Annotated in this window: 50 protein-coding genes (1 of these 50 only partly in view); 32 read left to right on the top strand and 18 right to left on the bottom strand. The window is 67.7% G+C overall.

Annotated features, from left to right (window positions below):
- Positions 1–61: 61 nt before the first annotated feature.
- Positions 62–712, top strand: coding sequence for a hypothetical protein (locus ACOI2T_RS36290; RefSeq protein ID WP_409503051.1), 651 nt, complete (start codon positions 62–64; stop codon positions 710–712).
- On the opposite strand, the gene ACOI2T_RS36285 is transcribed toward ACOI2T_RS36290, so the two are convergent.
- The 3 genes from ACOI2T_RS36285 to ACOI2T_RS36275 form a co-directional block, all read right to left on the bottom strand.
- The gene (locus ACOI2T_RS36285; protein WP_409503050.1) at positions 703–2,337 is read right to left on the bottom strand and encodes a glycosyltransferase family 87 protein; all 1,635 of its coding nucleotides are present in this window, start codon (positions 2,335–2,337) and stop codon (positions 703–705) included. The genes ACOI2T_RS36290 and ACOI2T_RS36285 overlap by 10 nt on opposite strands.
- A complete protein-coding gene (locus ACOI2T_RS36280; RefSeq protein ID WP_421875504.1) occupies positions 2,334–4,664 on the bottom strand; it encodes a transglycosylase domain-containing protein in 2,331 nt (776 codons plus the stop codon). The genes ACOI2T_RS36285 and ACOI2T_RS36280 overlap by 4 nt, the downstream gene beginning before the upstream one ends.
- A 129-nt stretch (positions 4,665–4,793) precedes the next feature.
- Positions 4,794–5,216, bottom strand: coding sequence for a DUF5318 family protein (locus ACOI2T_RS36275; protein WP_067850108.1), 423 nt, complete (start codon positions 5,214–5,216; stop codon positions 4,794–4,796).
- A gap of 69 nt (positions 5,217–5,285) precedes the next feature.
- Here ACOI2T_RS36275 and ACOI2T_RS36270 point away from each other — a divergent pair, with 69 nt between their 5' ends.
- The 11 genes from ACOI2T_RS36270 (at position 5,286) to ACOI2T_RS36220 (ending at position 18,655) form a co-directional block, all read left to right on the top strand.
- Positions 5,286–6,140, top strand: a complete 855-nt coding sequence (locus ACOI2T_RS36270; RefSeq protein ID WP_409503048.1) for a DUF1707 domain-containing protein — start codon at positions 5,286–5,288, stop codon at positions 6,138–6,140.
- Between the two features lie 169 nt (positions 6,141–6,309).
- Positions 6,310–6,855: a PadR family transcriptional regulator gene (locus tag ACOI2T_RS36265; protein WP_067849995.1), complete on the top strand. Its 546-nt coding sequence runs from the start codon at positions 6,310–6,312 to the stop codon at positions 6,853–6,855.
- 66 nt (positions 6,856–6,921) lie between these two features.
- The gene (locus ACOI2T_RS36260; RefSeq protein ID WP_067849993.1) at positions 6,922–8,001 is read left to right on the top strand and encodes an inositol-3-phosphate synthase; all 1,080 of its coding nucleotides are present in this window, start codon (positions 6,922–6,924) and stop codon (positions 7,999–8,001) included.
- Between the two features lie 78 nt (positions 8,002–8,079).
- Positions 8,080–10,836 carry an ATP-binding protein gene (locus ACOI2T_RS36255; RefSeq protein WP_409503047.1) on the top strand — a complete coding sequence of 919 codons (2,757 nt, stop codon included), beginning with the start codon at positions 8,080–8,082 and terminating at the stop codon, positions 10,834–10,836.
- A gap of 20 nt (positions 10,837–10,856) precedes the next feature.
- Positions 10,857–11,762 carry an Rv0045c family esterase gene (locus tag ACOI2T_RS36250; protein ID WP_409503046.1) on the top strand — a complete coding sequence of 302 codons (906 nt, stop codon included), beginning with the start codon at positions 10,857–10,859 and terminating at the stop codon, positions 11,760–11,762.
- Between the two features lie 104 nt (positions 11,763–11,866).
- Positions 11,867–13,939, top strand: coding sequence for a PhoX family protein (locus ACOI2T_RS36245; protein ID WP_409503045.1), 2,073 nt, complete (start codon positions 11,867–11,869; stop codon positions 13,937–13,939).
- Between the two features lie 42 nt (positions 13,940–13,981).
- Positions 13,982–14,779, top strand: a complete 798-nt coding sequence (locus tag ACOI2T_RS36240; RefSeq protein WP_409503044.1) for an LLM class F420-dependent oxidoreductase — start codon at positions 13,982–13,984, stop codon at positions 14,777–14,779.
- Between the two features lie 98 nt (positions 14,780–14,877).
- Complete coding sequence (locus ACOI2T_RS36235) at positions 14,878–15,543, top strand: GntR family transcriptional regulator (RefSeq protein WP_067849986.1); 666 nt, start codon at positions 14,878–14,880, stop codon at positions 15,541–15,543.
- A 45-nt stretch (positions 15,544–15,588) separates the two neighbouring features.
- A complete protein-coding gene (locus tag ACOI2T_RS36230; RefSeq protein WP_409503043.1) occupies positions 15,589–17,358 on the top strand; it encodes an ABC transporter substrate-binding protein/permease in 1,770 nt (589 codons plus the stop codon).
- Positions 17,358–18,107, top strand: a complete 750-nt coding sequence (locus ACOI2T_RS36225) for an amino acid ABC transporter ATP-binding protein (protein WP_409503042.1) — start codon at positions 17,358–17,360, stop codon at positions 18,105–18,107. The genes ACOI2T_RS36230 and ACOI2T_RS36225 overlap by 1 nt, the downstream gene beginning before the upstream one ends.
- A gap of 62 nt (positions 18,108–18,169) precedes the next feature.
- Positions 18,170–18,655 (top strand): MarR family winged helix-turn-helix transcriptional regulator, encoded by a 486-nt coding sequence (locus ACOI2T_RS36220; RefSeq protein ID WP_409503041.1) that lies wholly within the window; start codon positions 18,170–18,172, stop codon positions 18,653–18,655.
- 6 nt (positions 18,656–18,661) lie between these two features.
- Here ACOI2T_RS36220 and ggh read toward each other — a convergent pair whose 3' ends face one another.
- Complete coding sequence (gene ggh / locus ACOI2T_RS36215) at positions 18,662–20,002, bottom strand: glucosylglycerate hydrolase (protein WP_067850102.1); 1,341 nt, start codon at positions 20,000–20,002, stop codon at positions 18,662–18,664.
- A 65-nt stretch (positions 20,003–20,067) separates the two neighbouring features.
- Between ggh and ACOI2T_RS36210 the strand changes: the two genes are divergently transcribed.
- Entirely contained in the window at positions 20,068–20,733 is a 666-nt protein-coding gene (locus ACOI2T_RS36210) for an SDR family oxidoreductase (RefSeq protein WP_409503040.1), read from the top strand.
- On the opposite strand, the gene leuS is transcribed toward ACOI2T_RS36210, so the two are convergent.
- Positions 20,734–23,595 carry a leucine--tRNA ligase gene (gene leuS, locus ACOI2T_RS36205; RefSeq protein WP_409503039.1) on the bottom strand — a complete coding sequence of 954 codons (2,862 nt, stop codon included), beginning with the start codon at positions 23,593–23,595 and terminating at the stop codon, positions 20,734–20,736. It abuts the gene before it with no gap.
- Positions 23,596–23,813: 218 nt separating this feature from the next.
- Here leuS and ACOI2T_RS36200 point away from each other — a divergent pair, with 218 nt between their 5' ends.
- Together ACOI2T_RS36200 and ACOI2T_RS36195 are read left to right on the top strand one after the other, a co-directional pair.
- Positions 23,814–24,701 (top strand): LpqN/LpqT family lipoprotein, encoded by an 888-nt coding sequence (locus ACOI2T_RS36200; protein ID WP_067849974.1) that lies wholly within the window; start codon positions 23,814–23,816, stop codon positions 24,699–24,701.
- A gap of 70 nt (positions 24,702–24,771) precedes the next feature.
- A complete protein-coding gene (locus ACOI2T_RS36195) occupies positions 24,772–25,122 on the top strand; it encodes a hypothetical protein (protein ID WP_409503038.1) in 351 nt (116 codons plus the stop codon).
- Positions 25,123–25,136: 14 nt separating this feature from the next.
- On the opposite strand, the gene ACOI2T_RS36190 is transcribed toward ACOI2T_RS36195, so the two are convergent.
- Positions 25,137–25,742, bottom strand: coding sequence for a YqgE/AlgH family protein (locus ACOI2T_RS36190; RefSeq protein WP_085143583.1), 606 nt, complete (start codon positions 25,740–25,742; stop codon positions 25,137–25,139).
- A 173-nt stretch (positions 25,743–25,915) separates the two neighbouring features.
- Between ACOI2T_RS36190 and ACOI2T_RS36185 the strand changes: the two genes are divergently transcribed.
- A complete protein-coding gene (locus ACOI2T_RS36185; protein WP_067850100.1) occupies positions 25,916–27,214 on the top strand; it encodes an MFS transporter in 1,299 nt (432 codons plus the stop codon).
- Between the two features lie 10 nt (positions 27,215–27,224).
- On the top strand, positions 27,225–28,001 hold the full coding sequence (locus ACOI2T_RS36180) for a TIGR03084 family metal-binding protein (RefSeq protein ID WP_409503037.1): 777 nt from the start codon (positions 27,225–27,227) through the stop codon (positions 27,999–28,001).
- 94 nt (positions 28,002–28,095) lie between these two features.
- On the opposite strand, the gene ACOI2T_RS36175 is transcribed toward ACOI2T_RS36180, so the two are convergent.
- Both ACOI2T_RS36175 and ACOI2T_RS36170 read right to left on the bottom strand, forming a co-directional pair.
- Entirely contained in the window at positions 28,096–28,587 is a 492-nt protein-coding gene (locus ACOI2T_RS36175; RefSeq protein ID WP_409503036.1) for a pullulanase, read from the bottom strand.
- An 18-nt stretch (positions 28,588–28,605) separates the two neighbouring features.
- The gene (locus ACOI2T_RS36170) at positions 28,606–30,051 is read right to left on the bottom strand and encodes a CCA tRNA nucleotidyltransferase (RefSeq protein WP_409503035.1); all 1,446 of its coding nucleotides are present in this window, start codon (positions 30,049–30,051) and stop codon (positions 28,606–28,608) included.
- Positions 30,052–30,135: 84 nt separating this feature from the next.
- On the opposite strand from ACOI2T_RS36170, the gene ACOI2T_RS36165 reads away from it, so the two are divergent.
- The 8 genes from ACOI2T_RS36165 to ACOI2T_RS36130 all read left to right on the top strand — a co-directional run bounded on the left by ACOI2T_RS36165 (position 30,136) and on the right by ACOI2T_RS36130 (position 41,181).
- A complete protein-coding gene (locus ACOI2T_RS36165) occupies positions 30,136–30,939 on the top strand; it encodes an NUDIX hydrolase (protein ID WP_409503034.1) in 804 nt (267 codons plus the stop codon).
- On the top strand, positions 30,921–33,350 hold the full coding sequence (locus tag ACOI2T_RS36160) for a DUF6049 family protein (RefSeq protein ID WP_409503033.1): 2,430 nt from the start codon (positions 30,921–30,923) through the stop codon (positions 33,348–33,350). Before ACOI2T_RS36165 ends, ACOI2T_RS36160 begins: the two co-directional genes overlap by 19 nt.
- A 38-nt stretch (positions 33,351–33,388) precedes the next feature.
- Positions 33,389–37,030 carry a murein biosynthesis integral membrane protein MurJ gene (murJ, locus tag ACOI2T_RS36155; RefSeq protein ID WP_409503085.1) on the top strand — a complete coding sequence of 1,214 codons (3,642 nt, stop codon included), beginning with the start codon at positions 33,389–33,391 and terminating at the stop codon, positions 37,028–37,030.
- 99 nt (positions 37,031–37,129) lie between these two features.
- Positions 37,130–37,765 (top strand): RNA polymerase sigma factor SigM, encoded by a 636-nt coding sequence (gene sigM, locus ACOI2T_RS36150; protein WP_409503032.1) that lies wholly within the window; start codon positions 37,130–37,132, stop codon positions 37,763–37,765.
- Positions 37,719–38,441: an RsmA family anti-sigma factor gene (locus ACOI2T_RS36145; RefSeq protein ID WP_409503031.1), complete on the top strand. Its 723-nt coding sequence runs from the start codon at positions 37,719–37,721 to the stop codon at positions 38,439–38,441. The genes sigM and ACOI2T_RS36145 overlap by 47 nt, the downstream gene beginning before the upstream one ends.
- A gap of 117 nt (positions 38,442–38,558) precedes the next feature.
- On the top strand, positions 38,559–39,494 hold the full coding sequence (gene trxB / locus ACOI2T_RS36140) for a thioredoxin-disulfide reductase (RefSeq protein ID WP_409503030.1): 936 nt from the start codon (positions 38,559–38,561) through the stop codon (positions 39,492–39,494).
- A gap of 33 nt (positions 39,495–39,527) precedes the next feature.
- On the top strand, positions 39,528–39,860 hold the full coding sequence (trxA, locus tag ACOI2T_RS36135) for a thioredoxin (RefSeq protein ID WP_085143590.1): 333 nt from the start codon (positions 39,528–39,530) through the stop codon (positions 39,858–39,860).
- A 130-nt stretch (positions 39,861–39,990) separates the two neighbouring features.
- Complete coding sequence (locus ACOI2T_RS36130) at positions 39,991–41,181, top strand: N-acetylmuramoyl-L-alanine amidase (protein WP_067849955.1); 1,191 nt, start codon at positions 39,991–39,993, stop codon at positions 41,179–41,181.
- 378 nt (positions 41,182–41,559) lie between these two features.
- Here the strand turns inward: ACOI2T_RS36130 and ACOI2T_RS36125 are convergent, their stop codons facing one another.
- From ACOI2T_RS36125 to rpmH, 9 genes are all read right to left on the bottom strand, one after another.
- Positions 41,560–42,306, bottom strand: coding sequence for an acetyltransferase (locus tag ACOI2T_RS36125; RefSeq protein ID WP_409503029.1), 747 nt, complete (start codon positions 42,304–42,306; stop codon positions 41,560–41,562).
- A 239-nt stretch (positions 42,307–42,545) separates the two neighbouring features.
- A complete protein-coding gene (locus ACOI2T_RS36120) occupies positions 42,546–43,556 on the bottom strand; it encodes a ParB/RepB/Spo0J family partition protein (protein WP_067849952.1) in 1,011 nt (336 codons plus the stop codon).
- Positions 43,557–43,607: 51 nt separating this feature from the next.
- On the bottom strand, positions 43,608–44,579 hold the full coding sequence (locus ACOI2T_RS36115; protein WP_110774953.1) for a ParA family protein: 972 nt from the start codon (positions 44,577–44,579) through the stop codon (positions 43,608–43,610).
- 2 nt (positions 44,580–44,581) lie between these two features.
- Positions 44,582–45,289, bottom strand: a complete 708-nt coding sequence (gene rsmG, locus ACOI2T_RS36110; protein ID WP_409503028.1) for a 16S rRNA (guanine(527)-N(7))-methyltransferase RsmG — start codon at positions 45,287–45,289, stop codon at positions 44,582–44,584.
- 60 nt (positions 45,290–45,349) lie between these two features.
- Positions 45,350–45,892, bottom strand: a complete 543-nt coding sequence (locus ACOI2T_RS36105; protein WP_067849948.1) for a Jag family protein — start codon at positions 45,890–45,892, stop codon at positions 45,350–45,352.
- Between the two features lie 36 nt (positions 45,893–45,928).
- Positions 45,929–47,014, bottom strand: a complete 1,086-nt coding sequence (yidC, locus tag ACOI2T_RS36100) for a membrane protein insertase YidC (protein WP_409503027.1) — start codon at positions 47,012–47,014, stop codon at positions 45,929–45,931.
- Entirely contained in the window at positions 47,007–47,321 is a 315-nt protein-coding gene (gene yidD, locus ACOI2T_RS36095; protein ID WP_409503026.1) for a membrane protein insertion efficiency factor YidD, read from the bottom strand. Before yidD ends, yidC begins: the two co-directional genes overlap by 8 nt.
- A complete protein-coding gene (rnpA, locus tag ACOI2T_RS36090) occupies positions 47,318–47,686 on the bottom strand; it encodes a ribonuclease P protein component (RefSeq protein ID WP_067849942.1) in 369 nt (122 codons plus the stop codon). The genes yidD and rnpA overlap by 4 nt, the downstream gene beginning before the upstream one ends.
- A gap of 18 nt (positions 47,687–47,704) precedes the next feature.
- The gene (gene rpmH, locus ACOI2T_RS36085; protein WP_084356629.1) at positions 47,705–47,848 is read right to left on the bottom strand and encodes a 50S ribosomal protein L34; all 144 of its coding nucleotides are present in this window, start codon (positions 47,846–47,848) and stop codon (positions 47,705–47,707) included.
- Between the two features lie 503 nt (positions 47,849–48,351).
- On the opposite strand from rpmH, the gene dnaA reads away from it, so the two are divergent.
- From dnaA to ACOI2T_RS36050, 7 genes are all read left to right on the top strand, one after another.
- Complete coding sequence (dnaA, locus tag ACOI2T_RS36080; protein WP_409503025.1) at positions 48,352–49,851, top strand: chromosomal replication initiator protein DnaA; 1,500 nt, start codon at positions 48,352–48,354, stop codon at positions 49,849–49,851.
- A gap of 549 nt (positions 49,852–50,400) precedes the next feature.
- Positions 50,401–51,594: a DNA polymerase III subunit beta gene (dnaN, locus tag ACOI2T_RS36075; RefSeq protein ID WP_067849938.1), complete on the top strand. Its 1,194-nt coding sequence runs from the start codon at positions 50,401–50,403 to the stop codon at positions 51,592–51,594.
- A gap of 26 nt (positions 51,595–51,620) precedes the next feature.
- The gene (gene gnd, locus ACOI2T_RS36070; RefSeq protein WP_409503024.1) at positions 51,621–52,514 is read left to right on the top strand and encodes a phosphogluconate dehydrogenase (NAD(+)-dependent, decarboxylating); all 894 of its coding nucleotides are present in this window, start codon (positions 51,621–51,623) and stop codon (positions 52,512–52,514) included.
- 3 nt (positions 52,515–52,517) lie between these two features.
- The gene (gene recF, locus ACOI2T_RS36065; RefSeq protein ID WP_409503023.1) at positions 52,518–53,672 is read left to right on the top strand and encodes a DNA replication/repair protein RecF; all 1,155 of its coding nucleotides are present in this window, start codon (positions 52,518–52,520) and stop codon (positions 53,670–53,672) included.
- 62 nt (positions 53,673–53,734) lie between these two features.
- Positions 53,735–54,235 carry a DUF721 family protein gene (locus ACOI2T_RS36060; protein ID WP_234790859.1) on the top strand — a complete coding sequence of 167 codons (501 nt, stop codon included), beginning with the start codon at positions 53,735–53,737 and terminating at the stop codon, positions 54,233–54,235.
- 218 nt (positions 54,236–54,453) lie between these two features.
- On the top strand, positions 54,454–56,481 hold the full coding sequence (gyrB, locus tag ACOI2T_RS36055; RefSeq protein WP_067849930.1) for a DNA topoisomerase (ATP-hydrolyzing) subunit B: 2,028 nt from the start codon (positions 54,454–54,456) through the stop codon (positions 56,479–56,481).
- Positions 56,482–56,572: 91 nt separating this feature from the next.
- Positions 56,573–57,316: a DUF5336 domain-containing protein gene (locus ACOI2T_RS36050; protein ID WP_421875478.1), complete on the top strand. Its 744-nt coding sequence runs from the start codon at positions 56,573–56,575 to the stop codon at positions 57,314–57,316.
- A gap of 6 nt (positions 57,317–57,322) precedes the next feature.
- On the opposite strand, the gene eccE is transcribed toward ACOI2T_RS36050, so the two are convergent.
- On the bottom strand, positions 57,323–57,671 hold the 3' end of the coding sequence (eccE, locus tag ACOI2T_RS36045; RefSeq protein ID WP_409503020.1) for a type VII secretion protein EccE. Its footprint extends 1,343 nt past the window's final position; the window shows 349 of its 1,692 coding nt (coding positions 1,344–1,692); its start codon lies beyond the right edge, outside the window; it ends in the stop codon at positions 57,323–57,325.

Here is a 57,671-nt window from a genome sequence, read left to right as displayed (position 1 = left end):
TGCCGCCTGGCGTTAGGCTGAATTCCTTGTCCATGCAGGTCCATCTAGCCGAGGCGGTTGCGTGAACTATCCGAACGGGCCCTACGGCCAGGGATACCCAGGGCAGCCTGGCTATCCCCAACAGCCCGGCTACCCGCAGCAGCAGCCGCCCAGCTATCCGCAGCAGGGCTATCCCCAGCAGCCCGGCTATCCGGGCGCCTACCCGTACCAACCGATGCAACCTGCCTCACCGGGCGGCGGCACCGCGATCACCGCGATCGTGCTGGCCGGGCTCGGTGGCGTGGCGAATTTCTTCGGCGGGCTCCTCATGGCCTTCGGTCTTGCCGCGATCATGGGGGATGCGACCTTTCAAAACAGCTCCGCGGTCACCGACAGTGCGTGGACGGCGCTGATCGCCATCGTGATGCTGAACATCGTGTGCGGGCTGCTGCTCCTGATCGGGACAGTGATGCTGATGCTCCGCAAGATGGTTGGTCGGTGGCTTGTCGTCGCAGGATGCACCGTATCCGGTCTGAGCGTCCTGATCAGCCTGACGTTGGTGGCGTCGACAATCGGAGACTACGAGTACAGCCGCGGAGCAGGGTCTGACCTTGTGGGTCTGCTGTTCGCGATCGCGACGCTCGTGCTGGTGTTACTGCCGTCGACGACCGCGTGGATCCAGGCAAAGCGCAATCCCGTTGCGCCGCAGTACTATCCGCCGTATCAGGGCTGAGCACCCGCCGAGGCGGGCTCGGGTTCGGGATCGGGCCTGGGTTCGACCCGCACGCGGCCCGCGGATGGCCGAAGCCAATCAGGCAGCCAGCGCGGCGGGTTGTCCGGTGCCCCATCGAACACGCCGCCGGTCGGGTCATCGATGCGCCCGCCCCACCGGACCAGGTCCAGGTCCGGTCGGTAGATCTGCCGGATCACCAACGCGCACAGCACGATCACGGCGATGTCGCGCAGTAGCACCGTGGTGGTGAACCACTGCTCGGGCAGGCCCTTGTTGGCCTCGCCGTAGAGGTAGAGCATGCGCGGAATCCACACGAGCGCATCGATAGTCATCCACGCCAACAGGATTCGGCGATGCGGTAGCGCCAGCACGGCCAACGGCACGAGCCACAGCGAGAACTGCGGGCTCCACACCTTGTTGGTCAACAGGAATGCCGCGACCACGAGGAACGCGAGTTGCGCGACGCGCGGCCGTTTCGGCGCGGTCAAGGCGATGTAGCCGATCGCGATACAGCACGCCGCGAACAGCATCGCCGTGACGGTGTTGAGCACCGTCGGCGGCTCCCAGAAGCCGAGCTCCGGATCGAACCCGCCCCAGTTGGTGAACGACTTCACCACGTTGTAGAGCGAGTCCATGTCGTCACCGCGGCGGGTGTTGAGCCGGAAGAACTCCGACCAGCCCCGCGGGAACAACACCATGATCGGAAGGTTCACCACCAACCAGGTCAGCACCGCCGTCAGCGTGGTCTTGCCGACCTCACGGAGCCGGCCCGCCCGTACCGCGAGCATCACGAGCGGCGCCAGGAGCAGCAGCGGATAGAGCTTGGCCGCGACTCCGAGCCCGATCAGCGCACCGGCCAGCACGGGTTTTCGCCGGGCCCAGGCGAGCATGGCCCCGGCCGCGGCGGCGGTGGCCAGCGCGTCGAAGTTGGTGAAGATCTGGAAGATCACGATCGGGGACCCGGCCACCAGTGCGGCGTCCCACACGCGTCGGCCCGCCATTCGCGACGTCGCCCAGATCGTCGCCATCCACGCGAGCGCCAAACCGAACGCGGCGATGTTGAAGAACATCACGACCTCGGCGACGATCGGGATCGCCACGAGTTTGGTGAGTGCGGTGTACGTCTTCGCCAACGTCATCGAGACGTATTGGTAGACACCGGTGATCACCGGATATTCCATGTAGCGGATCGCCGGACTGCCGTCGTACTGCACCCGTGGCTTGCCGGAGCCGTCCTTCTCGATCCAACTCGACTTGTAGGGAAACTTCCCCTGGTTCAACAACTCTGCGGTGTAGAGCGGGACGGTGTCGGAGTAGCAGAGCTCGTAGTAGGCGCGGTTGTTCTCCCAGTTGGCCACCCGCTGCCCGGCGGTGCCGGACCCGGTGCTCTGCAGGCAGGCCGCCTTGGTCGTGTAACCGAGCGCCAGGAACACCACCGCGATCACGAGCATCGCGCGCAGCGGCGTCATGAACCGCGACCGGCCGATCAGCGCATGCCGACCGACCGGACCGCCGATCACCTGTGACAGCGCCGAACTCAGACCGTCGGTGCGGCTGGGCAGGTCGCGGTCGTCGTCGCTCCGCAGGTCCCCCGCGAGCGGCTCCGGCGATACGCGGTCCGTCACGGAGGCGGCGGCTGTGCCGGACCGCCCGGCACGACCGGGACACCCGGCGCACCCGGCGCCACAGGCACACCCGGAGCGCCTGGCGGCGGTCCGATCGGCACGGTCGTCGGAGGCCCGATCGGGATCGTGATACCCGGAGCCACCTCGATGGTCGGCTGGATGACGGTCTGCGACGGGCCTGTGGGGATGGTCGGCGGACCGGATGTCGGCGGTCCGGCCGGCGCGGCCGGCGCCTGCGGCACACCCGCATAGCCGCCGATCTCGGTCGGCTTCGGGAAGGACTCGTTCTCGGTGTCCTCCAGCGCGCCGTCCATCGTGGCCTTCCAGATGTCGGACGGCAGCCCGGATCCGTAGACCGGTGAACCCCATTGGTTCTCAAGCGGTTTGTCGCCACCGGTGGTACCCACCCACACCGCGGTCGACAGTGACGGCGTGTAACCCACCATCCAGGCGTCGCGGTTGGCGCCCGTGTCACCGAGCTGGTTGGTTCCGGTCTTCGCCGCCGACGGACGCCCGCCCGCGAGGTTGTGCCCGCGCGAGTACCCGGCGATCGGCTGCATCGCCGCGGTGACGTTGTCGGCCACGGCCTTGTCGATGCGCTGTTCGCCGTTGTCCTGCTCGGACGCGTCGAAGAGCACCTGCCCCGAGGAGTTCACGACCTTCTGCACGAAGTGCGGCTTGTGGTAGACGCCCGACGCCGCGAGCGTCGCGTAGGCGGAGGCCATGTCGATGACGCGGGACTGGTACTGGCCGAGCACCACACCGTTGTTCGGCGGGCCGCCCTTGCCGTCCTCGGACAGCGTGTGCTCGACGCCGGGGAAGCTCTCGGCGACACCGGCCTCGTGCGCGGCCTTGGCGACGTCCTCGGGTCCGTTCTGCAGCTTGAGCATCAGCCGGTAATAGCTCGTGTTGAGCGAGCGTTTGAGCGCCTCGGCGATCGAGCAGGTGCCGCAGCCCTCACCTTCGACGTTGCCGATCTTGATGCCGTTGACCGTGAGCGGCGAGCTGTCGATCTGGTACCCCAGCCCGATGCCCTGCTGCAGCGCGGCCACGAGCGCGAACACCTTGAACGACGAGCCCGTCGGCAGACCGGCCTGGGCGAAGTCGAACCCGTTGGCGTCCGATCCGCCGTAATAGGCCTTGACCGCGCCGTCACGTGGATCGATCGACACCACCGCCGTACGCATGTCGGGATCCTGGCCGTCCATGTATTCCGCGACGGCCTCCTCGGCAGCCTTCTGCGCCTTGGGGTCGATCGTCGTGGTGATCTGCAAACCCTCGGTGTTCAACGCCTGTTCGCTGATGTCGAACAGATCGAGGAGTTCCTTGGTGACCTGGCGTTCGATGAGCCCGTTGGGGCCGGTGGTCTGGTTCTGCTGGGTGGCCTGATCGGGCGGGATCGTCGGCGGGAAAACCTGTGCCTTGCGGTCGCTTTCCGACAACGCGCCGATGTCGACCATGCCGTCGAGCACCCAGTTCCACCGGTCGGCGGCACCTTCGGGGTCCACGGCGGGGTCGAGCGTCGATGGCCGCTGGATCAGCGCGGCCAGCAGTGCGCCGTCGGCGACCGTGAGCTGTTCGACGGGTTTTCCGAAGTACGCCTGCGAGGCCGCCGCGATCCCGTACGAGCCGCGGCCGAAGTAGATGATGTTCAGATACGCCTGCAGCACAGAGTCTTTGGACCACTCACCGGCCATCTTGGTCGAGATGACCAGCTCCTTGGCCTTACGGACCAAGCCGCCGACACCGGAACGCTCGTCGCCGACGAGTGCGTTCTTGACGTACTGCTGGGTGATCGTCGACCCGCCCTGCAGACCGCCGGCGCCGAACAGGTTGTTCTTGATGGCCCGCAGGAAGCCCGTGAACGAGAAGCCCGGGTTGGAGTAGAAGTCCCGGTCTTCTGCGGCCATCACCGCGTCGCGCACGTGCACCGGAATCTGGTCGATCTTGACGTCGACCCGGTTGCCTTCTGGCGGCACGATCTTGGCGATCTCACTGCCGTCGCTGGCCAGGATGGTCGAGACCTGGGCGGTGCGGATGTCGCCGGGCTGCGGGACGTCGACGATCATGTAGGCCATACCGAAGGTCACCAACGGCAACAACACCATGACCGCCACCGCGGCGATGGACCCGCGGCGCACCCACTTCCAGTTGATCCGGAACTGCTTGCCCGGCTTGGGTGGCTTCGGCCCCGACGGGCCACCGGGTCCCGACGGTCCGCCGCCGCCCGGCGGGGGCGGCGGTGGTTTCGGGGGCGGCGTGCCTTCCAGCGCGGCTTTGACGACGTCGATCTGCGCCGGGCCGCCGTCACGGACGGGCGGCAGCACAGTCGTCAACCGGTCGTCGGGCGGAACCCCGGGCCCGGAACGAGCGGCCGGGCCGGTGGCTTCTGGCGTGCACCAAGGCGGTCAGCCGCGTTACGGACGTCGTTGGCTGACCGGCTGTGGCGCCCTTCGCTATTCACTGGCCGTGCGCGCGGACTTGCGCGCAGATCGGGTGCCGCGCGCCTTCGGGGGCCGAGGGGCGCCGAGCACGTACGACTTCACCAAGTGATTCCAACTGCAGGTCCGACATACCTCCACCACGTGTACCGCGAACTCGTCATAGCGGCTGGCCAGCATCACCAGCTCCTCTGCCGTGCGTGCCGATCCCGACACTGGACCCAGGTGTTCCCCGAACACCCAGGAAACCAACGTGAGCTGTTCTTTGCGACAGATCGGGCACATCACCGAGCTCTGCTTGCCGTGGAATTTCGCGGCACGCAGCAAATACGGATTGGCATCGCAGACCTCCGACACACCCGTGCGGCCCGAGTAGACCTCGGCCAGCAGGGACCGGCGCCGAAGCGCGTAGTCCACCACCTGTCTCTGCAATCGCACGATGACCAGAGTACGTCGGCACCCCAGAGACCGAGGCGCGACCGCGTCACAGCTCATACGATCATCCGCGTGGCAACCCGGCAGACCTCGGCTACACGCGCCAAAGACAGCGATCGCAACGACACCTGCAAAGTGCTCGACAGCGCGCTGAGCGAGGGCCAGTTGTCGATGGAAGAGCACCGCCAGCGCGTGAGCGCCGCCACCAACGCCACGACACTCGGAGAGCTGGCCGCCCTCGTCGCCGATCTGCAGAACTCCAATGCGCCGGTCCAGCTGCCGACACTCAAGCAACCGCGGCGGCCCGGTTCGGGTGGCTGGGGATTCAAGCTCGCGACGGCCGTGGTGCTGGTGCTGCTCGGTATGGGCATCGGCTGGGGCCTGTACGGCAACACGTCTTCACCGCTGAGCTTCCAGACCGACCCGGGCGCCAAGGCCGACGGCATCGCCGCGGAGGTGCTCACGCCGCCCCGGCAATTGCAGAGCCTCAACGGCGTCAACGGGCTGTTCCAGCAGATGCGGAACAAGTTCGGCAACACGATGGGCTACGAGCTGCACATCGACCCCGATTCGGCGATGTTGTACCGGCCCGACCCTCAGGACAGCCGCAAAGAGGTCTACTACCGCTATGTGGGCGGGTGGGGTGATCCGCAATCCCCCGACGCGGTCGACGAAGAGGACCGGCTGGTCGACCTCGCGAAGTTCGACGTCGAGAAGGCGCTGGCCATCCTGCGGGGCGCACCCGAAACCCTCAACACCAAGCCCGAGGACGTGAGCAGTTCGTGGCTGCGCATCACCCCGTCGGAAGACCCGTCGACGCCCGAACTCGTCAACGTCGAAGTGATCGTCAGCAGTGATTTCGGTGGCGGAACCATCGACCTCTATCCGGACGGCACGGTCAAAGAGATCTACCGCAGCAGCCGCTGACAGGCCGCGTCACGCTGGCGTGACGCCCGGCGTCGCGCGCCACTCCAACGTGACAAAGCAATTACTTTGTCACCCTCGCTTGGCACTCAATATATCGGCGCGATACAGTTGGCCGAGGTGTTGATTCGTCGTAGCGACAATCCATAGTTCGGTTGAGGGGGTGATTTACGTGCTGGAGCTCGCGATTCTGGGTCTTCTGCTCGAATCGCCCATGCACGGCTACGAGCTGCGCAAGCGACTGACGGGTTTGTTGGGGGCTTTTCGGGCGTTCTCGTACGGCTCGCTCTATCCGGCACTGCGCCGCATGCAGGCCGACGGGCTGATCGTCGAGGACGCCGCACCGCAGGGGGCGACGAAAGTGCGCCGCGCGCGCCGGGTCTACCAATTGACCGACGCCGGCAAGCAGCGGTTCACCGAGCTCGTCGCCGACACCGGACCGCAGAACTATTCCGACGACGGATTCGGTGTCCACCTCGCCTTCTTCAACCGCACCCCGGCCGAGGCCAGGATGCGAATTCTGGAGGGGCGCCGCCGCCAGGTGGAGGAACGCCGGGAAGGTCTGCGTGAAGCAGTCGCGCGGGCCAGCAGTTCGTTCGACCGGTACACCCGCCAGCTCCACCAGCTGGGGCTGGAGTCCAGCGAACGAGAAGTCAAATGGCTCAACGAGTTGATCGCGGCGGAACGCACAGCGCAGGGACGCCCAGAAAACACCTGAGCACCGCCATGACACCACAACATAGGCCGCTGGCCGAGCAGTACGGAACGAGTAAGGAGACCGTCCATGTCTGAGCACGCAGGAGAAATCCGGGTCGCCATTGTCGGCGTCGGCAACTGCGCATCCTCCCTTGTGCAGGGCGTGCAGTACTACCAGAACGCCGACGAGAACACGACCGTGCCCGGCCTGATGCACGTCAAGTTCGGCCCCTACCACGTCCGGGACGTGAAGTTCGTGGCCGCGTTCGACGTGGACGCCAAGAAGGTCGGCTTCGATCTGTCCGAGGCCATCTTCGCCTCGGAGAACAACACCATCAAGATCGCCGACGTGCCGCCGACCAACGTGACGGTGCAGCGCGGCCCGACCCTCGACGGCATCGGCAAGTACTACGCCGACACGATCGAGGTGTCCGACACCGATCCGGTCGACGTCGTCAAGGCGCTCAAGGACGCCAAGGTCGACGTCCTCGTCTCCTACCTGCCCGTGGGTTCCGAAGAGGCCGACAAGTTCTACGCCCAGTGCGCGATCGACGCCAACGTCGCGTTCGTCAACGCGCTGCCGGTGTTCATCGCCTCGGATCCGGTGTGGGCCAAGAAGTTCGAAGACGCAGGCGTGCCGATCGTCGGTGACGACATCAAGAGCCAGGTCGGCGCGACCATCACCCACCGCGTGATGGCCAAGCTGTTCGAGGACCGCGGCGTGCAGCTCGACCGCACGATGCAGCTCAACGTCGGCGGCAACATGGACTTCCTCAACATGCTCGAGCGTGAGCGCCTCGAGTCCAAGAAGATCTCCAAGACGCAGGCCGTCACCAGCAACCTGCAGCGCGAGTTCAAGACCAAGGACGTCCACATCGGCCCGTCCGATCACGTCGGCTGGCTCGATGACCGCAAGTGGGCCTACGTGCGGCTTGAGGGCCGTGCCTTCGGCGACGTGCCGCTGAACCTGGAGTACAAGCTCGAGGTGTGGGACTCCCCCAACTCGGCGGGCGTCATCATCGACGCGGTCCGCGCCGCCAAGATCGCCAAGGACCGCGGTATCGGCGGCCCCGTCGAGGCGGCCTCGGCCTATCTCATGAAGAGCCCGCCGAAGCAGCTGCCCGACGATGTCGCTCGCGCGCAGCTCGAAACCTTCATCGAGAGCTAGTCATCCCGCGGCTTGTGGAGTCTTGTCCGTGCGCGGCACGGTTAGGGCTTCACAAGCCGCGTTTTATAAGGTCAGGCAATGAGTCTGCGTGGTCGCGAGAGCGAATGCGAGGCGCTGCGTAGTCTGATATCGACCGTGCGATCGGGCAGCTGCCAGGTGCTGGCACTGCGCGGCGAGGCGGGTGTCGGGAAGACCGCGCTCCTCGAATACCTTTCGGAGCAGGCGTCAGGGTTTCGGCGCGTCCAGGTCGCAGGCGTGGAATCCGACATGGAACTCGCGTTCGCGGGCCTGCAGCAGCTGTGCGCCCCGCTGCTGACCTACCTCGACGAATTGCCGGAGCCTCAGCGCGAGGCGCTGAACGTCGCGTTCGGCCGCACGGGCGGGACGGCGCCGGATAGATTCCTGGTCGGGCTGGCCGTGCTGAGCCTGATCGCCGCGGCGGCCGGTGACAAACCTCTGCTCTGCATCGTCGACGATGCGCAATGGCTCGATCAGGTGTCCCTACAGACGCTGGCCTTCGTGGCCCGGCGCCTGCTGGCCGAACCGGTCGCGTTGGTCTTCGCGACGCGCGGCTCCGGGGCCCGGGACCTTGCCGGCCTCCCGGAGATGGTGGTCGAGGGGCTCTCCGACGCCGATGCGCGCGACCTCTTGGACTCCGTGCTGTTGACGGGCATCGACCCACGCGTGCGGGACCGCATCGTGGCGGAGACCCGTGGCATACCGCTGGCGATACTCGAGGTGCCGCGGAGTGTGTCCGCGACCGCCCTTGCCGGCGGCTTCTGGATCTCCGGCAAGCGCTCGTCGACCGCGGCGATCGAAGAGGAGTTCCTGCGCCGCATCAAGTCGCTGCCCGAGCCGACGCAGCGGCTGCTGCTCCTGGCGGCGGCCGAACCGGTCGGTGACGCGGCGTTGTTCGTCCGCGCCGCGACCGAGCTCGCGATTCCGGTCGACGCACTTGCACCGGCCGAAGCAGCGGGGCTGATCGAGTTCGGTGCGCGCGTTCACTTCGCGCACCCGTTGATGCGTTCGGCCGCCTACCGGGCCGCCGATCTCACCGACCGCCGCGAGATCCACCGCGCACTGGCCGACGCGACCGACCCCGAGCTCGATCCCGACCGCCGCGCGTGGCACGCCGCGAACGCCGCATCCGGCCCCGACGAATCGGTGGCGGAAATGCTGGAGACCTCGGCGGGCCGGGCACAGAGCAGAGGCGGGATCGCGGCTTCGGCCGCCTTCTTGGAGCGCGCCACCACCCTCACCGCGGATCCGGGCCTTCGCGGGGCCAGAGCGATCGCCGCCGCCCAGGCGAAACGTGACGCGGCAGCACCCGAGGCCGCCTATGACCTTCTCGCGATGGCCGAACTCGCTCCGCTCACCAAGTTGCAGCATGCCCATGTCGTGCGGATGCGGGCACAGATGGAGTTCGCGCGCAGCCGCAGCGGTGCCGCAGGCGCGCTCAAGACCGGCGAGACCGCCAAGCAATTGCTCAGTGCCGCAAGGGGTCTCGAAGGACTCGACGACGACTTGGCACGCGAGACCCACCTCGAGGCGCTCGCGGCCGCCATGTATGCGGGAAGGCTCGGCGGGGCCGGCACCCTGGAAGAGGTGGCACGGGCCGCGCGAGCAGCCGTCGACCAACTCGCCGAGCTGCACCGGCCGGTGGACTTCCTGTTGAGCGGCATCGCAAGTCGCATCCTCGACGGTCCCGGTGCAGGCGCTGACCACCTCCGTACCGCGCTGCAGTCGTGGAGCACCGCCGAATTGCCACGCGCCGGGCGGCACTGGCCGTTTCCGATCGCGCAGGAATCGGCCGCCCACGAACTGTGGGACGACAAGGTGCTGGCCGACATCGCCACCGACACGGTTCGGCATGCACGCGACACCGGCGCACTCGCGGCGCTGTCACCGGCGCTCGTCTACCGTGCCGGAATCCACGTGTACATGGGCGAATTCAACTCGGCGACACGGCTTCTGGAAGAGGCTACGGCCATCGCCGCCGCGACGGGCGGTGCACCGAGGAAATACCACACGCTCAACCTCGCGGCCTGGCGTGGTGTTCACAACGAAGCGGCCGACCTGATCGCGAGCGCGGCCGCCGACGGCGCCGCACAGGGAGAAGGCCGGCTGCTGGGCCTCACCGCGTTCCTGTCGGCCGTCTTGTTCAACGGGCTCGGCCGCTACGCCGAGGCGCTCGCCGCTGCGCGTAGGTGTTGCGAATACGAGGATCTCGGGTTCTACAGTTGGTGCCTGTTCGAAATGATCGAGGCCGCAGCACATCTGGGCGACCGGGAGACCGGGGAATCGGCCCTGCTGCTGCTCGAGCAACGGGCCGGCGTCAGCGGCACGGACTGGGGGTTGGGTGTGGTCGCGACCGCGCGGGCACTGCTGGCCGCCGACGAGACAGCCGAAGAACTGTTCCGCGAGGCGATCGAGCGGCTCGAACGCGGGCAGATCGCCCTTCACGGCGCGCGTGCCCGGCTGGCCTACGGCGAGTGGCTGCGACGTGTGCACCGCAAGCTCGACGCCCGCAAGCAACTCAACGACGCCTACGAGGCGTTCACCCGGATGGGTGTGCAGGGTTTCGCCGAACGAGCGCGGCGCGAGCTCGTCGCGACCGGCGAGAAGGCGCGCAAGCAGGCGATCGGTACCGGTGACGAACTGACCGCGCAGGAAGCCCAGATCGCCAAACTCGCCGGCGAAGGCCTGACGAACCAGGAGATCGGCGCGCAGTTGTTCATCAGCGTGCACACCGTCGAATGGCACCTGCGGAAGGTGTTCGTCAAGCTCGGGATCACGTCGCGCAGACAGTTACGCACGGTCTCGTGGGCGAGCTGACCGTTTTGTAAGGTCGGTGGGTGGTCAACCCGGACATCTCCGATGACGATCTGCTGGGGCTTGACGAGTTCGGGCTCCTGCACGAGAACGCCGAGCAGATCGGCGCGACGGGGCCGCTGCCGCCCGTCGAACGCGTCGAGCACGGACCGATCAGTGCACTGAAGTTCGGTGCCGAGCCGCCACGCGTGGTGTTCCTGCACGGCGGCGGCCAGAACGCCCACACGTGGGACACCGTGATCCTGGGTCTCGGCGAGCCCGCGCTCGCGGTGGATCTGCCCGGCCATGGTCGCTCGCGATGGCGCGAGGACGGCGACTACGGGCCAAAGCTCAACGCCGAGACCCTCAAGCCGGTGTTGCGCGCGTACGCACCGAGCCCGCGCCTGGTGGTCGGGATGTCGCTGGGCGGGTTGACCGCGTTGCGCATCGCCGCGACCGAGCCGGGCCTCGTGCCCGAGCTCGCGCTCGTCGACGTCACGCCGTCGGCCCCCGAACGCCACACCGAGATGACCAAGGCCCAGATGGGCACCGTGGCGCTCGTGCAGGAGAACCGGACTTTCCCGAGCTTTGCGGCGATGCTGGACGTCACGATCGCCGCGGCGCCGCACCGGGACCGTAAATCGTTGCGCCGCGGCGTCTTCCACAATTCGAAGCGGCTCGACGACGGCACCTGGACGTGGCGCTACGACTCGTTCCGCAAGGGCGACGGCTTTGAGGGCCTGTGGGACGATGTGCCGTCGATCACGATGCCCACGACGCTGATCCGCGGCGCCAACTCGTTCTTCGTCAACGACGAGGACGCCGAGTTGTTCGCCAGGACGGCGCCGGGCTTTCGGCAAACCCATGTGGTGGCCGACTCCGGGCATTCGGTCCAGGGCGATCAGCCCGCGGCCCTTGTGCAGATCCTGCGTGGACTTCTTGATAGCTGACTGGTTCCCTGCTGTTAACCCGCTGCTAGTTCGACTCCCGTAGGTTTCCGCCGGACCCGGCCGCCCAGCCCTCGGCCGGTATCGAGCGGAAGGATCTGCGCGCGATGGCGCTTGTACCGTTGAATCTCTTTGTCACCCACCGTGGAATCTCGTCGCGTCAGCATGTGACCTGCCGCTACCGGTGCGGCGACGCGTGTTCGAAGCCCGTGCCCAATACCAGTGACAACGAGTATTTCGGCGATATCGTGCAGCAGATGTCGCGTCGCTCGGTGCTGCAGGCCGCGGGTGTCACCGTCTTGGCCGTCGGCGCCGGGTCGGTGCTGGCCGCGTGCGGCACCGGCGATCAGCCGGACCCGACGCCGTCGCCCGCCGCCGCACCCGTCGAGACCCCGCCCGGCATGAAGTTCTCCGCCGTGGCCCCCAACACCGAGGACGCCGTCGTCATCCCCGAGGGGTACCGGCAGCACGTGGTGATCTCGTGGGGCGATCCGGTCCTCCCCGATGCACCGGCGTTCGATCTGAACAAGCAGACCGCCGACGCGCAGCGCAAGCAGTTCGGGTTCAACAACGACTTCGCCGCACTCATGCCGGTTCCCGGACAGGACAATCGCTTCCTGCTGGTGACCAACTTCGAGTACGTCACACCGCAGTTCATGTTCCCCGGCTACAACGCCGATGCCCCCACCCGCGAACAGTTCGACATCGAGATCGCCGCGATGGGCATGGGCGTCGTCGAGGTCGAGCGTGGCGCCGACGGGGCGCTCAAGCCGGTCATGGGCCGCTACAACCGCCGGATCACCGCCGACGCCCCGTTCACGCTGACCGGGCCCGCCGCCGGGACGGACTTCGTCAAGACTGCCGCCGACCCGACCGGCCGCACCGTCGCAGGCACCTTCGCGAACTGCGCGGGTGGCGTAACGCCCTGGGGCACCGTGCTTTCCGGCGAGGAGAACTTCAACAACTACTTCGGTGCCGCCGAGGGCAGCCCGGCACCCGGGCCCGTCGACGCCGATCGCTTCGACCGCTACGGCATCGCCCTTGAGCCCTCGGAACTCAAGTGGGAGAACTTCGACCCCCGGTTCGACCTGGCGAAGTCGCCCAACGAGGTCAACCGGTTCGGCTACGTGGTCGAGGTCAACCCGTGGGACCCGGCGTCCACCCCGGTCAAGCACTCGGCGCTCGGGCGGCTCAAGCACGAGGGGGCCAACGTCTACGTGACCGACGACGGCACCGTCGTCGTCTACACCGGCGACGACGAGCGCTTCGACTACATGTACAAGTTCGTCTCTGCCAAGAAGGTCCAGCCCGGAACCGATCCCGCGGCCATGGCGCACAACATGACTCTGCTCGACGAGGGCACGCTCTACGTCGCCAAGTTGAGCAGCGACATCCCGGCCAGTGAGATCGACGGCACCGGCAAGCTCCCGTCGAAGGGTTCGTTCGCCGGTTCCGGCACCTGGCTCCCGCTGCTCAAGTCGGGCCCGAACGGGGCGGGCGAATCGCTGGTCGACGGCTTCACCGCGCAAGAGGTCGCGGTGTTCACCCGCATGGCCGCCGACAAGGCCGGCGCCACCAAGATGGACCGGCCCGAAGACTTCGAAGCCAACCCGCACACGGGCAAGGTCTATGTCGCGCTGACCAACAACGATAAGCGCGGCACCGAGGGCAAGGCGCCCGTCGACGCGGCCAACCCCCGCAACGAGAACAAGAACGGCCAGATCCTCGAGATCACCGACAACCACGCGGGCACCGACTTCACCTGGGACCTGCTGCTGGTGTGTGGCGACCCCAAGGCCGCCGACACGTACTACGCGGGCTTCGACAAGGAGAAGGTCAGCCCGATCTCGTGCCCGGACAACCTCGCGTTCGACAGCCACGGCAATCTGTGGATCTCGACCGACGGCAACGCGCTCGACGCCAACGACGGATTGTTCGCCGTGGCGCTCGACGGGCCGAATCGCGGTGAGACCAAACAGTTCCTGTCGGTGCCGATCGGCGCGGAGACCTGCGGGCCCGTCGTGACCGACAACCTCGTGACGGTGTGCGTGCAGCATCCGGGCGAGGGCGACGACTACAGCCTGGAGAAGCCGCTGTCGCACTGGCCGGGTGGCGGTGACACGCCGGCTCGGCCCGCCGTCGTCGCAGTGTGGAAGCCGGACAGCCAGATCGGTATGTGATGCCGGTTCAGATGGGGAAGGCGCCTGAGTACGCTCGCGAAGGTGACCTTCCCCATTCGCATCGGCGTGCAGCTGCAGCCTCAGCACTCCCCCAAGTACAGCCACATCCGCGACGCGGTACGCCGCTGCGAGGACATCGGCGTCGACATCGCGTTCAACTGGGATCACTTCTTCCCGCTCTACGGTGATCCCGAAGGCGCGCACTACGAATGCTGGACGATGCTCGGCGCGTGGGCCGAGCAGACGTCGCGCATCGAGATCGGCGCGCTGGTGAGCTGTAACTCCTACCGCAACCCCGAGTTGCTGGCCGACATGGCCCGCACGGTCGACCACATCTCCGACGGCCGGCTCATTCTCGGCATCGGATCAGGTTGGAAACAAAAGGATTACGACGAGTACGGCTATGAGTTCGGCACCGCGGGCAGCCGGCTCGACGACCTGGCCGAGGCGCTGCCCCGGATTCGGGCTCGGCTGGCCAAGCTCAACCCGGCGCCCACCCGCGACATCCCGATCCTGATCGGCGGGCAGGGCGAACGGAAGACGCTGCGACTGGTCGCCGAGCACGCCGGTATCTGGCACGCGTTCGTCGACCGCAACACCTACCCGGGCAAGGCGCAGGTGCTCGGCGAGCACTGCCAGTCGGTCGGGCGCGACCCCGCGACGGTCGAGCGGTCCGCCGGCGTGCAGGACTCCGGTGGCATCGACGCGATGCTCGCCGAGGCCGACGCCCTCGCCGACCTCGGCGTCACGATCCTCACGGTCGGCGCGAACGGTCCCGATTACGACCTGACCGCGGCAGAGGCGCTGTGCCGCTGGCGGGACGGCCGTGCCGGCGCCTGACGTCCGTCGCGAGCCGAACCGGCATTGACTTGGACCGTGCCGGGGCGAGCGCGTGAGAAACTGGCGCAACGCATACACCGCAGGGGGTCTGAGGCAGGGTGCCGAAGAAGTACGGGGTCAAGGAAAAGGACCAGGTTGTCACGTACATCATCAACCAGGTGATGACGGGCAAACTGCGTACCGGAGACCGCATCGACCGCAACGAGATCGTCCGTGATCTCGGGTTGAGCCGTGTCCCCATCCAGGAAGCCGTCGTGCAGCTCGAGCACGACGGCATCCTGTCCACCCGCTATCACCGGGGTGCGTTCGTCTCCCGGTTCGACGAGGCGACGGTCGCCGAACATCACGAGCTCTACGGCATCCTCAACGGCATCGCGTCCGCCCGCTGCGCGGAGAACCCGACGCCGCGCATCCTCGCGCACCTCGACGACACGCTGCGCATCCTGCGCACCGCCAAGGACACCCGCTCGTTTCAGGAAGCCTGCTGGGTGTACCGCGACGCCATCAACGAGGAGTACGCCGGGCCCCGGCTCCAGGCCACGATCCGCGCCGGAAAGAGCTTCGCCCCGTCGGAGTTCTGGCTGTCCTATCCGAAGGCCAAGGTCGATTTTCTCGAGGGCTACGAGGCGGAGACCGCGGCCATCCATGCCCGCGACCCCGAGGCGGCCCGCCGCGCCTGCGTCGAGCGCGCGGACCTGATGGCCAAGATCATGATCGCCGAGCTCACCCGGCGTGGCGTGTTCGGAGACTTGCGGTCGCCTTGAGCCGAATCCCTCACCGCGGCGCGTGTGCCCACTAGGTTGCAACAGATGAGCGTCAGACGAATCGCTGCGCTGCTGGCATCGACCCTGATGGTCATGGGGCTCGTGCTGGCTGGCCCGGCCCATGCCGATGCCGACCAGTGCGCTCCGCCGGGCGTGGAGAGCGCGAGCGCGCTGCCGACCAATCTCGCTGCCGCGGCGACCGGGCCCGGCGCCGACAAATACACGACGCCGAATGTGCAGCCGTTGGACACGGTCCGTGTGGATGCGCTCGGGCTGTCGACGCCCGGCGTGCTGACCGTCGGCACACTCTCGGACGCGCCGCCGAGCATCTGCATCAATTCGGCGGGCCAGTTCACCGGATTCGACAACGAGGTGCTGCGGGCCATCGCCGACAAACTCGGCCTGCGGATCAACTTCGTCGGCACCGAGTTCTCCGGGCTGCTGGCCCAGACCGCGTCGCGGCGCTTCGACGTCGCGTCCTCGTCGATCACGACGACCGACGCACGCCGCCGCACAGTCGGATTCACCAACGGCTACGACTTCGGCTACTTCTCTCTCGTCGTGCCGACCGGCTCGGCCATCACCGGTTTCGACAAGCTCGGCCCGGGCCAGCGGATCGGCGTCGTACAGGGCACCGTGCAGGAGTCCTACGTCATCGACACGCTGCGCCTGCAGCCGGTGAAGTTCCCCGACTACAACACCGTCTACGCGAGCCTCAAGACCCGACAGATCGACGCGTGGGTGGCGCCGTCCCAGCAGGCGTCGGGCACCGTGCAGCCGGGCGATCCGGCCGAGATCATCGAAAACACCTTCAGCTTGGACAATTTCGTGGCCTGGGCGGTCGCCAAGGAGAACCAGCCGCTGATCGATGCCCTCAACTCGGGCCTAGACGCGGTGATCGCCGACGGCACGTGGGCCCGGCTGTACTCGGACTGGGTGCCGCGTGCGTTGCCGCCCGGCTGGAAACCCGGATCCAAGGCTGCGCCGCAGCCCCAGCTGCCCGACTTCGACGCGATCGCCGCCGGCCGCGAACAACCGGCCGCCGGTGAGGCGGTGGCGCCGAAATCCACGCTGTCGCAACTGGCCGACTCGTTCCTCGACTGGGAACTCTACAAACAGGCCATCCCCGACCTGTTCAAGACCGGTTTGCCCAACACCCTGATCCTCACCGTCAGTGCCAGCATCATCGGCCTGGTTCTCGGCATGGTGCTGGCGGTGGCAGGTATCTCGCGTTCGGCATGGCTGCGCTGGCCCGCCCGGGTGTACACCGACATCTTCCGCGGCCTGCCCGAAGTGGTGATCATCCTGCTGATCGGGCTCGGCATCGGCCCGGTGGTCGGCTCCTTGACGGGTAACAATCCCTACCCGCTGGGCATCGCCGCGCTCGGGTTGATGGCCGCGGCCTACATCGGGGAGATCTTCCGGTCCGGCATCCAGAGCGTGGAAGCCGGCCAGCTCGAGGCTTCGCGCGCCCTGGGCTTCAGCTATGCCGCGTCGATGCGCCTTGTCGTGGTGCCGCAGGGCGTGCGCCGCGTGCTACCCGCGTTGATGAACCAATTCATCTCGCTGCTCAAAGCCTCCTCGCTGGTGTATTTCCTCGGGCTCATCGCCAATCAGCGTGAGCTGTTCCAGGTGGGACGTGATCTCAACGCGCAGACCGGCAACCTGTCACCGCTCGTGGCGGCCGGGCTGTTCTATCTGATGCTGACGATTCCCTTGACGCATCTGGTGAACTTCATCGACAACCGGCTGCGACGCGGCAGGCCCCCGACCGAGGAAGACCCGTTGCCCGCCGCCCACCAGGAGATGATCTGATGCCGGCCAGCGAAACCACTCCGGCAGCAGTCTCGTTGGCGGCCAGCGACATTCACCTCGCGTTCGGGCCGAACAAGGTGCTGCGCGGGGTGGACCTCGACGTGCCTGCCGGCACCACGACCGCCGTCATCGGGCCGTCGGGCTCGGGTAAGTCCACGCTGTTGCGCACGCTGAACCGGCTCTACGAACCCGACCGCGGTGACATCCTGCTCGACGGCCGCTCGGTGCTGGCCGACAATCCCGACCAGCTGCGTCAACGCATCGGCATGGTGTTCCAGCAGTTCAACCTCTTCCCGCATCGGACCGTGCTCGACAACGTCACACTCGGTCCGCGCAAGCTCAAGGGCCTCGACGCCGAGGCCGCCCGCGAGCTCGGCCTGGCCCAGCTGGACCGGGTTGGGTTGCGGTACAAGGCCGATGTGCGGCCCGCCACGCTGTCGGGCGGCCAGCAGCAGCGCGTCGCGATCGCCCGGGCGCTCGCGATGGCGCCGCAGGTGATGTTCTTCGACGAGGCGACGTCGGCGCTCGATCCGGAACTGGTCAAGGGCGTGCTCGAGCTGATGGCCGAACTGGCCGCCGACGGCATGACGATCATCGCCGTGACACACGAGATGGGGTTCGCCAGATCCACCGCGGACAGCGTGGTGTTCATGGATCACGGCAAGGTCGTCGAGTCGGGCACGCCGACGCAGATCTTCGAAGCCGCCGAAACAGATCGACTGCGCCGCTTCTTGTCCCAGATACTTTGATTGTCGCGCCAAATGTGCAACCTGACATCGTGACAGGATCAGACAGGTTAGACTAGCGAATTATGGTGGAGACCGAGTCGCAGGTCACGGAGCTTGCTGGGGAACTTCAGCGTGTCCTCTCCAAGGTGTTCTCCGTGCTGCGCCGCGGGGATACCCATAAGGGCACCGCGGGCGATCTGACGCTGGCTCAGCTGTCGATTCTGCTGACCCTGCTGGACCAGGGCCCGATCCGGATGACGGAACTGGCCGCGCGCGAGCGCGTCCGCACGCCGACCACCACCGTCGCGATCCGCCGGCTGGAGAAGCTGGGCCTGGTCAAGCGCTCACGCGATCCCTCCGACCTGCGCGCGGTGCTCGTCGACGTCACGCCGCGCGGTCTGGTTCAGCATCGTGAGTCGCTCGCGGCCCGCCGCGCCGACCTCGCCGCCCGGTTGGCGAAACTCAGCTCGGAAGATCTCGAAACCCTCGCCAAGGCGCTGGCCCCGCTCGAGCGGCTGGCCGGCCAGGAAGAGGAGGGCGCGGCGTCCTCGGCCAAGGCCGACGAGTAACCCGCGTTAACCGAGCCAGTCCAGCACCGCGGCCGCGGTCCACGACTGCTGCATGCTGCCCAGCGGCTCACCGGTGAATGGTTCGTAATACTCAGCAAACGTACCGTCGCTGGCCTGGCGAAGCCCTTCCTGGCGCAGCAGCCTGGCCCGCTCGGCCCAGCCCCGGCGCGCGAAGCACCACGAGAACAGCCACGTCATCACCGGCCACACCGGCCCGCGCCAGTACTCGCGCGCCCGAAAGTCGCGTGACACCGGCGAAGTCGACGGAATGCACGCGTACTTGAGGTCGGGATGACCGCAGAAGCGGGGCCCCTCAAGGAGTTTCACCAGCGCGCGCTCCTTGTCGTGCGGAAGCCCCCCGCACAGCAGCGGCGCGAACTGCGCGACGGTCTCGGTGGCCACCCACTTCTTGGCGCGCACATCGTAATCCCTAGCCGCACCGGAACGTTCGTCGCTCGTCTCGACGACTCCGGCGCGGAACCGGTCCGCCCACGAGTACAGATCACGCACATCCGCATGCGGTCGCTTGTAGTCCTCACCGATCTCTGCGAGCACCTGGCAGGCGACCGAAAAGATCGCCGAGACGAAGACGTCCTCGACCGCGAAACTCATCACCTTCGGCAGGAGATCGTCGTCGTAGCGAACAGACTTCATCTCCTCCAGCAACCACAGGTACCGGTCGTACTCGAGATCGGACGGCCGCTGGGTCGCGTCGGTGACGATCGTGTTGTCCTCACGCTGATACTCGGGCACGTTGCCGGGGATCACGTTGGCGTACGCGCTGTCCCAGCGGGGCGAGTTGTCCATGCCGGACTCCCACCCGTGATACAGCGTGATCCGGCCGCGGCTGTCCTGATCGCGGCACTCGGCCAGCCAGCGATGCCAGCGCACCAGATCGCCCCAGCGCCGGTCCAGGAACGTCGCGGCGACCGCACGCGTGGAGCGGCCCCGGCTGCGCGCATGGTCGAGGATGCGCTGCACGGCGATCGCGTGCACCGGAGGTTGGGTGATGCCGGACGTGTGCCGGATCCGCGGCGCGTTGGCCGCGAGCGCCGACGTGGCCCAGCGGGCCGGCCCGGGAAAATACCCGTCGACGCCGTTGGCGAACACGATGTGCGGGATCATCCCGTTGCGCCACTGCGCCGACAGCAGCGTGTCGAGTTCGACGACGGCGCGCTCGACGCTCAGGGGAGCCAGCCCGATCGCCACGAAGGCGGCGTCCCAGCTCCACATGTGCGGGTAGAGCAGCGGCGCGGCAGTGGTCATCACACCCAGGTCGTTACCGCGCAGCAGGTAGGCGGCGCGCGCGGCGAGCTGGGTCGGGGCGAAGCTGGGATCGGGAGGCATCCGTACCATGATGCGACTCGAGGGCAAGTCGCGCAGGTCGGTGGGGGCTCGGTAACGTCTCGGGGGTGCCGACCGCGCTGATCACCGGGGCGGGCGGCGGCATCGGTTCGGCCACTGCCGCCGCGCTCGCCCCCACCCACACGCTGCTGCTGGCCGGGCGCCCGTCAGCTCACCTCGACGAACTCGCCGAACGGTTGGGCGCACCGACCTGGCCACTCGATCTCACCGATGCGGATTCGATCGAGGCCAGTTCCGAGGTGCTCGCCGAACTCGACGTGCTCGTCCACAACGCGGGTGTGCTCTACCCGGGCCGCGTCGGTGAATCCAGTGCCGAGGAGTGGCGCGCGTCGTTCGAGGTCAACGTCACCGGGGCCGTCGCGTTGACGCTGGCTCTGCTACCGGCGCTGCGCGCGGCCCGCGGCCATGTAGTGTTCATCAATTCCGGTGCGGGACGGACGGTTTCGGCAGGCATGGCGTCCTACTCGGCGAGCAAGTTCGCCCTGCGTGCCTTCGCCGACTCGCTACGCGCCGACGAGCCGTCGCTGCGCGTCACCTCGATCTTCCCGGGCCGTACCGACTCCGAGATGCAGCGTGAGCTCGTCGCCTACGAGGGCAAGGAGTACGACCCGGGGCGCTTCCTGCGGCCGGAGACCGTCGCCGGCCTGGTCGCCAACGCCGTGACCACCCCGCCGGACGGGCACGTGCACGAGATCGTGGTCCGCCCCGGCTGATCAGACGACGATGTTGACCAGTCGGCCGGGCACGACGATGACCTTCTTCGGCGTCGCGCCCGCCACGAAGGCCTGCACCTTCTCGTCGGCCAGGGCCGCGGCCTCGAGCGCCGCCTTGTCGGCGTCGGCGGCGACGGTGATCTTGCTGCGCACCTTGCCGTTGACCTGAACCGGGAACTCGATGGTGTCGTCGACCAGGTATTGCGGGTCGGCAACCGGGAACGGTCCGTGCGCCAGTGACGTGTCGTGGCCCAACCGCTTCCACAGCTCCTCGGCCAGGTGCGGTGCCAGCGGCGCCACCATCAGCACGAGCGGTTCGATCGCGGCCCGCGCCGAAACACCTTCCTTGGTGAGGTAGTTGGTGTACTCGATGAGTTTCGCCGCCGCGGTGTTGTTGCGAAGGGCGGCATAGTCTTCGGTGACACCGGCGATCGTGCGGTGCAGGATCCGCAGCGTCTGCTCGTCGAGGGCCTCGTGTGCGGCCACGCGCACGGCGCCGGTGGTCTCGTCGACCACCACCCGCCACACGCGCTGCAGGAACCGGTGCGCGCCGATGACATCCTTGGTCGCCCACGGGCGCGACGCCTCGAGCGGACCCATCGACATCTCGTAGACCCGCAGTGTGTCGGCCCCGTAGTTGTCACAGATCTCGTCGGGCGACACCGAGTTCTTGAGGCTCTTGCCGATCTTGCCGAACTCCTGGTTGACCTCGATTTCGCCGTCGGGTCCGGGCCAGTAGAACTTCCCTTCGCGCTCAACGACTTCCGCGGCGGGCACATAGGAGCCGCGCGAGTCGGTGTAGGCGAAGGCCTGGATGTAGCCCTGGTTGACCAGACGCCGATAGGGTTCGCGAGACGACACGTGGCCCAGGTCGTAGAGCACCTTGTGCCAGAACCGCGAGTACAGCAGGTGCAACACGGCGTGCTCCACGCCGCCGACATAGAGGTCGACACCGCCCGGATCGTCCGGCCCGTGCTCGGCCGGGCGCGGGCCCATCCAGTAGGCCTCGTTCTCCTTGGCGCACAGCTCTTCTGAGTTGTGCGGGTCGGTGTAGCGCAGCTCGTACCACGAGCTGCCCGCCCACTGCGGCATCACGTTGGTGTCGCGCGTGTAGGTCTGCAGACCATCGCCGAGATCAAGCTCGACGTGTACCCATTCGGTCGCCTTGTTCAGCGGCGGCGACGGCTCGCTGTCGGCGTCGTCGGGATCGAACAGCACCGGCGAGTAGTCCGGCACGTCCGGAAGCTCGACGGGCAGAGCCGATTCCGGCAGCGGATGAGCACGGCCGTCGGCGTCGTAGACGATCGGGAACGGCTCGCCCCAGTACCGCTGCCGGGCGAACAGCCAGTCGCGCAGCTTGTACTCGATGCGGCGCTGGCCGTGGCCTTCTGCCTCCAGCCGGTCGATCATGGCGGCCTTGGCCGCTTCGACGTCGAGACCGTCCAGATAGCCGGAGTTGACCATCGTTCCGTCACCGCTGTACGCGGCCTCCGAGATATCGCCGCCCGCAACGACTTCGACGATCGGCAAGCCGAACTGCTTGGCGAAGTCCCAGTCCCGCTGATCGCCGCCGGGCACCGCCATGATGGCGCCGGTGCCGTAGCCGGCCAGCACGTAGTCGGCGATGAAAACCGGAATCTGTTTGCCGTCGGCGGGATTGGTGGCACAGGCGCCGAGGAACACGCCCGTCTTGGTCTTGTTCTCCTGGCGTTCCAGGTCCGACTTGGCCGCGATGTCGGCCCGGTATGCCGCGACGGCCTCGCGCGGCGACGCCGCCGAATACGTCCAGCGTTCGTCGGTGCCGTCCGGCCACGCGTCGGCGACCAGCGCATCGACCAGATCGTGCTCGGGTGCCAGCACCACATACGTCGCGCCGAACAACGTGTCCGGGCGCGTCGTGAACACCTCGATGTTGCCTGCGTCGGTCGCGAACAGCACGTTGGCGCCCGTCGAGCGGCCGATCCAGTTGCGCTGCATGGTCTTGACCTTGTCCGGCCAATCCAGCACATCGAGATCTTCGAGCAGCCGGTCGGAGTAGGCGGTGATCCGCATCATCCACTGCCGCAACCGCTTCCGGAACACCGGGAAGTTGCCGCGGTCGCTGCGGCCGTCGGACGTGACCTCCTCGTTGGCCAGCACGGTGCCGAGCCCCGGACACCAGTTGACCATCGAATCCGCGCGGTAGACCAGCCGGTAACCGTCGATCACGTCGGCGCGGCCCGCCGCGTCGAGATCTCGCCAGTTCCTGCCGTCGCCGAGTGTCCTTGTTCCCGAATCGAATTCGGCGATCAGTTCACTGATGGGGCGGGCCCGGTTCAGATCGCGATCGAACCAGGCGTTGTAGATCTGCAAGAAGATCCACTGCGTCCACTTGTAGAAGTCGACGTCGGTGGTGGAGAAGCTGCGCCGCGAATCGTGGCCGAGCCCCAGGCGCCCCAGCTGCCTGCGGAAGTTGACGATGTTGGCCTCGGTGCGCGTGCGCGGATGCGTGCCGGTCTGCACCGCGTACTGCTCGGCGGGCAGACCGAACGCGTCGAAGCCCAGCGCGTGCAGCACGTTGCGGCCCGTCATGCGGTAGTAGCGGGCATAGACGTCGGTCGCGATGTAACCGAGCGGGTGGCCGACGTGCAGCCCCTCACCGGACGGGTACGGGAACATGTCCTGCACGAACATCTTGTCGGCGGGCACGTCGGAGCCGTCGGCCGGGGCGAGTGAGCCCACGGGGTTGGCAACGTTGAAGGTGCCCAACTCCGCCCAGGTGTGCTGCCAGTCACGTTCGATCTGCCCGGCCAGCTCCGCGGTGTAGCGGTGCTGCGGGGTGTCCCCCTCGGGCCCTGACTGCGTGGTTGCGGGTTCGGTCACGCCCAACAGGGTATAAGGCCACGATTCGGACGGTTTAGCCAGCTCACCACGCTTCTGCCCGGCCGAACGGCACGGCTTGGTATCGGTTGCGTCGCAACCATGTCAGGGCTTGATTCCAGGTCGGTTGCGCATCTGGTGACCGGGTCGGTGGCGTGGATACAGTCGGCGCCTGACGAGGGGCAGCAAATCGCCCCGGACCGTTGGGGAAGGACCGAACAATGATCGAGAGTGCCCGCCGCTGGCGGGTTCTGGCAGCAGGAGCGGCCGTCGGCCTGGCAGGGGTCGTCGGCCTCGCGGGGAACACCGCGTCAGCCGAACCCTTGTTTCCTCTTCCGCCCGGCCCCGCTGCGCCGAGCCCGGCGACGGTGACCCAGACCGTGACCGTGGCCCCGGCTGCCGCACCGGTCGCACCCGCCGCCGCCGGCGCGATCCCCGCCGCGCCGGCACCGGTAGCAGTGCCCGTCGCGGCACCGCAGACCATCACGCCGGCGTCCTCGGGCACTCTCGCCGAATTCTTCAAGGCCAAGGGCGTCAAGATGGAGCCCCAGGTCAGCCACGATTTCAGGGCGCTGAACATCGTGCTGCCACTGCCTGCGGGCTGGACGAAGGTGCCCGACCCGAACGTGCCCGACGCCTTCGCGGTCATCGCCGACCGCACGAGCACCGACCTCTACACGCCCAATGCACAGGTCGTGGTCTACAAGCTGGTCGGCAACTTCGACCCGAAGGAAGCCATCAGCCACGGATACATCGACAGCCAGCAGCAGCTGGGCTGGCGGACCACCGACATGTCGCTCGCCGACTTCAACGGTTTCCCGTCGGCGTTCATCGAAGGTAGCTACAACTCGGGCAGCCAGATGCTCAACACGTCGCGCCGACACGTCATCGCGACGTCCGGGCCCGACCGGTACCTGGTGTCGCTCTCGGTCAACTACTCGGCCGCCAACCAGGGCGTATCGGCTTCCGCTGAGGCGGCCGACGCGATCGTTTCCGGGTTCCGGGTGGGCGCACCCGCACCCGCCGCACCACCGGCGCCCGCCCCGGCTGCACCGCCCGCAGCCCCCGGGCTGCCGGGTTTGCCGCAGCTCCTGGGGGCGCCGAGCTAGGCCCGTCGGCCGGGCCGAAGGTTGCGGCCCGGCCCCACGGAATCGGCGCGCGCCTCGTATTGTGTGGCGCATGCTGATCGCCGCGCTGCTGTGTCTGAGCGCCGCCGTCGTCGTCGGCGTCCTGGGGCTGTGGTTGTTGTCCAGGCCGCGCACCGGGGACCCCGTGCGCAACGTGTTGCGGGCGGTCGCCCCCACTCAGCTCGCCGCCGCGGTGATGCTCGCGGCGGGTGGCGCGGCCGCCCTGGCCGCGGCCCCGAAGACCGGCCTGATGGTCGTCGTGGTGTGCATCATCGGCGCGATCGCGACCGTGGCCGCCGGGTGCTGGCAGAGCGCAAAGGCCGTCGCGCGCAGCGAGGCGAGCGCGGGCTCCGGGGCGAGCTGTGCCGGCTCGTGCGCAAGCTGCACACTGTCGTGCAAATAGGGCCGCGCAAATAGTCAGTTTCGGCTGACGTCGATCGGGTGCGTCGCGAGCAGCGACGTCGGCAACGGCTGACGCCGCAGCACGCGGCCCCACAGGTCCACCCGCGGCTCGATCAACACGTCGGACGGCAACGCCGACAACACGATCCAGTCGTCGCGCTCGATCTCACCGTCGAGCTGACCGATGGTCCAACCCGAGTAACCGGCGAAGATCCGCACGCCCTCGAGCATCGGCGCCAGATTGTCGGGCTCGGCGTCGAGGTCCACCATCACGATCCGGCCCTGGACATGCCGCAGCCCGGGCACGCCGTCGGCCTGCATGCCGACCCGCAACGTCGCCAGGCACAGCGCCGAATCCCGCTTGACCGGGCCGCCGATGAACATCGTCTTGGGTTTGGTAGTGAGCTTGGCCCACTGCGGCAGCACGTTGTAGACCGCGGTTTCGGAGGGCCGGTTGAGGATCACTCCGAGCGTGCCACCGGCGTTGTGCTCGACGATGTAGATGACGGTGCGGCGGAACGTCGGCTCGAGCAGATCGGTGTTGGCGAGCAGGAGGGTTCCCGGTCGGACGCGGTGCGCCGCAGGAGCGATGAAATCCTCCGGGTCCTCTGACTGCGCCACTCGTACATCATGGCACCAGCGCCGCCGCGACGTGGCTAACAATCGCAGGCGTGGCCGGAATTCTGCGGCCAATCTCGCTCCTCGCGTGTCCGGCGAACTTTGTACTGTGGAGCGGGTTGCCGATTGCCTACCGAATGCTCTGTGCAAACCCTCCCGAACAGGACGTGATTTCCGTGGTCGACGCTCGCGCGCCCATCGCCCTCTGGCGGTCGCTGCGGGGTATGACGGAGTTCCGGCGGCTGCTGGAACTGCGCGCGGTCAGCCAGTTCGGTGACGGCCTGTTCCAGGCCGCGCTGGCCGGCGCCATCCTGTTCAACCCGGAGCGCGAGGCCGAGCCGTGGGCGATCGCCGCGGCGTTCGCGGTGCTGTTCCTTCCGTACTCGTTGTTGGGACCTTTTGCCGGCGCGCTGCTGGACCGCTGGGACCGGCGGCTGGTGATGATCGGCGCCAACCTGGGCCGGTTGCTGCTGGTCTTGCTGGTCGGGGTGCTGCTGGCGTTCGGGGTGAGCGACGTGCCGATCCTGTGCGGCGCGCTGATCGTCAACGGATTCACCCGGTTCGTCTCCTCGGGTCTGTCGGCGGCGTTGCCCGACGTCGTGCCGCCGGGGCAGGTGGTGACGATGAATGCGGTCGCGAGCGCGACCGGTGCCCTCGCGGCGTTCCTCGGAGCCAACTTCATGTTGTTGCCGCGCTGGGTGTTCGGGGCGGGTGACGCCGGTGCGTCGGTGATCATCTTCATCGTCCTGGTGCCCGTCGCCCTGGCGTTGTGGTTGTCGGTGCGGTTCGGGCCGCACGTGCTCGGCCCGCACGAGAGCAAACGCGCGATCCACGGCTCGGCCGCCTATGCCGTGGCCACCGGCTGGCTACACGGCGCCCGCACCGTGCTCGCCGTGCGCACAGTCGCCGGAACCCTGGCCGGGCTCGCCGCCCATCGCATGGCGTTCGGCATCAACACGCTGCTGGTGCTCGTGATCGTCCGCCACGCCGACACCCCGGCCGAGGTGGCCGGGTTGGGTCTCGGCACCGCCGTGGTGTTCGTCGCGGCCACCGGCACCGGATCGTTTCTCGCGACGCTGGCCGCGCCCGCGGTCATCGCCCGCCTGGGCCGGTACGCAACGGCCAACTGGGCGTTGGCATTTGCCGCGGTGGTCCAGATGGTCGCGATCGGCCTGGACCTGCCGGTGATGCTGGTGTGCGGGTTCCTGCTCGGTGCGGCCGGGCAGCTGGTGAAGCTGTGCGCCGATTCGGCCATGCAGCTCGATGTCGACGACGCGCTGCGCGGCCACGTGTTCACCGTGCAGGACGCGCTGTTCTGGATGTCGTTCATCGCCGCGATCGCCGGGTCGGCGGTGTTCATCCCGTCTGACGGCCAGACGCCCGGTCTGGTGGCGACGGGGTCGGTGATCTACCTGGCCGGCCTCGTCGTGCATGCGATGGTGGCCTCGCCGCGGCGGATCCAGCCGCCCGTCTAAGGTGACCGGCATGTCGACTGCCGAGGCCATCGTGGCCGATCTGCGGGCCGAAAGCGACGAGCTGGACACGCTTGTGGCCGATCTGCCCGATTCCGGTTGGGCCACCGCGACCCCGGCGCCCGGCTGGACCATCGCGCATCAGATCGCGCATCTGCTGTGGACCGACCGGGTGTCTTTGATCGCGATCACCGACGAGCCGGGCTTCAACGACCTGCTCGCGGAGGCGATGAAGAATCCGACGGGCTTCGTCGACGCGGGTGCCGAGGAACTCGCACTCACGCCGCCGGGCCGGTTGCTGGCCGACTGGCGCGAGACCCGCGGGCGGCTGCACGACGAACTGCTCCGTGTCGCCGACGGCCGCAAGCTGCCGTGGTTCGGTCCGCCGATGAGCGCGGCGTCGATGGCGACAGCCCGGATGATGGAGACCTGGGCACACGGGCTCGATGTCGCCGACGCGCTCGGTGTCCGCAGGCCCGCCACCGCGCGGCTGCGCTCGATCGCCCACATCGGGGTTCGCACACGGGATTTCGCGTTCACCGTCAACGGACTGACGCCGCCTGCCGAGCCGTTCCGCGTCGAGCTGCGCGCACCCGACGGCTCGATGTGGGCGTGGGGTCCAGAAGACGCCGCACAGCGGGTGACGGGTGCGGCCGAGGCCTTCTGCATGCTGGTCACGCAGCGCCGGACGCCGTCGGAGTTGGACGTGACGGCCGACGGCGCCGACGCCGCGAAGTGGCTGACGATCGCGCAGGCATTCGCGGGACCGCCGGGAGCCGGCCGGGGGTGAGTGCCCGCTCGTGACGGTGTGAGCGACACCTTTTGTACGGATCTGCGCGGCGTGTCGCGTACAAACACGGTCGCTCGCGGTGCGGGGTGACGCGTTAGGACACCGAGTCGGCGCGGCCGTCGCCGTCGGTGTCGGCGAGCTTGAGGTCCCACCGGCCATCGCCGTCGGTGTCGACGTGCGCGAACTCACCGGCCAGCACGCGATCGGCGAGCCCGTCGCCGTCGGTATCGAGCAGGCGGTCGTCGGTCGCGCCGTCGCGGTCGAAATCGACCGTGGGCCCGCCGGTCTGTTCGACCCCGTCCAAGCCGAACCACCGCACCTGCCCGGACCGGTCGACGCTCACCGCCCAGACGCCCGACCCGTCGTCGGTGAAATAGCTTTCGGCCGTGCCGTCGTCGTCGATGTCGCGCACCGCGTGCTCGGCCAGCCCGTCGCCGTCGAGATCGGCCATCACGTCGTCGACGCGGCCGTCACCGTCGAGATCCAGGCCGATCCCGTCGAACACGCCGTCGCCGTCGAGATCGACATCGGGCTCGCGCGTCCACATGGTCGCCGAGCCGTCGGGGTCACCCAGGCAGTACTCCATGTCTGATCAGACGCACGATCAGCCCCTCGCGTTCCACCACTTCAGCAATTCGTCGACGGCCTCGTCCCGAGTCAGCGGGCCCCGTTCGAGGCGCAGTTCCTTGAGGTGGCGCCAGGCCTCGCCGATCTGCGGGCCGGCGGGGATGCCGAGGATCTCCATGATCTCGTTGCCGTCGAGGTCCGGGCGAACCCGCTGGAGGTCTTCCTTCGCCGCGAGCTCGGCGATGCGGTTCTCCAGGTCGTCGTAATTGGCCTGCAGGCGTGCGGCCCGGCGCTTGTTGCGGGTCGTGCAGTCCGCGCGGACCAGCTTGTGCAACCGGCCCAGCAGCGGACCGGCATCGGTCACATAGCGGCGCACGGCCGAGTCGGTCCACTTGCCGTCCCCGTAGCCGTGGAACCGCAGATGCAGATACACCAACTGCGATACGTCGTCGACCATCTGCTTGGAGTACTTCAGCGCCCGCATGCGCTTGCGGGCCATCTTCGCGCCGACCACCTCGTGATGGTGAAAGCTCACCCCGCCGTCGGATTCGTGCTTGCGGGTCGCGGGCTTGCCGATGTCGTGCAGCAGCGCGGCCCAGCGCAACACCAGATCGGGACCCTCGTCCTCGAGATCCATCGCCTGGCGCAGCACCGTGAGCGAATGCCAGTACACGTCCTTGTGCTGGTGATGTTCGTCGATGGCCATGCGCATGTCGCCGACCTCGGGCAGCACGACCGCGCCCATGCCGGTCTGCACCATCAGGTCGATGCCCGCCACCGGGTCGGCGCCCAACAGCAGCTTGTCGAGTTCGGCCGCGACGCGCTCGACGGTGATGCGCTCGAGCTGCGGAGCCATCTCCAGCAGCGCCTCGAGCACACGCGGCGCGACACCGAATCCCAGTTGCGAGACGAACCGGGCCGCACGCAGCATCCGCAGCGGATCGTCACCGAACGACACCTCGGGGGCGGACGGCGTGTCGAGGATCTTGTCGCGGGCCGCCGCCAAACCGCCGAGGGGATCGTGGAATTCGCCTGGACCGTCGGGCGTGATGCGCACCGCCATGGCGTTGACCGTGAAGTCGCGCCGGACGAGATCGTCGTGCAGGTTGTCCCCGAACTCCACGGTCGGGTTGCGCGACACCTGGTCGTAGCTGTCGGCGCGGAACGTCGTGATCTCCAGGCGGTCGTCGCCGAGGCCGGCGCCGATCGTCCCGAACTGGATGCCGGTGTCCCACAACGCGTCGGCCCAGGGGCGCAGGAACTTCTGCATCTGCTCGGGCCGGGCGTCGGTCGTGAAGTCCAGATCGCTCGTGTCGGTCAGCCGGCCGAGCAACGCGTCGCGCACACTGCCGCCCACGAGGTAGAGCTCGTGGCCCGCGGCAGCGAACACTGCACCGAGCCCGCGCAGCACGTCGGCGCGGCGGTTCAGCGCGACGAGCGCGCCGGCCAGCAGTTCGGCATCAGCAGGAGCAGCTTCGGGCACGTTCGATGAGCCTAATGCGCGCGGTGCGCTCGCTACCGGCGAGTGTGGCAGGAGCCGACCGTCGTGGCAGCTACTATCGCTTGGGTGTCGGACGGCGAACAGGCCAAACCACGACGGCGCCGGGGTCGGCGCCGCGGCCAACGCCGCGCACAACGGGCCGCGGGCCCACCGGCCGCGAGTGCCGAGCATCACACCGCGCAGCCCAGCGAACCCGCCACCGACCAGAGCCAGAAGCCCGCGGCCACGCCGACGCCGCGGGATCAGTCGAAGCAACGGAAGTCGCGGCCGCGGCGCCCACCGGACCGGTTGCGGACCGTGCACGAGACATCGGCAGGCGGGCTGGTCATCGACGGGATCGACGGGCCCAAGGACACTCAGGTGGCGGCGCTGATCGGCCGGGTCGACCGCCGGGGCCGCATGCTGTGGTCGCTGCCCAAAGGGCACATCGAACTCGGCGAGACGGCCGAGCAGACCGCGATCCGCGAGGTCGCCGAGGAGACCGGCATCCAGGGCAGCGTGCTGGCCGCGCTCGGCAGCATCGACTACTGGTTCGTCACCGAGGGCCGCCGGGTGCACAAGACCGTGCATCACTATCTGATGCGATTCCTCGGCGGCGAACTGTCCGACGACGACGTCGAAGTGACCGAAGTCGCCTGGGTGCCGCTACGCGAACTGCCGTCGCGGCTCGCCTACGCCGACGAGCGCAGGCTGGCCGAGGTGGCCGGCGAGCTGATCGACAAACTGCACACGGACGGGCCGGCAGCCCTGCCGCCACTGCCCCGTAGCGCGCCGCGGCGACGCGCCCAGACGCACTCACACACCCGCAATCATCGCCGCGACGAACCCCAGCCCCGCCGGCGCGCGAACGGATGCGGACAAGGACCGTGACCGCCGCCGCGGCGATGCACCGGTGGCCCTCGACCGTGGCGCGCATAGTGCTGGTCGTGGCGTTGCTGTCGCTGTTCGTCATGCTGTCGCCGGCTCAGCTCCCGCGCGCCACCGCGGGCGAGCCGGGCGCAACGCCGTTCCTGCAGATCCGCATCGACCGGGTCACGCCGGACGTCGTCACGACCACGAGCGAATCCGTCCTCACGGTCAGCGGCGTCGTGCTCAACGTCGGCGACCGTCCGGTGCGCGACGTCGTGATCCGCATGGAACATGCGCGGGCCGTCACGTCGTCCACCGAGCTGCGGACCGATCTGACCGGTGATCTCGACCAGTTCGAGCCGGTCGCCGATTTCATCACCGTGGCGCCCGAGATGCAGCGCGGCCAGACGGTTCCGTTCACGCTGTCCTATCCACTGCGCGCGTCCGGACAATCGCTGCACATCGACCGGCCCGGGGTATATCCCGTGCTGGTCAACGTCAACGGCACACCCGACTACGGGGCACCCGCGCGCCTCGACGACGCGCGCTTCCTGCTGCCGGTGCTCGGCGTGCCACCGGCCGATTCGTCGGCGACGGCGTCGGCCGCGGACACGCTGAACTCGGTGGTGCCACCGGACACGTCGAACCCGGTCCGGCTGACCATGTTGTGGCCGCTGGCCGACCGGCCGAGGCTCGCGGCGGGTGCACCGGGCGGCACCACGCCGGTGCGGCTGATCGACGACGATCTGGCGACATCGCTGGCACCCGGCGGCCGGCTCGACACACTGCTGTCGGCGATCGACTTCGCGACCGGCCCGACCGTGGACCCGTCGGGGCAGGTCCGCAGCGCGCTGTGCCTGGCCGTCGACCCCGATCTGCTCGTCACGGTCAACGCGATGACCGGCGGCTACGTCGTCAACGAGGGACCGGACGCCGGGCCGGCCACCCCGACCCGGCCGGGCACCGGTCAGGAAGCGGCCGTGGGCTGGCTGAACCGCCTGCGGGGCCTGGCTCAGCGCATGTGCGTCGCGCCCACCACCTACGCCCAGGCCGATCTCGCGGCCCTGCACCGGGTCGGCGATGCGGGCCTGAGCGCCACCGCCACCAACGGGGCAGGCGACATCGTCGACCAGATCCTGGGCGTGACCTCGACGCGCGGCGCGAGCCTCGTCGCCGACGGCCCGCTCACCGGGCCGGCCGTCGACCTGCTCACCGCACAGGGGCAGACCGTCGCCGTCGCGGCCGCACACATCACCGCGCAGGACGCCGCGACCGGCACACCCGAGACCGCCGACGTGACCCCGGTGCGCTACTCCCCCAGCCTGGTGGCGGCCGGCTTCGATCCCGCGGTCGGTGCCGCGCTGGCCGGTGCGGGTACCGATCCCGTCGCGCCGTCGTATCTGGATCCCTCGCTCGACATCCCGGTCCGGCACGACTCGCAGACCGCGCGGCGCCAGGACGCGCTCGGTGCGCTCATGTGGCGGGGCCTGACACCGGACATCCAGCCGCGGACCCAGATCCTGATGCCTCCGCTCGTGTGGAGTCTGCATCCCGACGACGCGCAGGCGATCCTCACCGCCGTCGCCACCACGATCCACGCCGGGCTCGCGGTGCCGCGGCCACTCACCGCCGTGATCGCCGACGGCGACGCCGTGCCGGGCATTCCGGTGGAACCCCTGCCGGCCGAGTCGCTGGGCAACCCGCGCAGCCGTATCGACGACGCGATCACCGGCGGCATCGCCGCGGTCATCGGACGGTTGTGGGGTCTGACGGCGGCGCTGACCACCGACGAGCGCACCGGGCTGACCGGTGTGCAGTACACCGCGCCGCTGCGCGAGGACATGCTGCGCGCGTTGAGCCAGTCGGTGCCGCCCGAGGCGCGCAACGGTTTGGCGCAGCAACGTCTGGCCACCGTGTCGGGCAGCGTCGACGACATGTTCGGCGCCGTCACGATCGTCAACCCCGGCGGCGCCTACACCCTGGCCACCGAACGCAGTCCGTTGCCGCTTGCACTGCGCAACGATCTCCCGGTGCCGGTCCGGGTGCGGCTTCAGGTCGACGCGCCACCCGGCATGACCGTGACGGACATGGGCGAGATCGTGCTGCCGCCCGGCTATCTGCCGTTGCGAGTGCCGATCGAGGTGCATTTCACCCAGCGCGTCGCGGTCGACGTCGCGCTGCAGACCGCCGACGGCATACCACTCGGCGAGCCGGTGCGGTTGTCGGTGCATTCCAACGCCTACGGCAAGCTGCTGTTCTTCATCACGTTGTCGGCGGGCGCGGTGCTGGTGCTGCTGGCCGGGCGGCGGCTGTGGCACCGCTTCCGCGGCCAGCCCGACCCCGCCGATCTCACGCCTCCCGGTGAACATCCCGATCCCATCGAAGTGGCGATGGCGTTCAGCCGCGAGGACACGCCGGACGGCCGGCGATGACAGCGCCCCACCCACGCGCCGGGCGGCCCGTCACCCCGATGGGCCCTCCCCCGGCCCGCCCCCCTGCCGTCCGGCCGGCCGGCCCGCCGCGCATACCGCGGGGCCCGGGTCCGCGGCGCCGGGCCGGGCGGCCCGAACTGTCCGACGCCGCCGTGGTGTCGCGGTCGTGGGGCATGGCGTTCGCGACCCTGATCTCGCGGATCACCGGGTTCTTCCGCATCGTGCTGCTCGCGGCGATTCTCGGTGCGGCGCTGTCGAGTGCGTTCTCGGTGGCCAATCAGCTGCCCAACATGGTGGCCGCGCTGGTCCTCGAGGCCACGTTCACCGCGATCTTCGTGCCGGTGCTGGCCCGGGCCGAGCGCGACGACGCCGATGGCGGAACGGCTTTCATCAGGCGGTTGGTGACGCTCGCGACCGCGGTGCTGCTGGCCGCGACGGTGCTGTCGGTGGCCTGCGCGCCGCTTCTGGTGCGCGTGATGCTGGGCAGCGACCCCCAGGTCAACAATCCGCTGACCGTGGCGTTCGCCTACCTGCTGCTGCCGCAGGTGTTGTTCTACGGGCTGACGTCGGTGTTCGGCGCAATCCTCAACACGCGCAACGTGTTCGGGCCGCCGGCGTGGGCCCCGGTGCTCAACAACGTCGTCGCCATCGTCACGCTCGGCCTGTATGTGCTCGTCCCCGGCGAACTCTCGCTCGACCCGGTCGAGATGGGTAACGCCAAACTTCTGGTACTCGGGATCGGCACGACGTTGGGCGTGGTCGCCCAGACCGCGGTGCTGCTGGTCGCGATCCGCGCCGAACGGGTCAGCCTGCGGCCGCTGTGGGGCTTCGACGACCGGCTCAAGAAGTTCGGCGGCATGGCCGCCGCGATGGTGCTCTACGTCGTCATCAGCCAGATCGGGCTGATCGTCGGCAACCAGATCGCGAGCTCGGCGGCGGCGTCCGGTCCCGCGATCTACAACTACACCTGGCTCGTGCTGCAGCTGCCGTTCGGGATGATCGGCGTCACCGTCCTCACGGTCGTGATGCCCCGGCTGAGCCGCAACGCCGCCGCCAACAACACCCCGGCGGTGCTCGCCGACCTGTCGCTGGCAACCCGGCTCACGATGGTCACGCTGATTCCGATCGTCGCGATGATGACCGTCGGCGGGCCGGCGATCGGCAGCGCGTTGTTCGCCTACGGGAACTTCGGGGAGGCCGACGCCGGGTACCTCGGCATGGCGATCACGCTGTCGGCCTTCACGCTGATCCCCTACGCGCTCGTGCTCTTGCAGCTGCGGGTGTTCTACGCGCGCGAACAACCGTGGACGCCGATCATCATCATCGTCGTCATCACCGTCGTGAAGATCGCGGCATCGATCGCCGCGCCCGCGCTCGCCGACAATCCGGAGATGGTCGCGGGCTACCTGGGCCTGGCGAACGGGCTGGGCTGGGTCGCCGGGGCAATCGTCGGCCATGTGCTGCTGCGAGCCAACCTGGACCCGCCGGGTGGGCGGCTGATCGGCCTGCCGGTCGTCCGCACCATCCTGGTGACCATCACCGCGTCGTTGATCGCCGGCCTGGTGGCACAGGTGGCCGATCAGCTGCTCGGCCTGGAATCCCTCACCGCGCACTGGGGTGCGGCGGGGTCGCTCCTGCGGCTCGTGGCCCTGGGCCTGATCATGGTGCCGATCATCGCGGGAGTGCTGATCGCGGCGAAGGTACCCGAGGCGCAATCGGCGCTCGCGGCGGTCCGTCGCCGCTTGGGCAACCGGCGCGGCGCCCCGGCCGGCCACCCCGAAAAGGTAGCCGTGCAAACTATTCGACGGCCCGTCCAGCCACGCCCGCCTGGTCCCGTCACGTACCCTGATCAGAGGAATTCTTCTCCCCACCGGTGGCCGCCAACGCCGGCGGCCGGTTGGGGTGGGGCTCCGGCCTCCGTTGCCGGAGCGGGGACTCGGAAAGGATCACCGGTGACCGACGAATCTGCGGGCGGCCCGGCACTTGAGGGGACCGCGACGACCAAGCTGCCCCGTCCTGCCCCCGATGACTTCCAGCCGGACGTGCCGGCTGGGGAGAATGCGCCGTCCGACGACACCGTGACCATCTCGAACGGCTCGACCTCGGGCCGACCGCCCGCCGACTACGGCGGCGATCCCACCCGGGAACCGATCTCGTTCGCCCCGCCGCGTGAGCCCGCCGTCGAATCGGCCACCGCCGGGGAGGACATGCACCTGATTCCGGGTGCCACCATCGCCGACGGCCGCTACCGGCTGCTGGTGTTCCACGGCGGCCCGCCGAATCTGCAGTTCTGGCAGGCGCTGGACACCGCGCTCGACCGCCAGGTGGCGCTGACCTTCGTCGACCCCGAGGCCACGATGCCCGACTCCGAGGTGTCCGACATCCTCTCGCGCACACTCAAGCTGAGTCGTATCGACGTGCCCGGTATCGCGCGCGTGCTCGATGTGGCCCACAGCGGCTCCGGCGGCTTGATCGTCTCCGAGTGGATTCGGGGCGGCTCACTGGCCGAGGTCGCCGACACGTCCCCGTCGCCGATCGGTGGCGCGCGGGCCATCCAGTCGCTGGCCGCGGCCGCCGAGGCGGCCCACCGCGCCGGTGTCGCGCTGTCGATCGACCATCCCAGCCGGGTGCGGGTCAGCATCGAGGGCGACGTCGCGCTGGCGTTCCCGGCCACCCTGCCCGACGCGACGCCCGACGACGACATCCGCGGTATCGGGGCCGCGCTCTACGCACTGCTGGTCAATCGCTGGCCGCTGCCCGAGACCGGGGCGCGCAGCGGTTTGGAGCCCGCCGCGCTCGACTCCGCCGGCCAGCCCGTCGAGCCCCGCGCGATCGACCGTGACATTCCGTTCCAGATCTCGGCCGCCGCCGCGCGTGCGGTCCAGCCCGGCGGCGGCATCCGCAGCGCCCCCACTCTGCTGAACCTGCTGCAGCAGGCCACCGCGATCGCCGACCGCACCGAGCTGATCGACTCGGTCGACGAGCAGCAGCCGCCGCCACCGGTGCGCAGCCCGCATGCCGACGATGCCGACGCGCAGGCCCGGCGCAAGAAGGGCCTCATGGTCGGCCTCGCGGCCGGCGCGGCGATCATCATCGTCGCGCTCGTGGTGATGGCCACGATCCTCAGCCGCATCTTCGGCGATGTCGGCGGCGGGCTCGACAAGGACGAGCTCGGCCTCAACGCGCCCACCTCGGCCACCGAATCCGAGAACGGCGGCACCGCGACCGGCAGCACCGTGAAACCCGTTCGGGCGACGGTGTTTTCACCGGAGGGCGAGGCCGACTCGCCGAGTCAGGCCGGGCTCGCGATCGACGGCAGCACCAGCACGATGTGGGCCACCGACACCTACTCCGACCCGGCCCCGTTTCCCGGTTTCAAGAACGGCGTCGGCCTGTTGCTGCAGTTGCCGCAGCCCACGGTGGTCGGCGAGGTGACCCTCGACATCACGAGTACCGGCACGTCGGTGCAGATCCGCTCGGCCGACAGCGCGTCGCCGTCGTCCCTGTCCGACACCACCGAGCTGACCCCGCCGACGCCGCTCAAGCCCGGCTCCAACACCATCTCGGTGGAGAAGGCCGACGCGACGCAGTACGTGCTGGTGTGGATCTCGACGCTGGGCACGGTCGACGGCAAGAGCCGCAGCGACATCTCCGAGATCACCATCAAGGCGGCGTCCTGACGGTTCATCCCCAGCCGGGCGGCGCCTCTGAGCAGGCGTGACGACCGTCGGGACAAACAAGTGTCCGAAGTGGGTCCCGGCACCGTTTAGGTTCGGCATGTGGGAAGGTTCGGGGGAGCCAGCGAGTTTGCGGGGCCGGTGAATGGCCGCTCCGATGCCGAGTTGCTCGCCGCCCACGTCGCCGGGGATCGCTACGCCTTCGAGGAGCTGGTGCTGCGGCATCATCGGCAGCTGCGCCGGCTGGCGTACCTGACGAGCCGCCACCACGACGATGCCGACGATGCCGTGCAAGACGCGCTGCTGTCGGCGCACCGCACCGCGGCGTCGTTCCGGTTCGACTCATCGGTGAGCAGCTGGCTGTACCGCATCGTGGTCAACGCGTGCCTGGACCGGTTGCGCCGGGCGAAGACGCAACCCAGCGCGCCGAGTCGTGACGAGCTCGGCGAACTCGATCATGTCCGCGACCCGGCCGGCGACCCCGCCCACCGCGTCGACACCGCCATCGTCGTCGAACGGGCCCTACTGCAGTTGCCGGTCGAACAGCGTGCCGCCGTCGTCGCGGTCGACATGCAGGGCTATTCGGTGGCCGAGACCGCGCGACTGCTCGGCGTCGCGGAAGGGACGGTCAAGAGCCGCTGCGCCCGTGCACGCGCCAAACTGGCTCGATCGCTCCAGTATTTTGAGGGCGATGAACGGCAGCCCGCGCCCAGTGCCGTCCGACGGGCTCACCCCTGACCTGTTGGCCGAGCTGCAAGCCGGGCTGCTCGACGACGCGACCGCGGCCCGCGTGCGCCAACAGGTACGCAGCGATCCCGACGCCGCGGCGACGCTGGCCGCACTCGACCGCGTCCGGCGCGACGTGGCCGCGCTCGGCACCGACGAGGCTTCGGCCCCGGCCGTCCCGCCTGACGTAAGCGCTCGCATGATCGCGGCGCTGCGGGCGGCCGGCGGGCGTGCCGGAGGCGATCGGTCGCGCGGCCGGTGGCGACGGATCGGCGCGATCACCGGCTGCTGTGCGGCGTTGCTCGGAGCCGGGGTGGGGGCCGCCACGCTGACGCAGACGTCCGATACCGCCGACTCGTCCCCCACCAGCCTCGGCCGGATGACCGTGGCGCCGCCACCGGCAGATATCGGGCTCTCGGAACCGGAGATCCTCGGCCTGTTGTCCGCCCCGCCCGACCTCGGGCCGCTGGCCGATCCGCAACGCCGGGCACAGTGCCTGTCCGCGCTCGGCTACCCGTCCGGAGTTCGGGTGCTCGGTGCGCGTCCACATGCGGTGTCCGGCCGCCCCGGCGTGCTGGTCCTGTTGCCCGCCGACACCCCGAACGCGGTCGTGGGGCTCGTCGTGACACCCGACTGCGACGCCGCTCACACCGAGCTGCTGGCCGACACCGTGGTCAAACGACCCTGATCGGTTCCTGGCCGTCCCACGACGCCCTGCGGGAACACCTCGGCATAGGCTGGTGTTGCTACCCGTGCTGACAGTGCTCCTCACGTACGGCGAGAACGCTCCGGCAGAAAGGCCCTCATGTCCACCACTCCGACGGTTCACGACGTCATCATCATCGGGTCCGGTCCGGCCGGTTACACCGCCGCCGTCTACGCGGCCCGGGCTCAGCTCAAGCCGCTGGTGTTCGAGGGCACTCAGTTCGGCGGGGCACTGATGACGACCACCGAGGTGGAGAACTACCCCGGCTTCCGTGAGGGCATCACCGGGCCGGAATTGATGGACGAGATGCGTGAGCAGGCGCTGCGCTTCGGTGCCGATCTGCGCATGGAAGACGTCGACGCCGTGCAGCTGGAGGGGCCCGTCAAGACGGTCACCGTCGGCGACGAGACCCACCAGGCGCGCGCCGTGATCCTGGCGATGGGCGCGGCCGCGCGCCATCTGGGCGTGCCCGGCGAGGAGGCGCTGCTCGGCATGGGCGTGAGCACCTGTGCCACCTGTGACGGTTTCTTCTTCCGCGACCAGGACATCGTGGTGGTCGGTGGTGGTGACTCCGCGATGGAGGAGGCCACCTTCCTGACCCGGTTCGCCCGCAGCGTCACGCTGATCCACCGTCGCGACGAGTTCCGCGCATCCAAGATCATGCTCGAACGCGCCCGCGCCCACGAGAAGATCACGTTCCTGACCAACACCGAGATCACCGAGATCGAGGGAGATCCGAAGGTCACCGGCGTGCGGCTGCGCGACACCGTCACCGGTGAAGAATCCAAGCTCGCCGTGACCGGGGTGTTCGTGGCCATCGGTCACGATCCGCGTTCTGAGCTGGTGCGCGGTCAGGTCGAGCTCGACGACGAGGGTTACGTCAAGGTCGCCGGGCGCAGCACTTACACGTCGGTCGAGGGTGTCTTCGCCGCAGGCGATCTCGTCGACCACACCTACCGTCAGGCCATCACCGCGGCAGGCAGCGGATGTGCGGCATCGATCGACGCCGAGCGCTGGCTCGCCGAAAACGCTTGATTCCCAACAGTTTCTAATGACAGGAGAGGCAATATGAGCCAGGACAGCGCCACCGTGGCGGTCACCGACGATTCGTTCTCCGCCGACGTGCTGACCAGCAGCAAGCCGGTACTGGTGGATTTCTGGGCCACGTGGTGCGGACCATGCAAGATGGTCGCCCCGGTGCTGGAGGAAATCGCCTCCGAGAAGGCCGATCAGCTCACTGTCGCCAAGATCGACGTGGACGCCAACCCGGCGACCGCGCGCGACTTCCAGGTGGTCTCGATCCCGACCATGATCCTGTTCAAGGACGGTGCCCCGGTCAAGCGCATCGTCGGCGCAAAAGGCAAGGCTGCGCTGCTGCGCGAGCTTTCCGACGCCCTCTGACCACTCGGTTAGAGCACGGTTAGACCCGCGCCCGCACCGCCTGGCGTTTTCCGGAATCGGGTCGAAATCTGAGACAATGCTGCCTAGCTAGTCCGGCAGATTGCCGCAAACCAGCCTGGAGGGGCCCCGTATGTCGAGTCTGCGTCGCGGTGATCGTGGCGGTGCGGTCACCGAGATCCGGGCAGCGCTGGCGGCGCTTGGTCTCATCGAGAACCCCGACGCCGACCTCAGTACGGGTCGACACGTCGCACTGGACGCGTTCGACGACGAACTCGACCAAGCGGTCCGCGCATTTCAGCAACATCGTGGCCTGCTCGTCGACGGCATTGTCGGGGAGGCCACGTATCGCGCGCTGCGCGAAGCGTCCTACCGCCTCGGCGCCCGCACACTGACCCATCAGTTCGGCGCACCCATGTACGGCGACGATGTCGCCACTCTGCAGGCCCGGCTGCAGGACCTCGGCTTCTACACCGGCCTGGTCGACGGATACTTCGGCCTGCAGACACACAACGCGTTGTCCTCGTACCAACGTGAATACGGGCTCTATCCCGACGGCATCTGCGGTCCGGAAACGCTGCGCTCGCTGTACTTCCTCGGCTCACGCGTGACCGGTGGCTCACCGCACGCGATCCGCGAAGAGGAGTTGGTGCGCAGCTCCGGCCCTCGCCTGTCCGGCAAGCGGGTGATCATCGATCCGGGCCGCGGTGGAGCCGACCACGGGCTCATCATGCACGGACCCGAAGGCCCCATCAGCGAAGCAGACATCCTGTGGGACTTGGCAAGCCGACTCGAGGGCCGCATGACCGCCATCGGCATGGACACGTTCACGTCGCGGCCGGCCAACCGCAGCCCATCCGACGCCGAGCGTGCGGGCACCGCCAACACCGTTGGTGCCGATCTGATGATCAGCTTGCGCTGTGCCACGCAGGCCAGCCCCGCAGCCAACGGCGTCGCGTCGTTCCACTTCGGAAACTCCCACGGCTCGGTGTCCACGATTGGCCGCAATCTCGCCGACTTCATCCAACGTGAAGTGGTGGCGCGCACCGGATTACGTGACTGCCGCACCCACGGCCGCACGTGGGACCTGCTACGGCTCACCCGTATGCCCACCGTGCAGGTAGACATCGGCTACATCACCAACCCGCGTGACCGCGGCCTTCTCGTGTCGACTCAGACCCGTGACGCCATCGCCGAAGGCATCCTCGCCGCCGTGAAGCGACTCTACCTGTTGGGCAAAAACGACCGTCCCACAGGCACTTTCACGTTCGCCGAGCTCCTGGCTCACGAACTGTCGGTGGAACAGGCCGGCCGCGGCGCCTGATTCACTCGGCGTCAGGTCGATGACTGGTCCGTGAACTCCCAACTGCCCCACCGGAATTCAGTGCGGCAAGGTCGGCGTAGACGTCCGCGGTTCAGCTCTCGATGACACGTCCACCACGGCTGAATTTGCCCGTCCGATCGGGATCCGTTGGCGGACTTCAAGCTTGGTATAGCTACCGCAGAAGACCAGATCAACCGGCGATGACCGGCACCGTCCGTCAGGATGTGGGGGCGGACTTCGCCGACGATCCGGAACATTGGCCCATCCGATGAGGGTTTCCTGACAGTCCACCCGCACGTCCAGCGATGCCGAACCATGTCTCAACTCGGTCCGCAGTACGACCGTTGCCAGCCCGGTTGCGACTGGGTGTACACGCGCTTACGGCAGCGACACCGAGCCCGCGCCGACGGGAAGTTCGATCCGAGCGTTCTCCAGCAGTCGCTCCAACGCGGCCTCCACCTCGGCCTTCCAGCCGAGACCCTTGTCGAGTTCCAGGCGCAGCCGCGGGAAGTACGGATGTGGTGCGACGACCGTGAACCCCACATCCAAGAGGAAATCAGCCGAGATCATGCACTGATCGACCGCGCAGTCCCCCAGCACCTCGACGACCGGCGCCAGTTCATCGGGCAGTGCGCCGCAGTCGATATCGGTCACGGCGGTCGTATAGCCGAACGCCTCGAGCGCCCGGACACCGCGGCGGACGAGATCGTTGACCACCGCGGCGAGCAGGCTGGCCGACAGGCCTTCGGTCTCCTCCGCGGATTCGACGGCGACCGTCGTCAGCAGCACGGCGTCGGCACTGACGGGTGCGGTCGGGAACAGCCGGGCACGTGGAACCGCGCCGGGCGGCGCGTAGAACGCGTACCCGACGCACGGCTCGTCGCCCTTCAGCAGTGTCTCGAAGTCGCCGACCGCAGCCGGTGACGCCTGCACGGCCAGCTGTCCGCACGATCCCCACTCGAGCATGACCATCGATAGCCAGGCTTCTTTCTCGAACTCAGGATCGGTGAGGTGATCTTCGCCGGGGACGGTCGACGGGTCGACTTCCCAGAACACACATCGCCGTGCATGCTTCGGCAGCTGCTCGAATCCCTCGAGCCGAAGCGGCGTGATGTGTGCTGACACTAGACTCCCCGGCTTTCACACGAAGTTGACGTGCGCGGCTGCCCCTCAAGGATAGGAGAGCATGCGGTCAACAGCCCAGTGGGCGGTGAAACTCTCATCGAACACCGCCCTTTCTGCGAAATATGGTGGCGCACAAGTGCTTTGCCTTCACGCCCACACCGTGCCGAGTGCGCTTCGACCGGATGTGTCACAGTGACGGAACGACCGTGGGTAGTTGGTCCTCGGTTTTCAGCGTCAAATTACTGTTCTTGTGCGCTCATCAGTTCGACGATGCGCTGCAGATCGTCGACCGACCCGAACTCGACGACGATCTTGCCCTTGCGTTTGCCGAGACTGACCGTGACGCGAGTGTCGAACGCCGTCGACAGCTTTTCGGCAACGTCCTGCAGGCCCGGCATCTGGATCGGCTTCCGCCGCGGCGCCGGGGCGGTCTTGCCGTCGCGGTTGGCGAGTGTCACCGCCTCTTCGGTCGCCCGCACCGAGAGTCCTTCGGCGACGATGCGGGCCGCGAGTTCCTCCTGCTGCTCCGGACTGCCCTCCAGCGAGAGGAGCGCGCGGGCATGGCCGGCGGACAGCACGCCTGCGGCCACTCGGCGCTGGACCGCGATCGGCAGTCGGAGCAGGCGGATCATGTTGGAGATCAGCGGGCGTGACCGTCCGATCCGCGCCGCCAGTTCGTCGTGGGTGACCTCGAATTCGTCGAGGAGCTGTTGGTAGGCCGCGGCCTCTTCCAGCGGGTTGAGCTGCACGCGGTGGATGTTCTCGAGGAGTGCGTCGCGCAGCATGCTGTCGTCGGCCGTCTCGCGGACGATCGCGGGGATCGCCGTCAGGCCGGCCTGCTGAGCGGCCCGCCACCGGCGCTCCCCCATGACGATCTGGTAGCGGATATCGCCTTCGCCCGGCACGGCACGTACGACGATCGGCTGCATCAAGCCGAACTCGCGGATCGAGTGGACGAGCTCGCTCAGCGCTTCGTCATCGAAGACCTGGCGCGGCTGACGCGGGTTCGGCTCGATGGCGGCCGGATCGATCTCGCGATACGTGGCGCCGACGGCTTCTCCGTCAATCTGCTCGACCGGGGTCGGGGCCGGTTCACCGGGTGCTCCAGGTGGCGCACCAAGGAGAACGTCGGCGGCGCTGTCTCCCATCCGCGGGCTCAGAGCGTCAGTACCGCCATCGGCTGGCCCAGTCGGAATCAGAGATGCCAGGCCCCTACCGAGACCGCTTCGCTTCCGTGCCGGCTGATTCATGATCCTGTCCTGCCCCTCTACCGTCCGCTTCTACGCCTGCTGTTTGTTCGTCTACTGCGCACGAGGCGGTGCACCGCGCTCTGCGATCTCCCGGCTCGCATCGAGATAACTCAGTGCACCGCGCGAGCCGGGGTCGTAGTCGAGGATCGTCATGCCGTATCCGGGCGCTTCGGACACCTTCACGCTCCGCGGGATGACGGTACGGAGCACCTTGTCGCCGAAGTGCTCCCGGACGTCCTCGGCGACTTGGTCGGCCAGTTTGGTCCGGCCGTCGTACATCGTGAGTATGACGGTGGATACCGACAAGTCCGGATTGAGATGCGCCTTCACCATCTCGATGTTCCGCAAGAGCTGGCCCACACCTTCAAGCGCGTAGTACTCGCACTGGATCGGGATCAGCACCTCCGGCGCGGCGACGAGCGCGTTGATGGTCAGCAAGCCGAGTGACGGCGGGCAGTCGATGAACACGTAGTCGAAGTTGTAGTTCTTGAGCTCGGCGAGAGCCGACCGCAGCCGGCCTTCGCGGGCGACCATGCTGACCAATTCGATCTCGGCTCCCGCGAGGTCGATGGTGGCCGGGATGCAGTACAGACGCTCACTGTGCGGGCTCTGCTGCAGCGCCTCTTCGACCGGGATCTCACCGATGAGTACTTCGTACGACGACGGTGTCCCGGGCCGGTGCTCGATGCTCAACGCGGTGCTCGCGTTGCCCTGCGGGTCGAGATCGATCACCAAGGTCCGCAGCCCCTGGAGCGCGAGCGCGGCGGCGACGTTCACCGCCGTGGTCGTCTTGCCAACCCCGCCCTTCTGGTTGGCGATCGTAAACACGCGCTGGCGCTCGGGGCGCGGGAGCTGACCATGCGAGGTGTGGAGGACGCGGGTCGCCTGCTCGGCTTCGGCCGCGATCGGGGTGTCCATGCTGGCGTCGGCCGACCACGTGGTGTTGACCGGACCGTTCCATGTTTCACGTGAAACATTGGGCTTACCCACTGCGCTTGGCACCTCGTTCTGCTTCGAACCCATCTTCATCTCCTGCCCGCTTCCCCCCGCGGACCGGCCTTGCCCGCTGGTCCTTGCCGCCCCCGATTGCTCGCCCTGCGCCGCGCGTCGACGACGGTTACGGGTGGGTTCAAATAGTTCGCGCCACATCTCACTACCCTGGCATCCGCCGCGCCCAGTGATGCCATCACACGCCGGAACTCTTCTATCTCCGCCTCAGCGCGCTCGCCTTTGATCGCCAACATCCGCCCGCCCTCCCGAAGGAGCGGCATGCTCCACCGCGCGAGCTTGTCCAGAGAAGCCACCGCGCGAGAAGTCACGACATCCATCTCCCCCGCTTGTTCCCGGACGACCCGATCCTCGGCCCTGCCCCGCACCACCGCCACGCTCAGGTCGAGCTCCGCAACCACTTCACGAAGGAACTCACTGCGGCGCAGCAGCGGCTCGATCAACGTGACGTGAACGTCGGGGCGGGCCAACGCCAACGGTATCCCGGGTAGGCCGGCACCACTACCGATGTCCGCCACTCGCTCGCCGGCGACCACGAGCTCGCCCAGTGCGGAGCTGTTGAGAATGTGGCGGTCCCATATTCGATCCACCTCGCGCGGGCCGATCAGTCCACGCTCGACGCCGGCGGTGGCGAGGAGGGCTGTGTACCGTTCCGCGGCCGGGAGACGATCGCCAAACACAACGCCAGCGGCCTCCGGTGCCACGGGTGCCGGTTCATGTTTCACGTGAAACATCCTCCGAACTCCCGCGGCCACGGAGGCCGCTTACGAACTACACCGATGTAACTAGCCAAGAAGAACAACCACGCGACGCGACGGCTCCACGCCCTCGCTCTCACTGCGGACGCCGTCGATCGCGGCGACCGCGTCGTGGACGATCTTCCTCTCGAAGGGAGTCATCGGGGCGAGTTCTTCGCGTTCGCCGGACTCCAGCACGCGTCGCGCGACCTTCTCACCGAGCGCGGCAAGCTCGTCGCGGCGACGCCGACGCCAGCGAGCGATGTCCAGCATGAGCCGACTCCGCTCCCCCGTCTTCTGGTGAACCGCGAGCCGGGTCAGCTCCTGCAGCGCGTCGAGCACCTCGCCTTTACGACCAACCAACTTATTCAGGTCGCCGCCGCCGTCGATGCTCACGACCGCGCGGTCGCCCTCCACATCGAGATCGATGTCGCCGTCGAAATCCAGAAGATCGAGAAGCTCCTCGAGGTAGTCACCGGCGATCTCACCCTCGGCGACCAACCGCTCCTCGAGGTCGTCCTCGACCTTCGCCACGGACTCGGCGCTCTCCTTCACCTCGGCGCCCGGTTCGGTCGTCTGTGCGTCCGTCATATCCGTCTTCTCCCTACTTGTGCCAGCCGGAACTGGTCAACGTTTCCGCTTCTTGGGGCGCGCGCCTGGCTTCGGCGTTCGGCTCACCGCCGTCGTGCCCGTGGTGTCTGTCTTGGGATCGTCAGCTTTGTTGTCGGTCGCCGCCGAGCTTTCGACCTCGGCCGCCGTGCTCTCGACATCGGGGCCCGCAGACGTACTCGGGGTCTGCTTGCGAGCCCGATTCGGTTTGGCTCCAGGCGCCGGCGCATTGGCGGCGCGGCGTTCGAGCGCCTCGGCCTTCTTCGCTTCCTCTTCCTTCTCGATCTTGCCGAACACGTAGTGCTGCTGACCGTAGGTCCAGATGTTGTTGGCGAGCCAGTACATGATCACGGCGAGCGGAAGGAACGGACCGCCGACGACGACGCCGAGCGGGAACACGTACAGCGCGAGCTTGTTCATCATCGCGGTCTGCGGATTGGACGCCGCTTCCGGACTCTGCCGAGCGACGGATGCGCGGCTGTTGAAGTGCGTCGCGATGCCGGCCAGGATCATGATCGGCAGACCGACGGCGATCACCGCAACGCGGTTGAATTCGGTGAACGCCTCGAGGCCGTGCTGCTGGATCATCGTCGCGCCCAGTGGGGCACCGAACAGGTTCGCGTCCAGGAAGTGCCCGACGTCGGTCGCGCTGAAGAGGTAGTTGGGCAGGCTGCGGTTCTCTTCGACGGACAACCCCAACCGCCCGATCCCGGTCTGGGTGCGGTTGAACGACATCAGCACGTGATAGAGGCCGAGGAACACGGGCACCTGCGCGAGCATCGGCAGGCAGCCGAGGATCGGATTGAATCCGTGCTCGCGCTGCAGCTTCTGCATCTCGAGCGCCATCCGCTGGCGGTCCTTGCCGTACTTCTTCTGCAGCGCCTTGATCTGGGGCTGCAGTTCCTGCATCTGGCGCGTCGTGCGGATCTGCTTGACGAACGGCTTGTAGAGGATCGCGCGGAGCGTGAACACCAGGAACATCACCGACAGTGCCCAGGCGAAGAAGTTGGACGGGCCCAGCAGGAAGGCGAACGCCTTGTACCAAACCCACATGATCGCCGACACCGGGTAATAGATGATGTCGAGGCTGAACCAATTAAACACGCGACTTGCTCCTGACAAGGTCGGCAGCGGCTGTCTCACCGGAGACATCGGTCTCACACGTATGCGGGCGACGCTCCGGTATGGGGTCCCATCCTCCCCGATGCCACGGGCCGCACTTCAGCAGCCGGACTGTGGCAAGCCAACCGCCACGGATCAACCCGTACTCGGTGAGAGCATCGACCGCGTACTGGCTACACGTCGGCATGAACCGGCATGTCGGCAGCCGCAGCGGCGAGATCGTGTGGCGGTAGAGCTGGATCAGGAAGATCAGACCGCGGGCCACACCTGCGCCCGCGCGGCGAATCATGAAGACGTCCCGCGCCGGGCACCCGCGCGCTCATGGACCTTTTCGACGGCCTGACGCAGCTGTTGCTCCAAGCGGGGCGACAGCGCGTCACGGCAACCCGGCCGCGCCCGGATGACCATCAGGTCGGCGGGATGGAGATGGGGCAACACAGTTCGAGCCGCGTGCCGCAACCGACGCGACACACGATGACGTTCCACCGCGTTCCCCACAGACTTGGACACGATCAAGCCGATCCGCGGACCACTCTCGTCCGAACCGTTACGCAATGCGTGCACGACAACATCAGGTTGCACAGCACGCACGCCACGACCGACGGTGGCACTGAACTCCGCGGACCGCCTCATCCGGTGTCGAGCCGGAAGCACCGCGCTACCTGCGTCGAATCACGCAGTGAGCGCGCGACGGCCCTTGCTACGCCGGTTGGAGACGATGGCGCGGCCGGCGCGGGTGCGCATCCGCAGCCGGAACCCATGCACCCGCGCACGGCGGCGGTTGTTGGGCTGGAAGGTCCGCTTGCCCTTGGCCACGGCAGTATCTCCTTGTTCCGTATGGCATCCGCGACTCACCCACACTTTCGTGTCGGAGAGACCCGGCTGCCGTTGATAAGCTCGTCCGTCGTGCTTTACTTACCGGCGCGGTCTCCGGGCAAGCCCGGGTCGCAGCCGTATCGCCACGTGCGGGCGACTGGTCAAGGTTACTGACGAGATTTCCCTGGGTCAAACCTGCGCCAACCGGCACGAAGTTCCACCGGCGGATGTTGCAGAACTGTTGGCACTTCGACAGAAAACTGTTAGCTTCTGGCAATGCCGTTCCGCGCCTGGACCGGCCCCGGACAATGAATTGAGGACGTCGTCTCGCCGCTGACCGCTCAGCACGTGACGAGCCCGGCCACGACGCCCTCGCTACAGACAACAGAGCGACGACGACTGTCCTTTCTCCACAAGCTGTGGATAAATATGTGGACAGTTCGTCATCGTTCTTTTGGTCGTCCCTGGGTCGACCTCCAGCACCTCAAAGGGGGTAACCGTCAGTGACTGCTGACCCCGACCCACCTTTCGTCGCCGTCTGGAACAGCGTCGTCGCCGAACTCAACGGCGATCACGAAGGCGGCCGTCAAGGCGATAGTTCCCTGCCTGCCCTCACCCCGCAGCAAAGGGCCTGGCTCAAACTCGTCAAACCGCTCGTCATCGCCGAGGGGTTTGCTCTGCTGTCGGTTCCCACGCCCTTCGTCCAGAACGAGATCGAGCGTCACCTTCGCGAGCCCATCGTCACCGCGCTCAGCCGTAAGCTCGGCCAGCGCGTCGAGCTCGGCGTGCGAATCGCCACGCCGCCCGATGAGCCCGACGATGCGGGCCCCGACAGCGCGCACGACCCGGCTCCCCTGTCGGTCGACACCGACGAGATCGACGACGACCGCGAGGCCAAGGTCAACGCCGAGGAGAGCTGGCCGACCTACTTCAGCAGCCCGCAACAGGACCCGGCGGCCGCTGACGGCAACGCGGTCAACCTCAACCGCCGCTACACGTTCGACACCTTCGTCATCGGTGCCTCCAACCGCTTCGCACACGCCGCCACGCTCGCCATCGCCGAAGCGCCGGCCCGGGCGTACAACCCCTTGTTCATCTGGGGTGAATCGGGCCTCGGCAAGACCCATCTGCTGCACGCCGCCGGAAATTATGCGCAACGTCTCTTTCCCGGCATGCGCGTGAAGTACGTCTCCACCGAGGAATTCACCAACGACTTCATCAACTCACTGCGTGACGACCGCAAGGCCTCGTTCAAACGCAGCTACCGCGACATCGACATCCTTCTGGTCGACGACATCCAGTTCATCGAGGGCAAGGAAGGTATCCAGGAAGAGTTCTTCCACACCTTCAACACCCTGCACAACGCCAACAAGCAGATCGTCATCTCGTCGGACCGCCCGCCCAAGCAGCTGGCGACACTCGAGGACCGCCTGCGTACCCGCTTCGAGTGGGGTCTGATCACCGACGTCCAGCCGCCGGAGCTCGAGACCCGCATCGCGATCCTGCGCAAGAAAGCCCAGATGGACCGGCTCGACGTCCCCGACGACGTCCTCGAGCTCATCGCCAGCAGCATCGAACGCAACATCCGCGAACTCGAGGGTGCGCTGATCCGCGTCACGGCGTTCGCGTCGCTGAACAAGACGCGCATCGACAAGTCACTCGCCGAGGTCGTGCTGCGCGATCTCATCGCCGACGCCACGACCATGCAGATCAGCACCGCCGCGATCATGGCCGCCACGGCCGAGTACTTCGAGACCACCGTCGAGGAGCTACGCGGCCCGGGTAAGACCCGCGCATTGGCGCAGTCCCGGCAGATCGCCATGTATCTGTGCCGTGAGCTCACCGACCTGTCGCTGCCCAAGATCGGGCAGGCGTTCGGGCGCGACCACACGACGGTCATGTACGCCGAGAAGAAGATCCGCGGCGAGATGGCCGAGCGCCGCGAGGTCTTCGATCACGTCAAGGAACTCACCACCCGTATCCGCCAACGCGCGAAGCGTTGAGCGCGGGCGCCCGTCCGGCGTCTCACATTGTGGTTCCGGGGCCCGACCCCGCGAAAATTCTGCGAACAACTTTCGTCACACGGGCGTCAGTTGTCACACTCGAGCACTGTGGATGGCGCTGTGTACAACCTGCGGGCAAACCACGGGATGAACATCGAATCGATCCACACGGGCCCGGCTGTCCACAGTCCGACTCACAACCGCGCCCCGCGCTCCACAGCCGGCTCACATCGCGACACACCGCGCGTACTGGGCAAACCACACTTCATCCCCAGATTCCACAGCACCTAATACTGTTACTCAAATATCTTCCTAGGATTCTCTTTAGAAGAAGCACCTTGGGGAGATTCGGCCCGCCGGGTGCGCGGCCGGCTCAGCGCACGCCGATGTCAGCCCGATCGATTAGCTTTCAAGTTGGTGCGGAAAGCTCTACGGTGGTTCATCGACGGCGCTTCCCGACCGTGTCATTCAGCGACTTGCTGCCTGATCCGGTCTTGGGAACGCGCTGGTAGAGCTCATTGCGGGGATTATCGAAGGGGCGCATAGGACGTGGCGACGACGACGGCTGGGCTGACCGACTTGAAGTTTCGCGTGGTGCGCGAAGACTTCGCGGACGCGGTGGCCTGGGTGGCCCGTAATCTCCCGACTCGGCCGACCATCCCGGTGCTGGCTGGGGTCTTGCTGACCGGCACCGAAGACGGCCTGACGATCTCGGGATTCGATTACGAAGTTTCCGCCGAGGTCCAGGTGGCTGCCGAAATCGCTTCTGCCGGAAGCGTTTTGGTGTCCGGTAGGTTGCTCTCCGACATCACCAAGGCGCTGCCGGCCAAACCGGTGGAAGTCAGCGTGGAAGGCACTCGAGTGGCGCTGACCTGCGGCAGCGCGCGGTTCTCGCTTCCCACCCTCGCGGTCGAGGATTACCCGGCGCTGCCCGCGCTGCCCGACGAGACCGGTGTCGTGTCGGCCGACCTGTTCGCCGAGGCCATCGGCCAGGTCGCCGTCGCCGCCGGCCGCGACGACACGTTGCCGATGTTGACCGGCATCCGGGTCGAGATCTCGGGCGAGTCCGTCGTTTTGGCGGCCACCGACCGGTTCCGGCTCGCCGTCCGGGAACTCACGTGGGCCACGACCGCAGGCGACGTCGAAGCTGCGGTGCTGGTGCCGGCCAAGACGCTCGCCGAAGCGGCCAAGGCAGGCACCGACGGCACGCAGGTCCACCTCGCGCTCGGCTCGGGGGCTGCGGTCGGCAAGGACGGGCTGCTCGGCATCCGCAGCGACGGCAAGCGCAGCACCACCCGGCTCCTCGACGCCGAGTTCCCGAAATTCCGTCAGTTGCTGCCGACCGAGCACACCGCGATCGCCACGATCGGGGTCGCCGAGCTGACCGAGGCCATCAAGCGTGTCGCGCTCGTCGCCGATCGCGGCGCGCAGATTCGCATGGAGTTCAGCGACGACGTGCTGCGGCTGTCCGCAGGCGCCGACGACGTGGGCCGTGCCGAGGAGGATCTGCCGGTCTCGTTCGCCGGCGAGCCGTTGACCATCGCGTTCAACCCGACCTACCTCACCGACGGTCTGGGCTCGTTGCATTCCGAACGTGTGACATTCGGCTTCACGACACCGAGCCGTCCCGCGGTGTTGCGGCCGGCGGGCGAGGATGATGGCACGGGCGGTGGCTCGGGTCCGTTCCCGGCTGCCCAAACCGATTACGTCTATCTGTTGATGCCGGTGCGCCTTCCTGGCTGACCGGCCTGCCGAGAAGAGGGGCGCACATGCAACTGGGGTTAGTCGGCCTGGGCAAGATGGGCTTCAACATGCGGGAGCGCCTGCGTGCGGGCGGTCATGAGGTCATCGGCTACGACCCCCGCCCCGAGGTCACCGATGTCGCGAACCTCGCCGAGCTCGCCGCCGCGCTGACCGCACCACGGGTGGTCTGGGTGATGGTGCCGTCGGGGACGATCACCCACAGCACCATCGCCGAGCTGGCCGATGTGCTCAGTCCGGGCGATCTGGTGATCGACGGCGGCAACTCGCGCTACACCGAGGACGGACCGCACGCAAAACTGTTGGGCGACAAGGGAATCTCGTTCATCGACGCAGGTGTGTCCGGCGGGGTCTGGGGTTTGACCGAGGGCTACGGGTTGATGGTCGGCGGTAGCAATGCCGACGTGGCGCGCGTCATGCCGATCTTCGACACCCTCCGGCCGCCCGGAGATCTCGCCGACGGTTTCGTGCACGCCGGCCCGGTCGGGGCCGGTCATTACGCCAAGATGGTGCACAACGGCATCGAGTACGGGTTGATGCACGCCTACGCCGAAGGCTACGAACTGCTGGCCGCGGAGGATCTCATCAACGATCCGCAGGCCGTGATCCAGGCCTGGTCCAACGGCACCGTGGTGCGGTCGTGGCTGCAGGAGCTGTTGGCCAAGGCACTCAAGGAAGACCCGGGATTCGCCGAGATCAGCGGTTACACCGAGGATTCCGGTGAAGGGCGGTGGACGGTCGAAGAGGCCATCGCGCACCGGGTGCCGATGCCGGTGATCGCGGCCTCGCTGTTCGCGCGGTTCGCCTCGAGGCAGGACGACTCGCCGACCATGAAGGCGGTGTCGGCGCTGCGTAACCAGTTCGGTGGACACGCCGTCAAGAGGATCAGCGAGTCGGGCTGAACCGTGCATGTTCGTCACCTGGGACTGACAGACTTCCGTTCCTGGGCACACGTCGAGCTGGACCTCGAGCCCGGCCGGACGGTGTTTGTCGGGCCGAACGGCTTCGGCAAGACGAATCTTGTTGAGGCACTGTGGTATTCAGCAACGCTGGGGTCGCATCGCGTGGCGTCGGACGCACCGTTGATCCGTGCCGGGGCAGAGCGCGCGATCGTGTCGACCATCGTGGTCAACGACGGTCGCGAACTCGCGGTGGACCTCGAGATCACGAGCGGACGGGCCAACAAGGCGCGATTGAACCGGTCCCCGGTGCGCAGCGCCCGCGAGATCCTCGGTGTACTGCGGGCAGTGTTGTTCAGCCCGGAGGATCTGGCGCTGGTACGGGGGGATCCGGGTGACCGCCGCCGCTATCTCGACGAACTCGCGACGACGCGCCGGCCATCGATCGCCGGGGTACGCGCCGATTACGACAAAGTCGTGCGTCAGCGGACCGCCCTGCTGAAAACCGCTGCGGGCGCCCGTTATCGGGGCGATCGCAGCGTCCTCGACACGCTCGACGTGTGGGATGGGCATCTGGCCGCGCACGGGGCGGCGCTCATCGCGGCCCGCGTCGCCCTGGTGGAGCAGCTCCATCCCGAGGTGGAGAAGGCCTATCAACTGCTGGCGCCGGCGTCGCGGCCCGCGGCGATTCGCTACCGCAGCAGCGTGGAGGCGATCGAGAACGCGCCCGCGGGTGAAGGCGTGGAGTTCTACGAGGCCGCGTTGCTCGACGCGCTGGCCCGGCGGCGCGATGCCGAACTGGAACGCGGCGTGTGCCTGGTCGGTCCCCACCGTGACGACCTCGAGCTGCGGCTCGGCGATCAACCGGCGAAAGGCTTTGCGAGCCACGGTGAATCGTGGTCGATGGCACTCGCCCTGCGGCTCGGCGCCTATGAGCTGTTACGCAGCGACGGGGCCGATCCGGTGCTGCTGCTCGATGACGTGTTCGCCGAACTCGACAGTGCGCGGCGGCGGGCGCTGGCGACGGTCGCCGGGGCCGCCGAGCAGGTCCTCGTGACCGCCGCGGTGGCCGAGGACATTCCGGAAGACTGGGATGCGCGCCGCATCGAGGTCCGGATGACAGAAGAAGACGGTGGACGGGTTTCGGAGGTGAGTTCGTGACCGACGACGGCGACGACACCGTGCAGCCCTTCCTTCCCGATCATCTGGCCGGGCTGCGCGGCATGGATCTGGTGCGCCGCACGCTCGAGGAAGCGCGGGGCGCCGCACGCAGTCAAGGTAAAGATGTCGGCCGCGGCCGCAGCGCGCCGGTACGGCGCGTGGCCGGTGCCGGGCGCCGGCGCACGTGGTCGGGACCCGGCCCGGATGTCCGCGACCCGCAGCTCCTCGGCGCCGCGACGCAGGATCTCGCCAAATCGCGCGGCTGGTCGTCGCGCGTCGCCGAAGGTTCGGTGTTCGGCCGCTGGCGTTCGGTCGTCGGGGACCAGATCGCCGAACATGCCAACCCCACGGCGTTGCACGAGGGCGTGTTGACGGTATCGGCGGAGTCCACGGCCTGGGCCACCCAGCTGCGGATGGTGCAGGCGCAACTGCTGGCCAAGATCGCCGCGGCCGTCGGAGACGGCGTCGTGACCTCGCTGAAAATCGTCGGACCGGTGGGTCCGTCCTGGCGTAAGGGCCCGTACCACATCGCCGGCCGCGGGCCCCGCGACACGTACGGTTAGCCGATCTGAGTTTCCGCTGAGAGGGCCGAGGCCGTCAGCGGGGGTGCCCTGAAGCGTCCTCACGCACCGGGTTCCGAGAAATTCCGCGCACGGCGCAATCAGATGGGCAGAAACGCAGCTACAGAATCGGTGCTGTGCGGATCTGACGGTAGACTGTTCGACGGATCTCAGGCGGTATGTGTACCGCCTCCCATGAACCCCAAGGAGACGCGTCCGACGTGGCTGCCCAGAAGAATAATGCGCCCAAGGAATACGGCGCCGACTCCATCACCATCCTCGAGGGGCTGGAAGCGGTCCGTAAACGCCCGGGTATGTACATCGGCTCGACCGGTGAACGTGGCCTGCATCATCTCATCTGGGAGGTTGTCGACAACGCGGTCGACGAGGCGATGGCCGGGTTCGCCACCCGCGTCGACGTCAAGATTCTCGGCGACGGCAGCGTCGAGGTCACCGACGACGGCCGCGGTATCCCCGTCGCCATGCACGCCACGGGCGTGCCCACCGTCGATGTCGTGATGACCCAGCTCCACGCGGGCGGCAAGTTCGACGGCGAGACGTATGCCGTCTCGGGTGGTCTGCACGGCGTGGGTGTGTCGGTGGTCAACGCCCTGTCGACCCGCCTCGAAGTCACGATCCTGCGTGACGGCTACGAGTGGTTCCAGTACTACGACAAATCGGTGCCGGGAACCCTCAAGCAGGGCGGCGCCACCAAGAAGACCGGAACGACCGTCCGATTCTGGGCCGATCCGGAAATCTTCGAGACCACCGACTACAACTTCGAGACGGTCGCGCGCCGCCTGCAGGAGATGGCGTTCCTCAACAAGGGCCTGACCATCGAGTTCACCGACGAGCGGGTCGCCGCAGAAGAGGTGGTCGACGAGGTCGTCAGCGACACCGCCGACGCGCCGAAGTCCGCGGATGAGAAGGCCGCCGAGGCCGCCGGCCCGCACAAGGTCAAGCACCGCGTCTTCCACTACCCCGGCGGGTTGGTCGACTACGTCAAGCACATCAACCGGACCAAGACCCCGATCCAGCAGAGCATCATCGATTTCGGCGGTAAAGGCACCGGCCACGAGGTCGAGATCGCGATGCAGTGGAACGCCGGGTACTCGGAATCCGTGCACACGTTCGCCAACACGATCAACACCCACGAGGGCGGCACGCACGAAGAGGGTTTCCGGACGGCGTTGACGAGCGTGGTCAACAAGTACGCCAAGGACAAGAAGCTCCTCAAGGACAAAGACCCCAACCTCACCGGTGACGACATCCGCGAAGGCCTGGCCGCCGTGATCTCGGTGAAGGTCGCCGAGCCGCAGTTCGAGGGTCAGACGAAGACCAAGCTCGGCAACACCGAGGTGAAGTCGTTCGTGCAGAGAATCTGCAACGAGCAGCTGCAGCACTGGTTCGAGGCCAACCCGGCTGAGGCGAAAACTGTTGTCAACAAAGCTGTTTCGTCGGCACAGGCCCGTATCGCCGCGCGCAAGGCACGAGAGTTGGTGCGGCGCAAGAGCGCAACCGACATCGGCGGTCTGCCCGGCAAGCTCGCCGACTGCCGCTCGACCGATCCGAGCAAGTCCGAACTGTATGTGGTGGAGGGCGATTCGGCAGGCGGCTCGGCCAAGAGCGGCCGCGACTCGATGTTCCAGGCGATCCTGCCGCTGCGCGGCAAGATCATCAACGTCGAGAAGGCCCGCATCGACCGCGTGTTGAAGAACACCGAAGTCCAGTCCATCATCACCGCGCTGGGCACCGGTATCCACGACGAGTTCGACATCGACAAGCTGCGCTACCACAAGATCGTGCTGATGGCCGACGCGGACGTCGACGGCCAGCACATCTCGACGCTGCTGCTGACGCTGTTGTTCCGCTTCATGAAGCCGCTGATCGAGAACGGACACGTCTTCCTCGCCCAACCGCCGCTGTACAAACTGAAGTGGCAGCGGCAGGAACCCGAGTTCGCCTACTCCGACCGTGAGCGCGACGGCCTGCTCGAGGCCGGCAAGAAGGCGGGCAAGCGGATCAACGTCGACGACGGTATCCAGCGGTACAAGGGTCTCGGCGAGATGGATGCCAAGGAATTGTGGGAAACCACGATGGATCCGTCCGTGCGCGTATTGCGTCAGGTGACGCTTGATGACGCTGCCGCTGCCGACGAGCTGTTCTCGATCCTCATGGGCGAGGACGTCGAGGCACGCCGCAGCTTCATCACGCGCAACGCGAAAGACGTGCGTTTCCTGGACGTTTAACGCCATGGTTCGGTGACGTTCCACGGCGGGTAACCCTCGGTACGCTAGTTTCGGCAGGAGCCGACAATGCACTGCGAGGGGAGCTGCCGCGATGGAGCCGATCGGAGCACACGAGGTCACATCCACCGGTGTCCGCAGTCTGCCGATGCAGACCGTGCTCGGGGTGACGGCCCTTGGCGTGGTGGGGTTCGGCTTCCACGCCGGGCCGGTGTACCGAGGAGCAGAGGCGGCTACGCCCACATGGGCCGGCATCGGCAGCCTGGCGTTGTTGCTCGCCGGACTCCTGGCGATACCCGCCCGGCGGGCGGACGCCCGGCAGTACCGGACGATCGTCGCCGTCCTTTCGGTCTTCGGTCTACTGCTGGTCGCGATGGCGCTGATCGACAAGCCCGCCGGGGCCGCGATCGGGTGGGCGCTGATCGTGATCGTCGTGCTGGCGGCCGCGCAGGCAGTGGTCGCGGTGGTGATCGGCCTCGAGTCCGCACCGGTGGGGCGTGCACCGGCTCGTCCGGTGCAGCGAGAAGTTCCCGCGCCCGGAGCCCAGTTCGCCGGATACTCCGGAATACCTTGGGGAACAACGGATTACCACCAGCAGGAGCGGGGCGTCGCCTTCGGCCAGGCCCAGCAATCCGCAACTTACCGTGAGGGGCCGCCTGCCGAGCAACCGCAGGCGCCTGAGCCACCTCGAGTGCAGTTCACGCCACCCGCATCCCCTGCGGCGACCGGTGCTCAGCCGGGCGGTTCGGCCGCACCATACGGTGTGTGGGGACACAATCCGCAACCGATGCCCGGACATCAGGGGAGCGCCGGTACGGATCGTGGTCAGGCTCGCTAGCCCCGGTCAGCCGGCGTGCAGCGACCGGCCGATATAACGCAGCTCTTCATGCGTGGCAACCATGGTCACCACGGCGGTGTCCGAACGGGTCGTCACCACCACCCGATCGGCCTCGTCGCGAATCTGCTGCAGTGTGACGTCGGCGCCACCCGACACCGCTGACCCGGGCGGCAGGACGACGATCGACGTGACGCCGACGCGAGTCGCGGCCTCAGGCACGCCGTCGAACATCGCGACGGTGTAGTTACGCTCCGAACCGGCTTGCAGCGCACCGCGATTGAAATCGGTGACCCACAGGAGCCGGCTGTCGTCGACATTGTGGATCATGTCCCGCCACATGCCGGACCGATTGGTG

Source organism: Mycolicibacterium wolinskyi str. Jessa 2025 (genome assembly GCF_049241375.1).
Lineage (GTDB): Bacteria > Actinomycetota > Actinomycetes > Mycobacteriales > Mycobacteriaceae > Mycobacterium > Mycobacterium wolinskyi.
The sequence above is the reverse complement of the archived record's forward strand: the minus strand, read 5'-3'. Positions and strand labels throughout refer to the sequence as shown.

Excerpts from the sequence above, each read along its gene's own strand:
- gnd (WP_409503024.1), top strand. The coding sequence starts at position 51,621 with ATGCAACTGGGGTTAGTCGGCCTGGGCAAGATGGGCTTCAACATGCGG.
- trxB (WP_409503030.1), top strand. The coding sequence starts at position 38,559 with ATGTCCACCACTCCGACGGTTCACGACGTCATCATCATCGGGTCCGGT.
- ACOI2T_RS36245 (WP_409503045.1), top strand. The coding sequence starts at position 11,867 with ATGGCGCTTGTACCGTTGAATCTCTTTGTCACCCACCGTGGAATCTCG.
- ACOI2T_RS36120 (WP_067849952.1), bottom strand. The coding sequence starts at position 43,556 with ATGAATCAGCCGGCACGGAAGCGAAGCGGTCTCGGTAGGGGCCTGGCA.
- ACOI2T_RS36220 (WP_409503041.1), top strand. The coding sequence starts at position 18,170 with ATGGTGGAGACCGAGTCGCAGGTCACGGAGCTTGCTGGGGAACTTCAG.
- ACOI2T_RS36060 (WP_234790859.1), top strand. The coding sequence starts at position 53,735 with ATGGATCTGGTGCGCCGCACGCTCGAGGAAGCGCGGGGCGCCGCACGC.
- ACOI2T_RS36145 (WP_409503031.1), top strand. The coding sequence starts at position 37,719 with ATGAACGGCAGCCCGCGCCCAGTGCCGTCCGACGGGCTCACCCCTGAC.
- ACOI2T_RS36105 (WP_067849948.1), bottom strand. The coding sequence starts at position 45,892 with ATGACGGACGCACAGACGACCGAACCGGGCGCCGAGGTGAAGGAGAGC.
- ggh (WP_067850102.1), bottom strand. The coding sequence starts at position 20,002 with ATGCCTCCCGATCCCAGCTTCGCCCCGACCCAGCTCGCCGCGCGCGCC.
- ACOI2T_RS36260 (WP_067849993.1), top strand. The coding sequence starts at position 6,922 with ATGTCTGAGCACGCAGGAGAAATCCGGGTCGCCATTGTCGGCGTCGGC.
- murJ (WP_409503085.1), top strand. The coding sequence starts at position 33,389 with ATGGGCCCTCCCCCGGCCCGCCCCCCTGCCGTCCGGCCGGCCGGCCCG.
- yidD (WP_409503026.1), bottom strand. The coding sequence starts at position 47,321 with ATGATTCGCCGCGCGGGCGCAGGTGTGGCCCGCGGTCTGATCTTCCTG.
- ACOI2T_RS36255 (WP_409503047.1), top strand. The coding sequence starts at position 8,080 with ATGAGTCTGCGTGGTCGCGAGAGCGAATGCGAGGCGCTGCGTAGTCTG.
- ACOI2T_RS36225 (WP_409503042.1), top strand. The coding sequence starts at position 17,358 with ATGCCGGCCAGCGAAACCACTCCGGCAGCAGTCTCGTTGGCGGCCAGC.
- trxA (WP_085143590.1), top strand. The coding sequence starts at position 39,528 with ATGAGCCAGGACAGCGCCACCGTGGCGGTCACCGACGATTCGTTCTCC.
- ACOI2T_RS36200 (WP_067849974.1), top strand. The coding sequence starts at position 23,814 with ATGATCGAGAGTGCCCGCCGCTGGCGGGTTCTGGCAGCAGGAGCGGCC.
- ACOI2T_RS36180 (WP_409503037.1), top strand. The coding sequence starts at position 27,225 with ATGTCGACTGCCGAGGCCATCGTGGCCGATCTGCGGGCCGAAAGCGAC.
- ACOI2T_RS36195 (WP_409503038.1), top strand. The coding sequence starts at position 24,772 with ATGCTGATCGCCGCGCTGCTGTGTCTGAGCGCCGCCGTCGTCGTCGGC.
- ACOI2T_RS36130 (WP_067849955.1), top strand. The coding sequence starts at position 39,991 with ATGTCGAGTCTGCGTCGCGGTGATCGTGGCGGTGCGGTCACCGAGATC.
- ACOI2T_RS36175 (WP_409503036.1), bottom strand. The coding sequence starts at position 28,587 with ATGGAGTACTGCCTGGGTGACCCCGACGGCTCGGCGACCATGTGGACG.
- ACOI2T_RS36050 (WP_421875478.1), top strand. The coding sequence starts at position 56,573 with ATGGAGCCGATCGGAGCACACGAGGTCACATCCACCGGTGTCCGCAGT.
- ACOI2T_RS36230 (WP_409503043.1), top strand. The coding sequence starts at position 15,589 with ATGAGCGTCAGACGAATCGCTGCGCTGCTGGCATCGACCCTGATGGTC.
- ACOI2T_RS36160 (WP_409503033.1), top strand. The coding sequence starts at position 30,921 with ATGCGGACAAGGACCGTGACCGCCGCCGCGGCGATGCACCGGTGGCCC.
- ACOI2T_RS36115 (WP_110774953.1), bottom strand. The coding sequence starts at position 44,579 with ATGGGTTCGAAGCAGAACGAGGTGCCAAGCGCAGTGGGTAAGCCCAAT.